Raw genomic sequence first — 56,601 nt, forward strand, 5'->3', positions numbered from 1 at the left:
CATGATGGTCGACAGGCCCTGGGGCCCGTCCTCGGCACTGGAACCTCCGGCCCCGTGGCAGTGGAGGTCGACGTAGGCGGGCGCCAGGAACGCGCCGGCGGCGTCGATGATCTCAGCGTCCGGCGCGACCAGATGCTGCGTCCACTCGCTCCCTCGCCCGCGAGCGACGACGAGACCACCGGCCGCAGCAATCCACTCGTCGGCACCGGCGGTCGTGAAATCGGCCGGGTCACCGTCGAGGATGACGGCGCTGTGGACGATCACCTCGGCGTCGGTCATGGCCTCCTCCTTCGTTCGTCCATCTGCGCGATCTCGACGCTGAAGCCCGCTCCGAGCAGATCGTGTCGCGCCCGGTCGTCGAGGTCGCTGTCAGTGATGATCGTCGAGAAGATTTCAGTCCCCCCGACAGAGGCGAATGCCCGACTGCCGTACTTCGAGGAGTCGGCCACGACGATCGCCTGGTCGGCGCGCTGGGCCATCAGCCGGTTGACGTAGGCCTCCTGCTCGTTCGCGGTCATTCCGCCGCCATCGACCGAGATCGCGTGGACCCCGATGAAGGCAAGATCCAGCCACAGGCTGCGCAGCACGGAGTCGACGAAGGATCCGACGAGTTCGAAGCTCGAAGCGTTGATGACTCCGCCGCACACGATCACCTTGAGGCCAGGGTGCACGGCGAGCTTGTTAGCGATGTCGACCGCATTGGTCACCACCGTCAGGTCCTGCAGGAGTTCGTCGCGTTGGCTCAGGGCATCGGCGACCATGAAGGTGGTCGTGCCCCCGGAGAGTCCGATGACAGAGCCGGGTGCGATCTTCTCGACCGCGACCCGGGCGATCGCGGCTTTCGCCTCCGCCGAGGCGGCCTCCTTGTACCGCAGGGACAATTCGTAGTTCACGGCTCGACTCTTCGCACCGCCATGGGTGCGTTCCAACAGACGCTTCTGCTCGAGCAGGTCCAGGTCGCGACGGATCGTGGCGACGGAGACACCCAGATCCTCACTCAGAGATTCGACTCCGACCGCTCCGTCCCGGTCGAGTCGCGCGAGGATGACGTCGAGGCGGTCTTCACGAGTGCGCATAGTGCAACTCTCAGTCGTCACCGGCTGGTTTGGCAAGCGCGGAGACCGGAGTCTTCTCAGGGGAGAGCGCAGTTTCGGAGGAGAGGACGCCGATGAGCCGGGTCACTTCGGCTGCGAAGGCTTCTCGGGCCGGGCCGAGGTACTTCCGAGAGTCCACGAGTTCGGGCGAGGCAGTCAATGTGTCCCGAACGGAGGCGGTGAACACCTTGACCAGGTGGGTCGAGATGTTGATCTTGCGCATTCCGGCCCGAATCCCGCGCCGGATCTCGGAATCGGCCACCCCGGAGGAGCCGTGGAGCACGAGGGGCACAGGCAGGGCCTCGGCCAGGCGGGCAATGAGATCAAGGTCAAGCCTAGAGGTGCGTTCCACCATGGCATGGGAGCTTCCCACCGCCACCGCCAGGGCATCGACCCCGGTGGCGGACACGAAGCGGGCCGCCTCACCGGGATCAGTGCGGACACCGGGAGCGTGAGCGCCGTCCTTCCCTCCGATCTCCCCCAACTCGGCCTCCACGTCGATTCCACGGGCATGGGCACGGCGGACCACCTCGGCGGTGGTGCTGCAGTTGAGCTCATAGTCGAGATGGGCGCCGTCGAACATCACCGAGTCGAAGCCCAGGTCGATGGCTTCGTCGATGAGCGCAGGATCAGTGGCATGGTCGAGATGAACGGCCACGGGCACGACAGCGGTTTCGGCGATGGCCAGAGTGGCGCGGGCGATAGGGGCGAGGCCGCCGTGGTACTTCACGCAGTTCTCGGAGATCTGCATGATGACGGGACGGCCCGCTGCCTCAGCACCGGCTGCAATCGCCTCCGCCGACTCGAGGTGGACTACGTTGAATGCGCCCACGGCACTGCCGTGGGAGTTAGTGTTTGACGGGGCTGCTGCGGTGAGCAGCTCTCTCAGGCTGGTCTTCGACATGATCCTATTCCTGGTCTGGTGGGCGGGTTGTCGCAGATGGCTGCAAGCCGGGCGGCACTGCCTGCGGTGTCGGAAGGCGAACTTGCGGGACCGAGATGTGCACCCGGTCGCGCAGTTCCGGCCAACTGGGATGGATCTGGCCGGCGCGAGGCATGAGCACTGCTGAGGCGGAGAGCCCTACGGCGCTGACGAGGATAGTACGCACGGCCTCGTCACTGAGACTCTCGCGAACACCGGACCCTGTGCGGAATGCGGCCCCATCGGCGGCGATCTCTCTCAGCTGCCAGGCGAGCGCAGCGACCGAGGCGTCGCCGGCGCCGGTCGGGTTGCCCGCCACCGGCGCAGGCAGGCGCGCGCTCAGCCGCGGACCGGTGGAGTCGATGAGCGTCATGCCCTCGGCGCCACGGGAGACGAGGACGTTCCGCACCCCACGCTCGACGAGCTGCCTCGCCGAGGTGGCCCAGCCAGCACCTGGACTGAGCGCGGCCAGCTCTTCGTCGTTGGGTTTGACCCAGTCAGCTCCGGCTCGGGCCGCTTCGAACAGCGCTGGCCCCGAGGTGTCGACGATGACCTGGACCCCCGCCGAGTGCGCCTCGGAGATGAGTTCGGCGACCAGATTTTTGGGGGCGTCGCTCGGCATCGAACCCGAGATGGCGAGTACTCGCACCGTAGGTTCCGACAACCGCTGCATGACACGATCGCGCAGCCGCGCCCACACTTCAGCCGGGTGAGGATGGCAGCGTTCGTTGAACACCGTTGCTCGAGAGGAGTCCTCGACCAGGGCGTAACTGCGCCGCAACGGCGAAGGCGTGGCAGTAAGGTCCCACACCAAGCCCCCGGGGCCGGAAGCCTGCGGCCAAAGATCAGTCGGCACCGGGGCCTGGGCCCAGACGTCGATGCCGAGGGCGGCGAGCACGCGCGCGACATTCACCCCTTTGCCTCCGAGCTGGCCCACAGCGGCCTCGACCCGGTGGGATGTGCCCGGTACCAGCTCCCCGAGGCCGATCGTGAGATCCCAGGCAGGACTGAGGGTGAGCGCAATGATGCCGGGTTTCATCTCTGCCTCCGCGTCAGCAGTCCGGCGCCGATCAGCCCGGCGACCGGCCCGAGGACTGCGCGCCTGATGATGGGCATCTTATGGAAGTTCAGGCGTCGGCGTAAGGCGTCCTCGATGCCGTTGAGGAGTTCGTCCGCGCTGCTCAGACCTCCGCCGAAGACGATCACATCGGGAGCGATGATCGCCACGAGCTGAGCGCACACGGCACCGAGTGCGTCGACCGCCTCGCCGAACACCTCGGCTGCGATCGCGTCTCCCCGGCGAAGAGCGTCGACGACGTCCAGGGACCCCGCGGCTTCTCTGCCGCTGCGCTGGGAGTAGCGTCTGGCGATCGCGGCCGCCGAGGCGATGTGTTCGATGGGTCCGCGGAATCTGCCGTCGCCGGTGTCGACGGCGACTTCGGTGAAGCCGATCTCGCCCGCGTATCCGCCGGCGCTCAACAGGTCTCCCTCGATTCGGATCGCTCCAGCGAGACCGGTGCCGATCGTGATCATGACGGCATTGGCGGGCGTATCGCGGCCGAGTTCGAATTCGGCCCGGCCGGCTGCCCGGACGTCGTGGGACAGTGCGACCCGCATACCGAGTCGTCGGCTCAGGAGTTCGCGGAACGGCACATCCCGCCACCCGAGGTTGGCGGAGAAGAGCCCCGTGCCTGTCTCGTCATCGACGATCCCGGGCACGACGACCGCGGCCTCAGCCATGGAGTCGTGGCCGTAGAGTCCGGCGAACTCCTCCTGGAAACGACCGATCGCTTCGATGACTTCGTTCGCGGCATCCTGAGTGCAGCTCGGAGTCGGTTCGGTTCGGGCGTCGACCAAGCTGCCTGCGGTGTCGAAGAGCGCGGCCTTCATCCCGGTGCCGCCCACATCGACGGCCAGAGCCGACGGCCCCGCGCCCAGACTCCGGCCCCTGGCCACGTGGAGGATCTCTGCGCGGGTGGTCATCAGCCGAGGATGACCGCGCGAGTCAGTGAACGCGGGCTGTCGGGATCCACGCCGGTCCGGCGGGCCTTGATGAGTGCCAGCGCGTGCAGGCGGACGAGCTCGGCCAGGGGGTCACGGTCGGCATGCTCGAAGCGTGCTCCGGTCGCCTTCACCTGCTCCGCGAGCCCTTCCGGTGCCGCACCGAACTGCCAGGTGACGCGACCGGGAGCGGCGATGGCGATCGGACCATGGCGGTACTCCATGGACGAGTACGCCTCGGTCCAGGCCTGTGCGGATTCGCGGAGCTTGAGCGCCGCCTCGTTGGCCAATCCCCACGTCCAGCCCCTCCCGAGGAAGCTGATCTGCTCCGCGTCGATGAGCTCATCGTCGAGGATCGCGGCGTCAAACTCGATGAAGTCGACGGAGATACCGTCGAGAACGTGCTGTGCGTCGGCGACCGCGGCGCGCAGTTCGGCCTCGTCAGCCAACCAGGAGCGCATGGCGAAGATCGCAGACGTCGCGAAGCGCGTCTGGACGACCGACTTCTCGTCGGCGAAGTCGAGAGAGATGACCTCATCCGCGGCTTCGGCAATCGGGGTATCGGCGCCACCGACGACGGCGGTGACGGGAATCCTGCCGCCGAGGCGGGTGAGCATGTCCGTCACCTCCGTCGTGGTTCCGGACCGGGAGATCGCGATGATTCGATCGTAGTCTCGGTGCAGGGGGAACTCGCTGGCGGTGAAGGCATCCGTCTCGCCCTTGCCCGAGGACTCACGCAAGGACGCGTAGGTCTGTCCGCCGAACCAGGAGGAACCGCATCCGACGACGGCGATCCGCTCCCCGTCCTGCGGTAGCGCCGAGGTGGGCACATCGAGCTCGAGAGTCCGGGCCCAGCTTTCCGGCTGGCTTCTCAGTTCCTCGGCCATGAAGACGCCGTACGCAGTCATCGATCATTCTCCTGATAGAAATCATTAGGTAGCAATCATTATAATGACACATTATGCCGTTGACAGATAGCAACTGTTTGCGGTTTTCTGTATTCAGCGATCGATGAATCCCCACCGGTCGTGCGCGGACCACCGCCGACCCACCCGGACGTCCGCAGGCTTCGGACGTCTGCGGACGACAAGGCACACTCAAAGGAGAAGTTGCATGGCCTTCCTCACCGATCTCAGACGCGCTCCCCGTCTCGTCACGATCGTCGCGTTCGCCGCCGTCGCCCTGGGCATCACCTACGGCTACGACATCTCGAACATCGCAGGCGCCCTCCTGTTCCTCGAACCAGATCTCGGACTCGACAACACCGAGCTCGGCTCACTGGCCACGGCCGTGGTCATCGGGCAGATCGTCGGCGCCGTGTGCGGCGGATCGCTCTCCAATCTGATCGGCCGTAAGAAGTCGATGTTCGTCATCACCATCGGCTACATCGTGTTCTCCGTGATCTCGGGATTGGCCCCGGGGTACGTCACTCTCCTATTGGCACGACTGTTCCTCGGCATTGCGATCGGCATCGCGCTGGCCGTGGTCCCCGTATTCATCGCGGAGTCCTCGCCTGCGAATGTGCGCGGAGGACTTCTCGTCGCCTATCAGGTCACCACAGTCATCGGCATCATCGTCGGTTACCTCGTGTGCTGGGGACTCGCCCTCGCCGAATCCTGGCGGCTGATGCTCGGACTGGCAGCGTTTCCTGCCGCCATCGTCTTCGTCCTGCTGCTGCGGGTCCGGGAGACGCCGCACTGGCTGATGCTCAGAGGTCGGGAGGACGAGGCAGCAGCGGCGCTGCGAGCACTCGACTCCGATCGCGACATCGACCACGAGCTCGCCCTCATCGCCGGCGAAATCAATCAGGACAGCGGTCGCCTCGTCGACATGTTCCGTGGCCACCTGCTCCGGGCCACCCTCTTCGTCATTGGTTTGGGCTTCTTCATCCAGATCACGGGCATCAACGCCACGATCTACTATGCGCCGTCGATCTTCGAGTCCATGGGTTTCAAGGGCTTTGGTTCACTCTTGGGCCTGCCGGCGGTTGTCCAGACGTTCGCACTCGTCGCCGTCATCGTGTCGATGTTCATCGTCGATCGCCTCGGTCGCCGCCCGGTTCTCCTCACCGGAATCGGAATCATGATCGTCTCAACGATCGTGCTGGTTCTGGTCTTCAGCCTCGGCGGGGAGGCCGGCAGCACGCAGTGGGGAACGATCGTCGGAGTGATCGGCATCATCGCCTTCACAATGGGATACACGTTTGGATTCGGGTCTCTGGTCTGGGTGTATGCCGGAGAGACCTTCCCCGCCAAGTACCGGGCGCTCGGTGCTTCACTGATGCTGACCTCGGACCTCGTGGCCAACGCGATTGTGGCCCAGTTCTTCCCGGACCTCCTCGACCTCATCGGTGGCGCGGGCGTCTTCGCCGTTTTCGGAATCCTCGCCGCGGCAGCGTATCTCTTCGTCTTCCGGTTCGCACCTGAGACGAAGGGCCGCGAACTGTCGGAGATCTCGAGCTACTGGGCCAATGGGGCGAAATGGCCCACAGATCTGGTGAATAGGCCGGACACCCGCGTCATTTGAATGTCGGGGTCTCGAGACCGCTGCCGTCGACCTCGACGGTCGGGAGCATCTTCTTGAAGTCCTCGGCGGCGGCCGTGTCGGTTTCGAGCGCACGCATCTCGATTCCGATGTCGACGAGGCGACCGTTGGTCCGATATCCGAGCCGCGCCCCGTACATCACGGTCGACTTCTGGTTGATCGCGAAGATCTCCGTGGGGCCGAGCACCCCCTGGTAGGTCCAGTAGGATCCCGCGTCCATGGTTCCGGTGCGTTCTGCCTTCACCATGGATCCCTGCTCCGAGAACGCGTACTTCTTCTGTGAGTCGACCACCGCCTGCGGGCTGTCGTCGAAGGCCTGCGAGCAGTTGACGATGATGACGTCGCTGTCGCTGATCGTGTTTCCGCGGGAGAGGACGTGGAACGTCTCCGTGGTCGAGTTCTGCATCCAATCGGAGCCCACGGCGAAACTGACCGTGACCGGGCATTCGGCGCCGAGGTTGAAGGAGCTTCTGCTCATCCCCTCGGGGATCCCTCCGTCGGTCGGCCCGGGGCTCGGGACTTCACCGGCGTTCTCCTGCACGGCGACCCGCAGCGGCCCAGAGTCGCGTTCGGCAGTGCGGATGTGCAGGGCCGAGCAGCCGCTGAGCGCCAGCCCGAAAATGGCCGCCGAGGCTGCCAGGCTCGTCAGCCTCGAGGCGCGGTTGGCGCGGGCGCGGGTGGCGCGGGCGCGGGTGGCCCGGGTGGCTCGAGTTCGAGCACTGCCGGCTCGAGTGGTGCGCGCAGTCATGATCCGTCGCCCGAACGCAGATCTCGACGGCTCGGGTACGCGGGTGCTGGATCCTGCGGAGGCTGAGCAGGCGGATACGGCGGAGGCGCGGGAGCATGCGCCGCCGGGCCACTGCCGACAGGTCCGCTGCCAACCGGACCACCTTGACCCGGACCGGGCTGCACCGGTCCGCTGCCGACGGGCCCGCGCCTGTCGCTGCGCTGCGGCTTGAACTGGGAGTGCTGCCCGGAATCCGGCGGGAATCCTCCGCTCACCGACTCTCCGGTCGAACGGTTGACCAGATTGCCGTCGACGCGTTCCAACCTCCGCTTCGAGGTCCGCCTCGGCGTGCCGAGGATCCTCCCCTGGAGCTCAGCTTCGCTCGGCTGCCTGGGCGGCAGGAAGCCCGGAGCATGGCGCATGTCTGGGTTCTGCACGGGCTGGACCGGACGCGATCCCGCGGCCGCCCGGCTGACGTCGTCGGACATCTGCGGCACCGTCACCGGCACGGCGTCGCCGAGGACCGGGAGCACCATGCGCACCGAGGTGCCCACGCCCTCCTGGCTGAACAGCTGCACGGACCCGCCGTGGCGGGCGACGATGGCGCGCACGAGCGAAAGCCCCATTCCGGAGCCGGCCACCGCGCGAACCCGGGACCCGCGGGACAGTTCGTCCCACACCTGCTCCTGTTCGGCCAACGGGATCCCGCTGCCGGTGTCGGCGACTTCGACGACGACCCAGCGATGGTTGTCGATGATCTGCTCATTGGCGCGCAGCTCCACGACCTCACCCTGGGAGGAGTACTTGAGCGCGTTGCCCAGCAGGTTGAGGATGGCGGTGAGCAGCAGATCCTCTTCGCCGGCGACATCGGGCAGCCGCCAGGGAGCCCGGGCGACGGTCGCGACGATCATCCGGTCCTCGGCTCCCGGTGCGGTCGAGGCGTCCTCCACGGCCTGGTGGATGAGACGGTCGAGGTCGACACGCGAGTACTCGATGACTCGGGTCTCGACGTCGGCGAGCTTCCGCAGGTCCGCGAGCAGCCGGGCCACTCGGCGCGAGGACACGTCGACCTGCTTCGCCGCCGGCTCCACCTCGGCGATGGTGCCGTCCTCTCGCACGATCTGGCGAATGCTCGCCGCCGAGGTGCGCAGGGCCGTGAGCGGATTCTTCAGCTCATGATCGAGGCGGATGAGCATGCGGTTTCGCTTGGCCATCGACTCCTCGGCGGCTGCCGTTTCGATGGACTCGCGCATCCGTGCCTCGCGTCTGCGCAGGTGGCGCCAGCCGAAGTACGCGCCGAGGCCCAGCCCGATGAGGACCAGTGCCAGCAACAGCAGGAACAGCCAGATCTGGATCTCGACGACCAGGAATTCCGTCATGCTCTTCTCTGACCTTCCTCGCCCCGGACCTCGCCGACGAAGCGATATCCGCGCCCCTGCACGGTGGCGATCCACCGCGGTTCGGCCGCATCCTCACCGAGCACCCGGCGCAGCTCGGCGACCCTGGAGTCGACGGCGCGGGTGCCGACGGCCTCTTCGAAGCCCCACAGCACCTCGAGCAGCCGACTGCGCTCGATGAGTTCGTCACGATGGACCATGAGGTATTCCAGCAGGGTGAAGCCCTTGGGGGTGATGACGAGCTCCCGCTGACCCAGCCACGCCCGTCGGCCCACCCGGTCCACGCGCAGACCGAACGTCGACACGAGCACCGGGGCCGTGGCCAGGGGCGGGCCGTCGTTGCGGGTCCGGCGCAGGACCGCGCGGATCCGGGCGACGAGTTCGTGCGGATCGAAGGGTTTGTTGAGGTAGTCGTCGGCGCCCTCCTCGAGCGCCATCGCCCGTTCCACCGCTTCGCCCACCTGGGTCAGGAGCAGGACGGGAACCCAGTTCTCCTCCTGGCGCAGCCGCCGCAGGACCTGCCTGCCGTCCGCGCCGGGCATGAGCACGTCGAGGACGCAGACGTCGGGACGGTGGCGGTGGATCTCGTCGAGGGCGAGGAGTCCGTCGCCGGCGGCCAGCACCCGGAAACCGGAGCGTTCGAGGAACGGCACGACCGCGCCGAGAACATCGGGTTCGTCATCGGCGACCAGGACCAAGGGCCTGGAATCGTGCTCGCGCTCAATTGTCATTCTCGTCCGTTCCGTGCTCTCGCCTGCGTTCCCTGGCGATTTCCCTCGCCTCCGCTCGCTCCACGGCCTCGGCCAGCTCGTCTCGGTACAGCATAGAACGGCGCAGGTGCTTGGTGCGATAACCTGCGCGGCCGACCATGTGGGTGGCCACCGGAATCGTGACGAGCTGGAACGAGATGATGATGGCCAGCGTCGTCATCGTGGCCCACGTCGGGAATTGGATGGCGATCGCGATCGCGACCAGGATCAGGCCCAGCACCTGGGGCTTCGCACTCGCGTGCATGCGGGAGAGCAGATCTGAGAACCGCAGCAGTCCGACTCCCGCGGCCAGGGACAGCACCCCGCCGAGGAGGATGAGCACTGCCGAGACGATGTCAAGAACCATCGCGTCCTCCTCCCGTCTCATCGCGTCCGCGACCGGGGGCGGCCGGCTTCTCGCCGAGGTCGAAGGTCAGCTTCTCGTCGTGATCGTCGGCACCGGCGGGCTGCGTCGACTCCTGGTGCGCCTCGTCCGCCTCCGGAGGAACCGTGGTGCCGGGAGGGCCGTCGCTGACATCGGCGATGCCGCGGGCGACGTCGTCGGGCCACTGCGCGTTCGATTCGGCGGTATCGTCATCCTCGGAGTTCATGTGCCAGTCAGAGGCGGTGAAGTCGCTGAGCGATCCCGCCTCGGCGCCGGGGGTCATGGAATCGGATTTCGACACGTACCGGGACACGCTCACGGAGCCGACGAAGCCGAGCATCGCGAGCACGATGAGCACCGGCAGCAGATCCGTCCGACCGGTCAGCGCCATGAAACCGCCCAGACCGCACATCATCGAGGCCAGCACCACATCGGTGGCGATCATGCGGTCCAGGATCGATGGACCGCGCACCACGCGATAGAGGGCCAGGCCCACCGAGGCGGCGAGCAGGAGGGAGGTGGCGACGACGGTGATGTCGAGGAGGACGACGCTCATCGCGGGTCTCCTTTCCCCAGGGCCATCGGATCCGGGTTCATCCGCAGCTCGGCCAGGTCGCGGTGCGAGCCCAGAGCCCGGATGAGCAGCCTCTCGATGTGGTACACCTGTGCCTTTGCGGTCCGGACCTTCTCATCGGAGTCGGCATCGAGGACATGCAGGTAGAGCACCCCGTGAGCGCGATCGGCGTCGATGATGATCGAACCGGGGATCAGGCTGGCCGTGTCCCCGATGAGAGTCATCAGCAGATCCGAGCTCGTCCTCAGGTCACAGGCGATGACGGAACCGGCGCCCACCGCACGTCGCCGGAACGCCAACCAGGCCACCTGGAGGGAGGCGAGCAGAAGCGACCACAGGAACCAGACGCCGAAGACGAACGAATGACCGAGGTTGAACCGGCCCGAGAGGATCACGGGCGGCAGGTAGAACACGCGCACGATGACGATCGCGACGACGAGGCCGCTGAGGATGCTCATCACGGACACGCTGTCCCAGAGCATCACCCACAGCAGCACGAGGAAGAACAGCAGCACCAGCTGCTGGACGAATCCCCGGGCGCTGTGCGGCTGCCGTCTGGCGCGCTCACCCTGTCGACCGGCGGGACTCATGCCGCATCACCTCCCAGCACCTGCGTGACATAGTTGAGCGGTTCCGAGAGGTTCTCCGCCGCCCGCAGCGAGAGGTCCCACAGCGGTTCCGCGCCGACCGTGAGCGCCAGTGACGCCGCGACCATCCCAGTGGTGGCCCAGAACATCGGTCCCGGCACCCCGATCGTCGGGGCCCATTTCCTGCCGGCCAGGAGGACCTGCTTGCGTTCGGCGAATTCGGCGACCAGCTCCTCGGTGGGCTCCTCCGCGTCGGCGGGATCGCGCCAGAAGGCGAGGTTGAACGTGCGACCGATGACGTAGAGGGTGAGCAGGCTGGTCACCGTGCCGACGACGATGAGAGTGACGTTGAGCCAGTCCTCGCCCGCGAATCCCGCGGTGAAGAGCGCGGTCTTCCCGATGAATCCCGAGAACGGGGGGATCCCGGAGAGGTTGAGGGCGGGGATGAAGAAGACGATCGTCAGCGCCGGCGAGAGCACCATGAGCCCGCCCAACGACCTCGTCGAGGTGGATCCGCCGCGCATTTCGACCATGCCGATGGCCAGGAACAGCGCGGTCTGGACGATGATGTGGTGGACCGTGTAGTAGATGGCGGCGGCAAGCCCGAGGGTCGTTCCCAGCGCCACGCCGAAGAGCATGTAGCCGATGTGGGACACCAGGGTGAATGACACGATCCGCTTGATCTCGGATTGGGCGATCGCACCGAGGATGCCCACGAGCATCGTCAGCGCCGCCGCGATGAGCAGCGGCACGCGCAGCGAGCTGTCGACGAAGAGCAGGGTCTCAGTGCGGATGATGGCATAGATGCCGACCTTCGTCAGCAGGCCGGCGAACACTGCGGTGACCGGGGCCGGCGCGGTCGGGTAGGAATCGGGAAGCCAGAAGGAGAGCGGGAAGATCGCGGCCTTGATCCCGAAGCCGAGCAGCAGCAGGATATGGAGGATCATCTGCACATCGCCCGGGAGCTCGCCGAGGCGCTCCGACAGCTGCGCCATGTTCACGGTTCCGCAGGCGGCATAGATGATGCCGATCGCGGTGAGGAAGATGATCGACGACACGAGCGAGATGACCACGTAGGTCACGCCCGCCCGGATGCGCTCCGCGGTCGCGCCCAGCGTCAGGAGCACATAGGACGCAAGCAGCAGCATCTCGAACCCGACGTAGAGGTTGAACAGGTCGCCGGCCAGGAAGGCGTTGGCGACCCCTGCGCACAGCACCAGGTAGCTGGGGTTGAACACGGAGATCGGGGTCTCGTTCGAGTCGTCCGAGGCGTCCTGGCTCAGCGCATAGACGAGCACGCACAGGGTGACCATGGAGGACACGACGAGCATGAGCACCGAGAGCCTGTCAGCGACGAGGACGATTCCCGCCGGAGGCTGCCAGCCGCCGATAGCGACGACCTGCGCACCCTCCCTGTCGACTCCGAAGAGGAGGACGAACGCGATGATCATCACGGCACTGAGGACGACGATCGAGACGACGTTCTGCGCGCGCGAATGACGGGAGAGCACGAGGGCCAGGCCGGCGCCGAGCAGCGGCAGCAGGACCGGAAGCGGGACGAGGACGGCGAGGAGGCCGGTCATCGCTTCTCCTCCCGCGAGCTCGAGCGCCGGTCGACCCGGCGGCCGTCGTGGTCGAGGTCGACGGCGCCGACGATCGGGCTCTCGGCTTCGTCGCCGAACTCGGTATCGTCGTAGTCGGTGCTCGCCTCCGCCTCGGAGTCGATGATCCTGGTGATCGCGACCTGGAGGTCAGCGGCGTCGTCCTGCAGGGAGTCGGCCCTGACCAGGCGCCAGGAGCGGTAGATCATCGCGAGGAGGAAGGCTGTCACCGCGAAGGTGATGACGATGGCGGTGAGCACCAGCGCCTGCGGCAGCGGGTCGGACATGCCCACGGTCGACAGGTTCTTGCCGTCGGTCAGAGGCGGCCTGCCGCGACCGGCGGTGAGGACGATGAGCAGGTTGACTCCGTTGCCGAGCAGGATGAAACCGAGCAGCACTCGGGTCAGCGAACGTTCGAGCATGAGATAGATGCCGCACGCGAAGAGGACGCCCATGGCCAGAACGAGGATGAAGGGCAGGCTCACAGTCGACCTCCCTCTGCGCCGTTGTCGACGTCGAGGTGATTGACCCGGTCGAGGATCGTCGACACGGCTTCATGACCGGCCTGCGCACCGAGGTTCTCCGAGAGGTTGAACGACTTGTCCAGGCGGGAGGTGAGGAGGAGTTCGTCGCGTTCCTGGTGGAGGTCCACCTCGGCGCCCAGGGACTTGAGGATGTCGAGCATCAGACCCACGACGATGAGGTAGACGCCGATGTCGAAGAAGGTCGGGGTGCCGAACGTGAGGTGGCCGAGCACGGGAAGGTCTCCTTCGACGAATACGGAGCGGAACACGGCGTCGCCCCAGATCCAGCCGCCGATGCCGGTGAGGACGGCGAGGATGAGCCCGGTTCCCAGCAGCCCCGACGGGGTGAAGCGGGCCGCCTCGGCGAGTTCGAACTTCCCACCCGCCAGGTAGCGCACGATGAGCGCCAGGCCCGCGACGAGGCCGCCGGCGAATCCGCCGCCGGGGGCGTTGTGGCCGGCGAAGAGGAGGTAGACGGAGAAGACGAGGACCGCGTGGAAGATGAGTCGGGCCGTGACCTCGAGGATGATCGAGCGGTTGCGCGGGGCCAGGGTCCGTCCCGCGATGAGCCAGGACGCACGCCTCTCCTGCACATCCTCGGTGTCGGGTCCGTGGTGGTCGGCGACGTCCTCGACGACCGGCTGGAACCGCATCCGGCCACGCAGATCTCGCGGGTCGTGGCCGGCGGCCAGACGGGACAGGTGGCCTTCGCGACCGCGGACGAAGATGAGCCCGGCCACGCCGGTGCCGGCGGCGACGAGCACGGAGATCTCCCCGAGGGTGTCCCAGACGCGGATGTCGACGAGGGTGACGTTGACGATGTTCTTGCCATGGCCGAGTTCGTAGGCGAGCTGCCCGAAGTCGACGGAGGCGGGCTCGCCGACCCTGACGCCTGCGGCGATGAGGACGACGAGCATCATCGTCACTCCCACACAGCCGCCGATGATGGCTCGCCAGGCGGGGGTGAAGCGTCCGGTCGACTCCCCGATCCGCGCGGGCAGCCGGCGCAGCACCAGGACGAAGACGACGATCGTGATGGTTTCGACGAGCACCTGGGTCAGGGCGAGGTCGGGAGCTCCGGTGAAGGCGAAGAACATGACCATCGCGTAGCCGGAGATCCCGACGACGACCACGGCGGTGAAGCGCTTCTTCGCGCGGGTGGCAGCGACGGCGACGACGATGAGGACGGCGGCGACGACGAAGTCGAGCGGCGAGGCGAAGAGCTGGAACTCGATCGTCCACGTGTCGTTGACGAGGACGGCCAGTCCGACTCCGCCGACGAGGACGAGGTAGATGACGCTCTGGTAGAACGGCAGGGACCCGCGCTGGGTGTGGGAGGTGACCCACAGGGCTGAGGCCTCCATGCCGTTGATGAGCTTGCGGTAGAGGAGGTGGAACTCGAACCCTGAGGGCAGCGAGGACTGCACCTTCGCGAAGGCGTCGCGGGCGAGGAAGATCCCGAGTCCCACGGCGATGGTGACACCGGACAGTGCGAGCGCAGGTTCGAGGCCGTGCCACAGCGCCAGGTGGTATTCGCCGTCCGCAGGAGCCGCCGTCGGCAGGCCGGAGGTCCAGGAGGAGAAGAGGCCGTCGACCGACGAGGCGGCCGGGCCGAGGGCGATGGTGAGCACGGTGAGGAAGAGCGGGGCGATGAGGAGGGTGAGGTTCTCCTCGCGCCGCGCGATGTCGTCGACTCCCGGTTTGGACGAGAACGCGCCCCAGACGAATCTGGCCGAGTACGCGACCGTGAGGATCGAACCGATCATCACGCCGACGAGGGCGATGACGGAGGCCTTGTCGCCTCCGTGCAGGAGGGTCGAATAGACCGCCTCCTTGGCGACGAAGCCGAACAGCGGCGGCAGGCCCGCCATCGAGGCGGCGGCGACGGTGGCGCAGACGGCGACGACGGGGAACGCCCGCCAGCCCCCGGACAGCTTCGTCAGGTCGCGGGTGCCGGCGCGATGGTCGATGATGCCCACGCACAGGAACAGGCAGGCCTTGAACAGGGCATGGGCGACGAGCAGCGCCAGTGCCGCCTGCGTGATGTCCGGGCTGCCGAACGACGCCATCGTGGTGAGGAATCCCAGCTGGGAGACGGTGCCGAAGGCGAGCACCAACTTGAGGTCGGTCTGCTTGAGCGCCTGCCAGCCGCCGATGAACATCGTCACCAGGCCCAGGGTGAGCAGCACTTCGGACCATCCGGGCACGGAATGATATCCGGGTGCCAGGCGCAGGACGAGGTAGATCCCGGCCTTGACCATTGCGGCCGCGTGCAGGTAGGCGCTGACCGGAGTCGGCGCCGCCATGGCGCCGGGGAGCCAGAAGTGGAAGGGCAGCAGCGCCGACTTCGACACCGCGCCGACGAGGATGAGGAGCACGGCGGTGGTGATCACCGGACCCGTGTCGATTCCGGCGGCGGCCCGTTCGACCAGGACGGAGATCCGGCCGGTGCGGGTCACGCTCATCAGCAGGACCATCCCGACGAACATGGCGAGCCCGCCGGCGGTGGTGACGATGAGGGCCTGCAGGGCAGCCTGCCGGGAGCGGCGACGCGACTGGCTGTGGCCGATGAGGAGGTAGGAGAAGACAGTGGTGCCTTCCCAGAAGAGGTAGAGCATGAGGAGCTCGTCGGCGAGGACGAGTCCGTACATCATTCCCGCGAAGGCCATGAACGTGGCGGCGAATCGCGCCAGTCCGGGTTCATCGGCCGCGAAGTAGCGAGCGCAGTAGACGAACACGAGGGCGCCGATCCCGGTCACCAGCAGGCTCATGATCCAAGACAGCACGTCGAGGCGGAACACCCCCTCGAGCCCGAGCTCAGGGAGCCAGTCGAGGTTCTCGACCCAGGGTGCACCGCCCGGGCCGACGATGCCGGACGCTCTGCTCAGGCTCAGACCCAGTCCTGCCGCGGGCACCAGGGCGAGCACGAGGAATGCGGAGCGACCGATGACCCTGACCAGTGGATACGCAAGGACAGCAGCCAGAAGGAAGACTGCTGTCATGGTTATCACCGGCGGACACCTCCGTCATTGATCCAGGAATGAGCTCTGTCAGATTTTCTCATGGACGAATGTCGATGTCCCAATCAACGAGGAGGCACGCGGTGGGAGTCCCGCCGCGCTCAACCGCGCAGCTGGCTGCTGGTGACGAGGAAGCCGTTCTCGTCGAGTCCCACTCCGCTGCACCGGGTGAGGAGTTCGGCGCCGATGTCGTCGACGAGGTTGGCGACCACTCGGCGCATCCGCCGGAAGCGGCGGCTGTGGCCGGGCTGATAACGCTGGTTCTCCGTGTCCATCCAGTGCACGTGGTACTCGATCTGAGGTTCGCTGGTATGGGTGTTGATGATGGGCGGCGTCCACTCGGCCTCCGTCACCCGGACTTCGATCGATCCGGCCGCCTCGTCGATCTCGCCGAGCGGAACGATGAGCGAATAGCCGTCGAGGATCACCGGCGCATTCGCGTCGAAGAGGGGGTCGTCGAGGCTGGCCTGGGCGAGGACGGCCTCGTCCGGGGTCGGCGCGGCGGGACGGAACGCCTGGGGCGCGTGCCTGCGCACGAGCGAGAGCGCGACCTCGGGGTCGAGCCAGTACTGGGAGTAGATGTAGAGGTCGACCTTCGCCTCGGGGTCGGGAACGATGATCCGGGCCGGCAGTTCGGGTTCGTCGGCCAGGCGCACAGCGGTGTGGAGACGGGAGGCGATCGACAGCAGGAGGCTCAGCGTCCGCTCCTCCTCCCGGTCGGGCAGTCCCGCCGGGAACGCCTCGTGCAGACCGTCAGCGTCGACGAACCACTCCGGCGGCGGCGCGGGCTCACGGTCCCGGGGGCAGTCGAGGGCGATGACCCGCTGCGCCCAGTCCGGCAGCTCGAGAGCCGCCTTCGTCGCCGAGTCGAGTTCGACTCCTCCGCTCAGCCGCGAGTGCCGGCTCAACCGCAGGTGGCCGTTCTCGTCGGGGCGCGGCGGGAGGTCGGGCAGCTTGTTGTGGACGAGCGCCAGCACATCGGAGACCTCCACGCCTGCGTCGAGGACGAGGAGATGGAAGTCGCGCAGATCCGCCGAGGCGGGGGTGTCCGCGGGCCGCCCGGCCGAAGCGGCCGCGGCCGCCCGTTCGGCCGCTTCGCGCTGCAGACGCAGTTCGCGGCGGGAGATCACATGTCCCTCCGGTAGAAGCTGAGGTGCGAGCGGGACGCGGTCGGACCGCGCTGGCCCTGATAGCGGTTTCCGGTCGGCTGGGAGCCGTACGGGTTGAGAGCGGCGGAGGAGAGCCGGAAGAAGCACAGCTGCCCGATCTTCATCCCCGGCCACAGGGTGATCGGCAGGGTCGCGACGTTCGACAGCTCCAGCGTCACATGCCCAGTGAAGCCCGGGTCGATGAAGCCGGCCGTGGAGTGGGTGAGCAGGCCGAGGCGCCCGAGCGACGACTTCCCCTCCAGGCGGGCGGCGACGTCGTCGGGCAGGGTGACGAGCTCATGGGTGGAGGCGAGCACGAACTCTCCCGGGTGGAGCACGAAGGGCTCACTGGGGTCGACCTCGACGAAGCGAGTCAGCTCCGGCTGTTCGAGGGAGGGGTCGATGACCGGGTACTTGTGGTTGTCGAACAGCCGGAAGTACCGGTCGAGGCAGACGTCGACGCTCGCAGGCTGGATCAGCGAAGGATCATAGGGGTCGAGGACGATGCGTCCGGAGTCGAGCTCGGCGCGGATGTCGCGATCGGAAAGCAGAGTCACCTAACCGATGGTAGTCGGCTCCGGGGCACCTGTGCACGAGCTCCACCCCGCGCGGTCGATAATCGTGGAACCCGGAGTCGAACGGGCGAGAACTGAAGTCGAACGAGACCGACACGCCGGTATTTGGTTACAGAATGATAACGATAGTTGGGCTATTTGCTGGATTCCTCCCGTGTGTCTCCAGACAGCCCGGGGTGAATGCCTTAGAGTTGGGTGCTGTACGAACCCGCGCACGATGGTGCCTTCCTCTTCTTAAGCCAAGGAATGCCGGGAGTTCCATCGCCTTTCGTGGGTTGACAACAACCGAAAGGCAATACTGTGAAGACCTCGCGTCTTGTGCTTGCCCCCGCAGTAGCCGTTGCAATGACAGGTCTCGCGGCCGCCCCGGCGTTCGCCACGTCAGCTCCGACGCTGCCGCCGGGACAGTACTGTGCGTTCAACGACGCGCAGTCCTCCAGCGACTCCGAAACCGATGGCTCGGTTCCCGCCAGCTCAGATCCGCAGGCGACTCTCGCCGCAGCGCAGGTGACTCGCGCTGAGATCGCGGACAAGAAGAAGGGCATCGGGTTCTTCGGCACTGGTTTCACCGCCGATGACAAGGCCACCGTGACGGTCGTCGGCACCGACGGCACCAAGTACACACCTGAGACCAAGCTGACCGTCGACGAGAAGGGCAAGGTGTCGGGCACCTACTTCTTCTCCACCACGGAGGGCGCGCAGGTGCCGCTCGGCACTTACACGCTCTTCCTCACCGACCAGAAGACGGAGAAGGTCTCCTCGAAGGTGACGTTCGAAGTCGTGGCCAAGGAATCCGACAAGGATGCCGCCAAGGCCCCCGACTGCGAACGCCCTGTCGGTCCGGCTCCCTCGACGACCCCAGCCGAGACACCGTCGAAGACGGCCGAACCGGCGCCGTCGACGACTGCTCCGAGCCCCTCGAAGACCGCGGAGCCGAAGCCCACGGAGACCGCACCTTCGGCGCCGGCCCCTGCGCCGTCGACGAGCGCTCCCGAGCCCAAGCCCACGGAGACCGAGGAGTCCAAGAAGGATCTGGCCCAGCCGGCTCCGACGACCGAAGCCCCGAAGAAGACGGAGTCGCCCCAGGCACCCGCTCCCGCTGAGAAGCCGGAGACCTCTGCTCCCGCTGAGAAGCCGGCTGAGAGCGAGGCGCCGGAGAAGTCCGAGCAGCCGGCGGAGACGACCGCGCCTGCACCGAAGAAGGACGAGTCGAAGAAGGACGAAGCTGCTCCATCGCAGCCGGCGCCCGCGAACGAGGACACCGCCGAGGCGGCTCCCAGCCCCGGCACCGAGAAGGACGCCCCCCAGGCCGTCGCGGCCCAGGCAGCGCTCATCATCGAGCCGACCGAGATCAGTTCCGAGAACTTCCTCAACAAGGGCGTCAAGCTCGGAATCACGGGCGCCGAACCCGGCGAGGAGATCACGGTCGTGGTCGAGCACGCCCAGGGCAAGGTCGACCGGTACACGATGACGAAGACCGCCGACTCGGAGGGCAAAGCGACCTTCGGGGTGCAGGCGAAGGTCAAGTCCGTGCTCGGCACGTACAATGTCCGCGCACAGGCGAAGAGCTTCGACAAGCCGCAGGGCGGCAGCTTCACGGTCGTCACCAACGGCACCTCGGTGTCGGAGGACACCGGCAACGATCTGCCTCGCACCGGTGCCGAGATGACGGGGCTGGCGCTCGGCGTCGGTCTCCTCGTCGTGGGTGCCGCCGCAGTCGTCATCACTCGTCGCCGGACTCGCGCCGCCGACGACCCTGCGGAGTTCTGAGCGACGTCTGAGTGAACGATGAACTGTCACTGTCGGGGCTGAGCCTCGACGGACGCCGGATCGATCTCGGTCGCCTCCGAGCCGGCACAGTGCTCGGTCTCATGGGCAGCCCGGAGGACACCGCCGAGGTGATCGCCTCCGTGGCAGCCCTGTCCGACGTCGCACCCGCACCCCAGCTTCCGACCGGCATCCGTGCCGGTCGGAAGCGTGTGCGCAGATGGGTGAAGGAATATCTCCGCCGTGCCGATGCCGGATCTGGGGAGGCGGCATCGGCGGCGGCGTATTCGGACTTCGGAGTCTCTCCCGCACTGCTGGACGCCCGCCTCGGCGAGCTCGGACCCGGAGATGCCGCCCGGCTGCGTCTGGCCGTCGCGTGGGCGACCGGAGCGCAGTGGCTGACCTTCGTCGACCCCTTCGCCTCGGTGCCCGGACACATCCGCACCGGGCTGCGCGCCCGGCTCGCGGAGCGCGCCGCCGAAACCGGTCGCGGGATCGTGTTCAGCTCGACAACACTCACCGACTTCACCGTCGCCGAGGCGGGCGTCGCCGACATCGAGAAGGGCCAGCTGGTCGCGTTCGGCAGTCTCGAGCAGATCATCGCCGAACCGCGCGGAGCCCTGCCCGCCGAGCTCAGCGGCGTCAACATCTATTCGGGACTCGCCCGGAAGGGCTGGGTCTCGATCGGTCATTCGGCAGTGCGTGCCCGCACCGAGCTCGACGGCAAGGTCTTCGTCACCCTCGGGTTCCGCAGCGCCCTGCTGTCGCTGGACGAACGCGACCCGGCGTTCACCTCGGCGACGGTGTTCGAGGCCATCGTCGTCGGGCTGCGGGACCGCGGGTCCTGCATCCAGGCCAAGCTCTCCCCCGTCGACACCGAGATGGGACTGCCGCTCACCGTCGACCTGGCCGACCTCGCGGGCGTCCGCGACTCCGCCGGCCGCCTGCACCTCGAGCCCGCTGACGGCCGCGGCTTCGGGGTCCTGCACCCGGGCCTCGGCGCCTCGATCAGCGAGCTGCGCACGAACGTCAAGGTGGGCACGCACGTCTTCGTCGAAGTCGACACCAGCGGCCTGCAGGCGTACTCGGTGGAGCAGTTCGATTAAACTGAAGGCTCTTGAACCCGGTCGAAGCAGGAGAGGCAATGCGAACAGCACGAAATCTTCTGGTCGCCGCCCTGGTGGTCATCGTGCTCACGGTGGCCGCGGTTCCCCTCCTCAACGTCGCCGTCTACACCCCTGCCCGTGCCGCCGAGGCCTATGTGGCGGCGATTGCCCGCGGTGATGCGGAACGCGCCTTCTCCTACCTGTCCAGCCCCACCCCCACCGCGACGATGGCGCTGGGCGACGATGTGCTCGCCGCGGCTCCGGACCTGCCTCGCGACGCCGAGGCCGAAACGATCTCCACCTCTGGTGATCGTGCGAAGGTCGAGCTCAGCTACGTGCTCGGCTCCCGTCCGCAGACGGTCGAGCTCTCGATGGTGAAGCTCCCGCCGGCCGCCGGGCTGTTCGATCGGTGGGCGATCGAGCAGGAGGCCTGGCCGATGCTCGGACTCGAGGTCTCGGGGTCGTCGACGGCGACCGTCAACGGATACAGCGTCTCTGCCGGGAAGGTTCCGGTGCTGTTCCCCGCCACCTACCTGGTCGGCTCGGACGGCACCTATCTCAAGTCGAAGACCGAGCGGGTCGAAGTCACTGCCCCGGGCGACTCCTCCACGATCAGATTGTCGCCGGAGCCCACGAAACAGCTGCAGGAGGCGGTGTCGGAGCAGGTCAAGGAGCATATGCAGGAATGCGTGCGGGCGAGGACTCTCCAACCGCCCGGATGCGTGTTCGGCTATGAGACCGACAACGAGATCCTCGGCGAGGTGAAGTGGAGCCTCGAACGTGAACCGGAGGTCTCCCTGACAGCCGAGGGCAATGACCTCGAGCTCACCCCTGCCACCGTCGAGGTGCGCATCCAGGGCCGCTACCGCGACATCGTCACCGCTGCCGAGCACGACTTCGACGAGCGCCTGTCGTTCGTGCTCGGCGGATCCGTGGTCGTTCGGTCCTCTGAGGTGCGCTATGAGCCGCGCCGCCTCGGTGACGTCACCGTGATGTAGGGTTCGCGCCGCCCTCCGTGGAATTCAGCGCGGGTCAGGCGCCGCGGAGGTCGAGGCTGAGCTCGTTCGGGGCCGACTCGACGAGATCGACCGGGATCCCCCAGTCCTGCTGGTAGAGGTGGCAGGCGGCGTGGAGCGGGATCTCTCCCCCGGGCTCTCCGTCGCAGGCCGCCGCGCGAGCAGTGACATGGAGGACTCCGGAGGGGCAGTCGGGATTGAGGACGAGGTCGCGCTCGAGACCCTCGGCTCCCCCGTTGCCGGAGACGATGAGCTCGGGCGGGGTGGACGACACCTGCAGGAAGGTCGGGTCTCCCCACCGATCGTCGAGCTTCTGACCCGCCGGGACCGTGAAGCCCACGGAGATCGACACCGGTCCGGGTGCGACCTCGGTGGTGGGCCGTTTGGTGGTCAGCGCACCCTCGTCGACGCGCTGCGCGTCCTTCGGCAGCTTGACGCGAGTCAGTGCGTGTGCGGCCGACTCGACGACGAGCAGCTCCGCCTCGCCGGTGCTTTCGCCCACACTGCCGTCCGCCCCGGCGGTGCTCCTGTGCGCACTGCCGTTCGCCTCGGCGGAGTCGACGACGAGGATGTCCGAGGGTTCGCGCAGGCCTCTGGCCAGCGTGGACACCTCATTGGTCGTGGGGTCGTAACGGCGGATCGCTCCGTTGTAGGTGTCGGCGATCGCGATCGACCCGTCGGGGAGGGTGCGCACGCCGAGCGGGTGCTGCAGCCGGGCCTCATCAGCGGGACCGTCGCGGAAGCCGAAGTCGAAGAGGCCCTCGCCCACCAGAGTCGACACCGCGCCCGTGCCCGGGTCGAGGCGGCGGACGGCAGACGTTTCGGAGTCGGCGATGAGCACATCACCGTCAGGGCCGAGGTCAAGTCCCGAGGACTGCGCGAACCACGCGGTCTCGGCGTCGCCGTCGAGCAGGCCCTCGTTCATGGTGCCCGCGAGCAGGCGGATCGCTCCGGCGGTCGGGTCGAAGGACCAGATGGTGTGGTTGCCGGCCATGGCGACGACCACCTCGGAGGTGGACGGCACGAAGAGGACGTCCCACGGCGAGGACAGCTTCACGTCGAGCGCGGGACCGTGGTAGCGGCCGAGCGATCCGTGAGTGCCGCGGACGTTGTCGATGGCTCCGACCATGTGCTGCTCGCCGGTGCCGGCGATCGTCGTCACGGTCTCGGAGTCGAGGTCGATGCCGCGCAGGACATGGTTGACGGTGTCGGCCACGACGAGGTGGTAGCCGACCTGGGCGGCGATGTCCTCGGGCAGCACGGTGATCCCGCCTGGTTCGCTGAAGCTCGCCGAGGTGAAGTCGCCGTCCGCCGCTCCGCGCTCTCCGGTGCCGATGCGGCGGATGATGGTCAGGCCGCTGGGGTCGTATTCGACGAGGCTGTGGTGCCCGGAGTCGGCGACGAGGAGGTTGCCCGAGGGCAGGCGGGTGGCCTTGCCGGGGTAGAAGAGGTCGGTCTCCGGAGCCGGCGGCGGCACATAAGGCCCGTCGCCGGAATGCAGAGTGCCCTTCGCGGAGTGCTCGTCGATGAGCCTCTCGATGATCTCGCCGAGCCCGGCGCCATGTCCTTCCCCGGACAGGGTCGCGACAAGGTAGCCTTCCGGGTCGATGACCGCAAGGGTGGGCCAGGCGCGAGCGGTGTAGGCCTGCCAGGTGACGAGGTCCGGATCGTCGAGGACGAGGTGCTCGACCTGGTAGCGCTCCACCGCCTGGTCGACGGCTTCGACGGTGCGTTCGAACTCGAACTTCGGCGAATGGACGCCGATGATGACAAGCTCCTGCCTGTACTTCTCCTCGAGCGGACGCAGCTCGTCGAGGACGTGGAGGCAGTTGATGCAGCAGAAGGTCCAGAAGTCGAGCAGCACGACCTTCCCTCGCAGATCGGCCAGGCTCAGGTCCTTGCCGCCGGAGTTCATCCAGCGGCGACCGATGAGTTCCGGGGCACGCACTTTGACGTGCTTGGAGTCAGTGGGAGCAGTGGAGGTCTGCGGGCTCGAGGTCATGGCTCCAGTGTCTCAGATCCGCGCGGACCCGCGCATCCGCGGCGTCATCGAGGGACTCTTCGAGTGGCTGCTCGCGGGTGCCGCTCATTGGGTCGGGCGGGCTCCGAAGACGCTGGAGCCGACGCGGACCATCGTCGCGCCCTCCTCGATCGCCAGCTCGAAGTCATTGCTCATGCCCATCGACAGCTCGGTCGCCTCGGCGGGCAGGACCCCTGCGTCGATGAGGCGGACGCTGAGCTCTCGCAGATCCGAGTAGCTGGGACGGATCTCCTCGGGCGTCTGCCCGGGCAGACCGATCGTCATCAGGCCGCGCAGCCGCAGGCGCGGGAACTCGCGAACAGCGGCGACGAGCTCCTCCGCGTTCTCGGGAGCGACTCCGAATTTCGATTCCTCGCGTGAGGTGTTGACCTGGACGAAGATGTCGCAGGTCTGGTCGAGGACGTCAAGGCGATTGCTGATCTTGCGCGCGAGTTCGAGGCTGTCGACGGACTGGATGCAGTCGGCATGGCGCAGAGTGTGGTTGACCTTGTTCTTCTGCAGCGGTCCGATGAGATGTGCCTGATGGGGGATGTCGGCGAGCGCATCGGCCTTGCCGACGAGTTCCTGCACCTTGTTCTCTCCGATGAGGGTGAACCCGTGTTCCAGTGCGACCCGGATCTTCTCCGGTGGCTGGGTCTTGGTCGCCAGCATGATTGCCACTTCGGCAGCCCGGCGTCCGCTCGCCTCGGCGGCAGCCGCTGCTCGGGAGGCCACATCGTCGAGATTGCTCCGGATGGAGTTCGCCTCCTCGGAGGGAAGAGACGCAGGGGTCTCGCCGGAGGGGGACGGCGTCGGTTCGGAGGTGTGTCCAGAGGCAGGGGTGGGATCGACTGAGTTCATGGGCCCATTTTCCCATGGCCGTCGCGTGGATTCAGCGAAACGCTCGGCCCGGCTGTCAATGGCGAGCGGACCGCTTTCCGCCCACAGCACGGTTTCGAGAATCGAGCGGACCGCGGACCCTCGAGGGCTGAGGCTTCAGCCGGGACTGTCGAGGGTAAGCGGTCCGCTCGAGGAATCTGGCTGCGGCCGGTCCTCTCGAGGCTCATGCGGATCAGTTCGGCAGGCCCTCGGCATTGGGGTCGATGTTGCGGATGAGCGCGGTGGTGTCGAGACCGGCGAGGTCGTCGTCGAGGAGCTTCTGCAGCTGGGCGTAGACGAGCTCGGCCGCAGGCAGGTCGACACCCTGGGATTCGCCTCCGGCGAGCGCGAGCCCCACATCCTTGTGCATGAGAGCTGCGGCGAAACCGGGCGCGAAGCCGTTGTTCGACGCCGAAGTCTCGGTCACGCCCGGAACCGGGTACCAGGTCCGCAGCGGCCACGAGTCACCGGAGGAGACCTTGGCGATGTCGTAGAAGGTCTTCGGGTCGAGCCCGAAGCGCCGCGCGAGCACAGCGCCTTCGACGACGCCTTCGAGGCTGATCGCGAGCATCATGTTGTTGACGATCTTCGCTGCCTGGCCGGCGGCTTCTCCACCGGCGTGGAAGATGTTGCCGGCCATCGGCTCGATGAAGGGTCTCGCCTCGGCGACGTCCTCGTCGCTGCCGCCGAGCATGAAGGTCAGCGTTCCAGCCTCGGCGCCGGTGACGCCACCGGAGACCGGGCCGTCGACGAACCGGAACCCGGCCTTCGCCGCTTCCTCGTGGAGGACGCGGGCGGAGTCGAAGTCGATCGTCGAGGAGTCGACGAGCAGGGTCTTCGTATCAGCGTGAGCCAGGACCCCGTCGTCGCCGAGGTAGACGGCGCGGGCATGCTCACCCTTGGGCAGCATCGTGAAGACGATATCGGTGCCGGCGACCGCCTCGGCGAGGGAATCCACTGCTTTCACGCCATGTTCGGCAGCCGCGGCGACCGCTTCGGTCACGACGTCGAAGCCCTGGACAGTGTGTCCGGCTTCGACCAGGTTCGCAGTCATCGGCCGGCCCATGTTGCCGAGGCCGATCCATCCAATCGTCGACATGTTATGCCTCCTTGCATCGGGGATTGTCGTGTTCCTCTTCACATTACGCCAGGCATGCGCGAACGCCGGCGGGACGACGAGCATCTCTTCTGCACCGAATATGTGCGTCGATGCAGATAAAATGGGAACACCATGCCCTCACATGCACCAGGTGGTTCCCGTTCGCAGATCTCTCCCGAGGATCTGCTCACCCTGCTCGCCGTCGCGAGGTTGGGGAAGTTCACCGCCGCCGCTCACAGCCTCGGCCTCAACCACACAACGGTGTCGCGGCGCATCTCCGCGCTCGAGAAAGCCTACGGCGAGAGGCTCCTCGTCGCCTCCCCCGACGGGTGGGAGCTGAGCGCGGCCGGGCGCGAACTCCTGCCCGTGGCGGAGGACATCGAAGCTGCCCTGGGGCGCATCGGCAACCGCGGGAGTGCCGCGCTGTCGGGAACCATCCGCCTGGCCTGCCCGCAGGCATTCGCCCTCGAGTACGCCGTCCCTGCGCTGACGCGGCTGCAGTCCCGGCATCCGCGCCTGCAGGTCGAGCTGCTGACGGTGACGCAGCGCGCCCGGCAGTATCGGTCGGGGGTCGACATCGAGGTCGTCGTCGGGAAGCCCGACGCCCCGCGCAGCGTCGCCAAGCACCTCCGCGACTACCGGCTCCAGCTCTACGCCTCGCAGGAGTACATTGACGCCCACTCGATGCCGACGAGCCTCGAGGACCTGGCAGGTCACCGGCTCATCTACTACATCGAGCACTCCCTGCACGTCGACGACCTCGACGAGGCGGCCGAAGCTCTGCCGCGCGGTGCGGGCTTCTTCCGGTCCACCTCGGTGCACGCCCATGTCCTCGCGACCTCGAATTCGGTGGGGATCGGGATCCTGCCGGACTTCCTCGCCCGGCACAACAGCCGCCTCGTCCAGCTGCTGCCCGACCAGTTCTCGAAGCCGGTGTCGTACTGGGCCTCGGTCCGGCACGAAGCGCTGCGCAATGTCGGTGTGCGCAGCGTCCTCGAGGCGCTCTAGCGCGCCTAGGCCGCGGTCCAGCCTCCGTCGATGCTGTGCGCGCTGCCGTTGACCACGGCGGCGGCATCGCTGACGAGGAACAGGGCGAGTTGTGCGACGTCCTCGGGTTCGGCGAGCCTCGGGACCGACGAGTGGCCGAGGAACACCTTCTCCAGCACCTCGGCCTCACTGATGCTGTTCGTCTTCGCAAGCTCCGCGATCTGGCCCTTGACCAGCGGCGTGAGCACATAGCCGGGGTTGATCGCATTGCACGTCACCCCGTGCGGACCCGCTTCGAGCGCGGTGGTCTTCGTCAGTCCCATCAGCCCGTGCTTGGCTGCGACATAGGCCGATTTGTGCGGCGAGGCGCGCAGCCCATGCACGGAGGAGACGTTGACGATCCGGCCCCACCCCTTCTCGTACATGCCGGGCAGGGCCGACTTCGTCAGCACGAACGGCGCCTCGAGCATCAGAGTGCTGATCAGGCGCCACTCCTCGAGCGGGAAATCGATGAGGGGGTGGATGCGCTGAATGCCGGCGTTGTTGACGAGGATGTCGACGTCGAGGTTGACCTTCTCCAGCGCCGAGGTGTCGGTCAGGTCGACGCCCCACGCCTCGCCCTCGAGGGCCTCGGCGACGGCCGTCGCGTCGGCGGCGTTGACGTCGGCGACGATGACGTGGGCTCCCGCGTTCGCGAATTCCTCGCACATCGCCTTGCCCAGGCCTGAGGCGCCGCCGGTGACGAGAGCGCGCTTCCCGGTCAGATCAGTCATCTGTCTCCTCCATGTCCGGTTCGGGGTCACTCCCTGCCGAGCGTACTGCGGTCATGGTCTGCCCACGCCTCGGCGATCACGGTCGACCTGATCGAGCGAGTGGAGGTCGATCCCCTTGGTCTCTCGGGTGAACACCAGTGCGACCATCGAGATCACTGCCGCAATCAGCAGGTAGATCGCGATCGGCACGGACGAATCGAACCGGTCGAGCAGCGCGGTGGCGATGATCGGGGCGAACGAGCCGGCCACGATCGCCGTCACCTGGTAGCCCGTGGACACGCCGGAGTTGCGCATCCGGGTCGGGAACATCTCCGCCATGATGGCCGGCTGGCCCGCATACATGAAGGCGTGGAACAGGAGCCCGAGAAGCAGAGCGAGGAAGATCATCAGCCCGTTCGCGGTGTCGTACATCGGGAAGGCGAAGAAGCCCCACGAGGCGGTGAGCACGATGCCGATGCCGTAGGGCAGCTTGCGCCCGACTTTGTCGCCCATGGCACCGACGAACGGCACCAGCACCGCGTGGAGGGCATGGGCGCCGAGCAGCAGACCGAGGATCTCGCTCGACGTGATCCCGACAGCCACCGCCAGGTACGTGATCGAGAAGGTGACGACGAGGTAGTAGTGGATGTTCTCGACGAATCGCAGACCCATTGCGGTGAAGACCTCACGCGGGTAGCGCTTGAACACGGCCTTGACACCGTAATCGACGCCCTCTTCGACCTCGAGCTGAGCCTGTTCGAAGATCGGCGCATCGGTGACGCGTGTCCGGATGTAATAGCCGATGAGCACGATGACTGCGGAGAGCCAGAACGCCACTCGCCAGCCCCAGGAGAGGAAGTCCGCTTCGCTCAGAGTCGAGGTGAGGAGGAACAGGACGCCGGTGGCCAGCAGGTTGCCCAGCGGCACTCCGGACTGCGGCCAGGAGGACCAGAATCCGCGTTCCTTATCGGGGGAATGCTCGGCCACGAGCAGGACGGCGCCACCCCACTCTCCGCCGACGGCGAAGCCCTGGACAATGCGCAGCAGCACGAGCAGGATCGGAGCGAGGTATCCGATCTGGTCGAAGGTCGGCAGGCAGCCCATGAGGAACGTCGCCACTCCGACAAGGATGATGGACAGCTGCAGCAGCTTCTTGCGCCCGTACTTGTCCCCGAAGTGTCCGAAGACGATGCCTCCGACCGGACGGGCGATGAAACCGACCGCATAGGTGGCGAAGCCGAGCAGGATCGGCGTCAGCGGGTTGTCCGAGGGTGGGAACAGAATGAAGTTGAACACCAGTGTGGCGGCTGACCCATAGAGGAAGAACTCGTACCACTCGACGACGGTTCCGGCCATCGAGGCGACGACGACCTTGCGCAGCTGCGAGCGGATCGACTTCCTCTCGGCGCTGTTCGAAGAACTCATGACTCTCCTTGGTTTCCACGATCCGCCACGTCATTGTCAGGGCGGATCGTACCGACTGCCGGGAGGACACCTCGCGGTCCGCGTCCATGCGGTCACGAGGAGCACCGCTCGTTCCGAGCGACCCGGCGAATATGATCCAGACAACAGTCTGCGTCATCTCACCAGGTTTGTGGCGATCTCGACGCCAACGATCCGAGAACCTCCTGAGCAATCATGCACAGCAGGTGTGCTTGTCTGTGCCGGGTGAGCGCGACGGGCCCTTCCGCGGCTCGCCCGACCGGTCCCCAGGTGCGTCGTGTCGAGGAGGTGCGGCTACCGGCGGGTCTCGGTGTCGCGAGCGGCCATCTTCTGAAGCATCTCGTTGTAGGCCCGCAGCTCCGAGTCGTCGGTGCGCGCCTCACTGCGATCGACGCGTTTGGCCTCCCTGTCCGACGACGTCGCCCACTGCATCGCGACCATGATGGCCACGAACAGGGTCGGGATCTCGCCGATGCCCCAGGCGATCGCACCGCCCTCCTGCTGGTCCTCGATCGCCGTGTAGCCCCAGTCGGCACCGATGTTGCCGAACCAGTCGCCCTCGATGAGGACCTCCGAGCTCATGAGCGAGATGCCGAAGAACGCGTGGAATGCCATCGTGATGAGCAGCGTGAGCAGCCGCAGCGGATACGGGTAGCGCTTGACGCCGGGATCGATGCCGATGAGGGCCTGGCCGAAGAGGTACCCGGCCCCGAGGAAGTGGAGAATCATCAGTTCGTGCCCGATGTGCGTGTCGAGGGCGTACCACATGATCCCCGAGTAGTAGAAGACGATGAGGGATCCGGCGAAGTTCACGCTGGCCACGATGGGGTTGGCGAAGAATCGCAGCCACGGAGTGTGGACGAGCCACAGAACCCACTCCCGGATTCCGCGCGAGCCGTCGGTGCGCGGGGTGGTGGCGCGCATGAGCATTGTGATCGGGGCACCGAGGACCATCGGCAGCGGCACCACCATGACCAGGAGCATGTGCTGGATCATGTGCGCGGAGAATTGGACTTCGCCGTAGACCCGGGCCCCGCCCGAGGTGACGTAGAACAGGAGGACCATGCCCACCAGCCAGCTGACCAGGCGCAGCACCGACCAGGAGTCACCTCGGCGGCGGAGGCGGACGAAGCCTGCGACATACGCGATCGCCAGCCCCACGGAGATCACGACCCACAGCGGGTCGAGCGACCATTCCGTGAAGTACCGGGCGAAGGTCGGTGGCGGCGGGAGAGGCTCTCCGGTCAGGATCTGGGCCGGGGTGGGATCGCCGACCGGCTCCTGCGGCACCGGCGGCTGGGACCGGGACAAGGCCACAGCCAGCCCCATGGTGGCGCCGAAGATGACGAACTCGACGACGATGAGACGCCAGAACTCAACCCGCGCCGAGGCGGCCGCGGCGAGCCGTCGGATGACGAAGCGACGGTGCCAGAACCCGATCAGACCGAGCAGGATCGTGGCGAACGACTTGGCGAGGATGACCATCCCGTACGGGGTGGTGAGATCGTCGAGGTCGTGGACGCGCAGAGAGGCGTTGACGACTCCGGAGAAGGCGACGAGGGCGAAGGCGAAGAGCGCGAAGGAAGAGTACCGTTCGATCACGGCCGGCAGCTCGGCCGAGCGGGCGAGCTTTGCGCCGAGCAGGGCGATGACGAACAGACCACCCAGCCACGCGGTCACGCCGAGGAGGTGGAGGCCGATGCTGTTGACCGCCTGCGTGTGGCCGGACGCGGCGGAGGAATGCCCCATCAGCGCCAACGGGATCATGGCGCCGACGCCGAGGACGGCGGCCAGTGCAATCCCCGGGTAGGAGCGGGAGCCGAAGCAGATCACCGAGGCGATGGCGACGAGGCCGACGATGAGGACCCACAGCTGACCGAATGCGATCTGTGTGAGGAAGACGCCGAGCTGGCCGGAGAAGTCGAGGTACGCCTGCGCGCCGACCGTATCGGCGAAGGTGAGGACGAGGACCGCAGCGGCGGATACGGTCCAGACGACGGAGGACACCTCGGCGATCTTCAGCGCCTTCTCCCACAGCGGGTGGGGCGCCGGCACCGGGTCGCCCTCCTCACTGCGCCCGCCTTTTCTCCCGACCTTGCGTCCCTGAGTGCGCGGAAGGATGAGGAGGGCGAACATCAGGGCGCCGAGGGTCAGTGACATCGCGAGATTGAAGACGAACTTCGCGGCCGGCAGCCCGAAGCGGACGGAGGGACCCGGGTCGTTGAGGAGCGTTGCGTCGGCGGCACCGGTGTAGAGCATCGCGGCGGTCCCGGCGATCAGCCCGGCGAGGACGACGAGCGGGACGGCGGCACGGGAGGCGAACCGGGTGACCGGTTCGACGGACACAGAGCTCACGCGACTGTGCTCACTGAGTTCGACGTGAAAGTTCGCGTTGCGTCCATGCTTCCAGGGTAGCTCTCGGCCCTGAGTGTCAGCCAACCATCAGGGGCGGACGTGGCCGATATCTCGCACCCGCCTCGGCGAGTGACCGCAATGGGCGCAGTGGTCGCCCAACGGTCCCAGTGGTCGCCCAATGCCCGACTTCGCCGCGTCGGTCCCCCCTTATAGCTGGGGCCACCGGGGCCGCGTGGGGCAGCGGAGCTGTCGGAACCTGCGCCGCAACGCCGGACAGGCGGCTGAATAGACGGAATGACCCGAACCATGCGGTTCGGGTCATTCCGTCAACACTTGACTCAGCCGAGGATCACTCAGGACTGCCGGCAGCAGCCTTGAGCTTGGAACCGGCGGACAGCTTCACGGAGTAGCCGGCCTTGATCTGGATCTCTTCACCAGTCTGCGGGTTACGTCCCTTGCGAGCGGCGCGTTCGGTGCGCTCGACTGCCAACCACCCGGGGATGGTGAGCTTTTCGCCCTGGGCGACGACGTCGGAGAAGACATCGAAGACACCATCGAGAACGTCAGAGACCTGCTTCTGGGTCAGGCCCGACTTCTCGGCAACTTCTGCTACGAGCTCACTGCGGTTCTTAGCCATAAAAGTGTCCTCCTTAGGACAAGTCGGTAGGTTACCGGTCCGTTTATCCGGTAACGAACTTCCTCGAGATTACCAGCTGGACTTGGTGATGCCCGGCAACTCGCCGTTGTGCGCCATTTCGCGGAAACGCACACGGGAGAGGCCGAACTTGCGCAGGTAACCGCGGGGGCGACCGTCCACCTGGTCACGGTTGCGGACGCGAACCGGCGAAGCGTCGCGCGGAAGCTTCTGCAGGCCGAGGCGTGCCTCTTCCCGCTGCTCGTCGGTGCTGTTGGGCGACACGAGCTGCTTCTTGAGAGCGAGGCGACGCTCTGCATAGCGCTCGACGATGACGCGACGCTGCTTGTCGCGTGCGATCTTTGACTTCTTAGCCATGCGGGATCAGCGCTCCTCTCGGAAATCGACGTGCTTGCGAACAACCGGGTCGTACTTCTTGAGCACGATGCGATCCGGGTTGTTCCGGCGGTTCTTGCGAGTCACGTAGGTGTACCCGGTGCCGGCGGTCGACTTCAGCTTGATGATGGGACGAACGTCCTGAGTCTTAGCCATCAGAGCTTCACTCCCTTGGCGATGAGTTCGGTGACCACGGCATCGATTCCGCGCACGTCGATGACCTTGATGCCCTTGGCGGACAGGTTAAGGGTGACGTTGCGTCGCAAGGACGGCACGTAGTAGCGCTTTTTCTGAATGTTCGGGTTGAAACGACGCTTGGTGCGACGCTTCGAGTGGGACACGTTGTGTCCGAAACCGGGGACTGCCCCGGTCACTTGGCAGGTTGCTGCCATGTCTCTCCTCCAGTTCACAAGTTACCGACTCTCGAAACAAGCACGTGCCACCAGATTCCTCCCGGTTCGCACAGCCATACGGCCGCGCGCCCGCCAAGATCTGACCGCGTCGCCTTGCGCCGATGTCGGAAGACATCAACAAATTTTCACGAAGCTGCCACATCGGATTCCCATCCGACGAGCCGGAACGGTGTCCGACGTGTGGCGTTCGCAATGAAAATTGTGTACGCCAAAACAGGTTTGCCCGTTCGGGCGAGATGTCTCACCAGCGCTGAAGCCGTAGCCTGTGAGAGATGGCCGAAGCTGGAGTGCAGCGGTGGGTGAGCACCATGTCATCTCGCAGCGGACAGTCGAGGACTCTCCGACACGACACAACAAGAGACAAGTCTACGGAGAATCCAGGCTCCAGAGCAAATTCACCCCATCTCACCCTCCCGGGACACCCAGCGCTGCAGAGCCGCGACACCCGGCGCCGCGGATCCGGGGCCCCAGCGACTCACATTCGGGGCACCCGGCGCTGCAGATCCCCGGGCACCCGGCGTTGCCGATCCCGGCGCTTCATCTGCGGGTTCCGCGGACTTCTTCTCCATGTTGCCCGCACTTCGATCTCGTGCCAAGGTAAGGAGATGATTGCCACCACCCCTGGCACTCTGGAGGACCGATGAGCGACGTTCCACCGAGGCCGCGAATTCGTCCCGCGACCAGCGATGACTGGCATCGGGACCGAACAGAACGATCAGGCCACGACGTGCCGCAGGGCCGGGATTCCGCGCCGAGCGGGGCGGAGTTCGACGACTCGACCTATTACGAGTACATGCAGCGGCACACCGGCGACTTCCCCGTCTCCCGCACTCGCACCGCGCTGGCAGCTCCCTACACTCCGCAGTCGGACACCGGGCCCGCCGGCGCCCCGGGCAGTGTTCCCCCCGAGCTCGCGCACTCGGCCCCGCCGTCGAAGAAGCGGACGGGCCTCAAGGTCGTCACGGTCATCGTCTCCATCGTCATCGTCCTGGCCCTGCTGGCCTTCTTCGGTGTGAGGTGGCTGGCTCCATCGACGGGCACCATCCCGGTCGACGTCAACGGCAGCGAAGGCCAAACGGCCTCCCCTTCCCCGTCCGAGGTGCTGATCCAGCCGAGCGCGAGCCCCGCGGAGCAGTTGGCCGGGTATGCCGATGACGGCGCGAAGAAGGCGACGGACCTCGAGGGCAGCTGGGTGACCCAGCTGAGCGCGAAGAAGTCGGGGATGCAGGCCGACGGGAAATCGTGGTCGGCGCAGGACATCCTCAACGAGTACGAAGCCAACCGCGTCAAGTATCCCGGCGCGATCCTCATCCGCAGCGGCGACTGGGGCTCGTACAAGGACGGCGGGTATCTCGTCACCGTCATCGACACGCCCTATCGCACCCCCGATCAAGCACTCGACCAGTGCCGGTCCTGGGGCCTCGACCGCGATCACTGCCTGGCCAAGCGCCTGGTCAAGGATGGCAGCCACGAGAACAACAGCGCTTACCTCGACGGCTGAGGAGCTGGGCGGGGAGCCTTCCGTGAGAGCACCGAGGTCACTCGCAGCCGTGAGCTGTTGATCCAGACGTCCGAGTACTCGACTGCCCGGCCATCGCCGAGGTAGCTGACCTGCTGCAGGTACTGCACCGGGCTGCCCACTGCGACCTGCAGCGCCGAGGCGACCGCCTCGTCGGCAGCCTCGGCGATGAAAGTGCGCCGTGCGGTGGCGACGCTCAGGTCGAACTCCGTCTCCAGGGTCCCGAACAGGCTCGCCGACGTGAAGTCCGTCGTTTCGATCCCCGGCGCCAGATCCGCCCTGACGATGTTGACGAGGTAGGCGACGGGACCGTCGGCCGTGGCCCGAATGCGCTCGAGGTGCAGGACTTCGCTCTGCGGCGCGATGTCGAGCAGGGCCGCGACAGGTCGCGGAGCGATGGTCAGACGGCAGTCCTCGACGATCACGTCCGTGACGATTCCCCGGGCGGAGAAGTCTTCGGACAGGGTCGTGAGTTCCTGCGCAAGCGCCGGTTCCAACTCGGCGGCGGTGACGAAGGTTCCCTTCCCGCGGATCTGCACCAGCAAGCCCTCGGCGATGAGGGTCCGCAGCGCCCGGCGCAACGTACCGCGGCTGACTCCGAGGTCTTCGGCCAGTTCGGGCTCGGGCTTGAGCCGGTAGTGGACCGGCCACTCCCCCGCGCCGATGCGGTCGCGGATCGCCTCGGCGATCTGCACATGCAGGGGCACCGGTGTCGAACGGTCCAAGCGTGAGGAAACCCCTTTGCCCTCGATGCCGGTCACGTCATTCTCCATTCTTGTCTCCGTTTGTCTACTCATTCCGCCGGGTCTCCTCGCCTGCCGCTCAGTCTACTCAGCAGTCACCTGAGGCCGGTGAATGCTGGGCGAAGGACCGTCCGGAGCGCGTTGTTGACAGGAATCTCGGCAGGCCCTAAGTTCTCCTATTGTAGTGGACATATATGTACATGAGGAGGCCCGGTGAACATCGCTGTAGTCGGTAGCTACGGAGTGGGTGTCACGATGCGCACTGCGCGTGTTCCCGATCCTGGGGAGACGATCTCGGGCGGCGAGCTGAGCACCGGTCACGGCGGCAAGGGCTCGAATCAGGCCGTCGCAGCGAGCCGCCTCGGCGCCCGGGTCTCGTTCCTCACCGCCGTCGGCGATGACGCCGCGGCGTCCTCGGCGATCGAGCTGTGGGAGGACGAAGGGATCGACGCCTCGGGCGTCGTCCGGATCCCGGGCGCGGCCACGATGACGGGGATCATCCTCCTCGAATCCTCTGCCGAGAACCGCATCATCATCGCCCCGGGAGCGCTCGATTCCCTGAGCGCTGCGGACGTTGCCGCGCGGGAAGCCGACATCGCCGCTGCCGACGCCCTGATCGTCTGTCTCGAGATTCCGCTCGACGCCGCTCGCGAGGCGCTGCGGATCGCCCGCGGCGCCGGCATCCTCACCGTCCTCAATCCCGCACCGGCGCGCGAGATCCCCGCCGAGATGCTCCGCGACGTCGACATCCTCACCCCCAACCTCACCGAGGCTCAGGTGCTGACCGGGGACCACGCCGCCTCGGCGCCCGAACTGGTCGAGCGCCTACAGGAGCTCACGGGGTCCCGCGTCGTCCTCACGATGGGTGATCAGGGCAGCCTCGTCGCCGACGACTCAGGCGTCCACCGGATCGATCCGGTGACCCCCGAACACGTGGTCGACACCACCGGGGCGGGCGACTCGTTCACGGCCGCGATCACGGTCGCCGTCCTCGAGGGCGACTCGCTGCACGCTGCCGCCGCCCGCGCGGCCTCCGTCGGCGCCCACGTGGTCGCTCGGCACGAAGTCATCCCCGCTCTTCCGCACCGCTCCGAGCTCGACCAGGATCTCTGGCCGCCGCTCCCACCCACCTGATCCACCACACAGCCGACAGAAAGCAGAGCATCAATGACCCGCCCCGACTTCCGCAGCATGCAGGCCCGCGAACTCGCACCGTTCATCCAGCACACCAAGATCGCAACCGGCATCACCCGAGACGAGATCGTCGCCCACGCCGAGGAGGCCGCTGAGTACGGCTTCGGCGCGGCCATGGTCCCCGGCTCCTGGGTGAAGACGGTCGCCGAGGTGCTCGCCGGCACGGGTGTGCCCGTGGCCTCAGCCCTCGACTTCCCCACCGTCGGAGTGACGACGAGCGCGGGCAAGGCCGCTGAGGCTGCCGAGCTCGTCCGCCTCGGCGCCGGCCAGATCGACATCGGCGTCCAGATCGGCTGGCTCAAGAGCGGGGACTTCGACGCCTTCCGCGACGACATCGCCGGAGTCGTGGACGCCGCGGGCGTGCCGATCAAGGTCATGCTCGAACTGCCGCTGCTCACCGAAGCGGAGCGTGAAGCCGCCGTGGAGCTGAGCATCGAGGCCGGTGCGAAGTACCTCAAGAACGCCAGCAGCGGGCAGATCGAAACGGCCAGCCCGGCCAACATCCGCTTCCTCGTCGAGCGGGCCCCCGAAGGCGTCCTCGTCAAGGCCTCCGGTTCGATCAAGGGCTACGAGCAGACGATCGAACTCCTCGAGGCCGGAGCCGCCTGCGTCGGCACCAGCGCCGGCATCGAGATCGTCACCGACACCTCGAACGAGACCACCAGCAGCTACTGACTGCCTCCCGCGCCCTCACCGCAGAGGGATGGAAAGGACACACCCATGACACGTCGACTCATCCTCGACACCGACACCGCCCAGGACGACTGCGTCGCCCTGCTCGTGGCTCTGCTCGACTCCCGGGCCAGCCTTGAGGCCATCACGATGGTCGCCGGCAACGTCGGCTTCGACCGCCAGGTCCACAATGCCTTCCTGACGCTGGCCGCGACCGGTCACCTCGGCGAAGTTCCCGTCCATCTCGGCTGCGAACGACCACTGGTGCGCGAGTGGGTGTCGGCCGAGAACGTCCACGGAGACGGAGTCGGGGGAATGAGCATCGATCTGGGTGACTGCGGCCCCGAGGCCGAGCACGGTGTCGATGCCCTCATCCGCATCGTCAACGACAATCCCGGTGAGATCGACATCGTCGCGATCGGGCCCCTGACCAATGTCGCGATGGCCGCGGTCAAGGACGCCGACTTCGCGAAGAACGTGCGGTCCCTGGTGATCATGGGCGGGTCCAACAACGGGCGCGGGAACATCACGGCCGCCGCCGAATTCAACTTCTACGTCGACCCCGAGGCGGCCGCCACGGTCTTCGCCGCCGGCTTCGACATCACCGTCGTGCCGTGGGCACCGCTGACGCTCAACGACGCCGTGTTCGGCGCGGACCGGCTCGAGCAGATCGCGACGATCGACACCCCGCTGGCGCGGTTCTTCATGAAGGTGTGCGCCGCGACCCTCGAATTCGACGAAGCGGTGGGCATCCCCGGCACCACCCACCCGGACTCGCTGTCCGTCGCCGTGCTGCTGGATCCCGAACTCGTCATCGCCGCGGCCGACTACAACGTGCAGATCGAGACCGGCTCGGAGCTGACCCGCGGTTACTCGGCGATGTCCTGGGGCGTCCACGACCTCGAACCGAATGCCCGCGTCATCGAGGCCGTCGACGGCCAGGCGTTCTTCGACCTCATCTGCTCCATCCTCTCCACCGAGGTGAGCCCGCAGCGCGCGATCGCAGGCCTCCAGTGAGCGGCGCAGGTTCCTCCGGGGGCGCAGGGCCGGCTGTGAGCACCTCCAGCGTCGAGTCGAAGCATGAGATCCGCCCGCCACTGGTGCTGACCGCCCTCGTCATCGCCGTGGCGAGCTTCCAGCTCAATGCGACGATGCTGGCCCCGGCCATCGGCGTCATGGCCGAAGAGCTCGACACCGACATCGCCACGATCGGTCTCTCGGCAACGGTCTTCTCCTTCGTCACGGCTGTGGCCGGCCTGTTCTGGCCTCCGCTCAGCGACATCATCGGGCGGAAGAAGGCCCTGGTGATCTCCACCGGGATCCTCACCCTCGGCAGCCTGGTCGCGATGCTCGCGGTCAACGTGCCGATGCTCATGGTCGGCCGCGCCATGCAGGGAGCCTGCGGGGCGACCTTCGCGCTCTCGTTCCTGGTCCTGCGCGAAATCGTCGACACGAAGCGGTTCGGTCGCTACGTCGGCATCATCACTGCGATCAACGCGGGTGTGGGCGGCGTCGACACACTGCTCGGAGGACTGATCGCGGACTGGATCGGTTTCCGCGGCATCTTCGGCCTCACCCTGGTTCTCGAGGTCCTCGCCTTCTTCATGCTGATCCGGTGGACGCCGGAAGTGCGGGCGCTGAAGAGCGGCCGCATGGACTGGTGGGGAATCGGCGCCCTGACGATCGCTCTCGTCGGCATCAACCTCGGCCTCACCATGGCCTTCGCGCCCGGCGGTCTGGCCTCGTGGAAGACCTGGCTGGCCTTCGCGGTCGCGGTCGCAGCACTCATCGGATTCCGCATCGCAGAGGGACGGGTCGCCCATCCTCTCCTGCCGATCGAGGCGATCACCGACCGCGGGGTCTGGGGTCTGCTCCTGACGACATTCTGCACTCTGGCGTCGAGCTTCTCCGTGCTCGTCTTCGTCATCCCGGCTCTGACGCAGGATCCGCAGTCGGGATTCGGGCTGAGCTCGACCGCCTCGGCGCTGCTCTTCCTCATGCCGTACTCGCTCCTGGGCTGGGCCAGCGCACCGTTCTTCGGAAGCCTGGCACCCCGTCTGGGCTACCGTCTGGTCCTGCGTGTCGGGCTGTTCGGCAGCCTGATCCTCACCGCGCTGATGGTCCTCGGCGTCGAGAACCAGATGACGCTGGCGCTCGTCGTGTTCTTCATGGGCGCGACGTATTCGGCGGCTGCCTCGTGTGCGCTCAACGGTCTGGGCATCATCTACGCGCCGGCCTCACACCCGGGCATTCTTCCGGGAATGAACTCGGCCGCGTTCAACTTCGGTGCCGCGGTCGGCATCGGCATGATGTCGGTCGTCATCGCGAACTCTCCGGGAATCGACGGCTACCGCAACGCCCTGATCCTCGCGACCGTGCTCACCGGCCTGGCTCTCGCGTTCTCCTTCGTGCTGCCCGGCAAGGTCTCGGCCGAAGAGAAGGTGTAGAGGCGGGGGCCGCGGCCGCGGTTTTCGGGATGCCGACGGGACGGCCCGGCAACCGTAATTCGCCCATGCGCCCGCAGCCGCCGAACGTATGACGCTCCGGCAGTTGCAGATCGCCCCCGCGCCCGTCGGGCACCCCGTTGGCTTCGCTGAACGCCGCGGCAACTGCAATACGCCCCGTTGCGACGGGGCGTATTGCGTCTGCACCGTCGTGGTGGCGAACAGCCCCCGTCGGCGTCACCTTCCGCCCGTCGACGTCGGCACAGAAGACGGCGGGCAAACAGCAATCTCAGGCGAACAGCCCGCTCAGGTCCACAGCTCACTCAGCGCCTCGGCGACTCTTCTGCCCTGGGCGAATCCGGCCCGAGCGGCCGTGGGCCGATAGGCGGCGTTCATCGCATTGGCCCCGAAGAGGTGCTCGTCGTCTTGATCCGGGAAAAGGGTGCGCACCTGACTGCCGCCCTCCTGTAGCTCCTCCGTCTGGCTGGCCAAGTCGGTGCGCCAATCTTTTGGGTGCAGTGAACGGCCACCAAAAGGGGCGAGAACCACGACGGTTCCACATCCCCGCGCCAATCCGGCGTTCTCGCCTCGCAGGTAGCCTCCGTCGATGAAGTGGTCATCGCCGATTCGATACGCAGGACCGCTCGAGCAACTCGCTGCGACGGCGTCGATGAGATCGATGCCGCTGTGGCGGTCGAAGACGGCTCCCTGCCCCGTGCGAGCGTTGACGGCGGTCACAGCGACCGTCCCGTCCGGCCAGGCATGGTTTGGCAGGCGGGACGAGACGATGTCTCTCCATCTGGATTGCCAGTCCTCGTCGGCGCGTTCGATGGCAGCCGCGCCGATCCGACGTCGGAAGACGCCCGCGTCGGCGGATTCGGAGACGAGCGAAAGCAGCGCGTCCAGATGCTCGTTCACCGTCCGAGCCACCGGCGCCCTCTCCGGCGGCTTGCGGACAGACGGTGACTCCCCAGTCGACCGCCCCGAATCCGGTGTCGCGTCGGCCGACTGGACTGACGATCGTGTCGGCGTTCCTGCCTGAAGCTGCTTGGGCGGCGCTGCCACAGTGAGGGAATACAGCTCGGGCACAGCGGCGCCGGAGATCTGCGCGGCTGCGGTCGATCCGGCGGAGGTGCCGACGGTCAGATCAGCCCCGGTCAGATCCAATCCGGCGTCGAAGCAGCCCGCGAGCACGCCGATGAGCCAGGCGTTGCCTGTCGACCCACCGCCTCCGAGCACGAGCGCGCGACCATGCACGGCCTCGATTCGGGATGTCGCGTCGAGCGCCGGACGGCACGATGTGCCCTGCGCCAGGGCCGGGTCGTGGTGAGCGTGGAGCGGCGAGCAGGATGCCGCAGAATCGGCTTGAGGAGAATGTGCGTTCATGGGAGTCGCCTTTCGAAAGTGCCTGATCGGCGCTCCCGAGAGCGACTACTGCTGTCGCCCGATCGTGGACGGAGAGGGAGCGCCCACGGTGTACATTGCGGACATGGGTCTCACCTCCTGACAGAAGAATCACGATCGTCGTCAACTATACATCTCGACAGATGCAGAACGCCCCGTTGCAACGGGGCGTTCTGCGTCTTCACCGCAGAGTTGGCGACCGGTCCATTCGCGGGGCCGCAGCCGAGTCACGCGAGCAGCAGGCTCGGGTCTTCGAGGCCTCGACCGACATCGGCGAGGAACTTCGAGATGATCTCCCCGTCGACCACCCGGTGATCGGCGCTGACCGACAGCGTCGTGATGTCGCGCGGGACGATCTCGTCGCCGACGACCCACGGGCGCTTGCGGATCTGCCCGAAGGCGAGGATCGCGGCCTCCCCCGGATTGATGATCGGCGTTCCGGCGTCGACGCCGAACACTCCGACGTTCGTGATGGTGATCGTCCCGCCCGCCTGATCCGCAGGAGGGGTCTTCCCCGACCGCGCCAGGGCAGTCAGGCCCTGAATGCTCTGCGCGAGCTCGGTCAGCCCCATCGACTGCGCGTTCTTGATGTTGGGCACGATCAGTCCGCGCGGGGTCGCCGCGGCGATCCCCAGATTCACGTACTTCCTGACGACGATCTCATCGCCTTCGAGGCACGAGTTGATCCGCGGATTGCGCGCCGCCGCCCAGGTCACAGCCTTCGCCACGAGCAGCAGAGGTGAGACCTTGACGTCCTCGCCGAGGAACTTCGTCGATTTGAGCCGACGCACGAAGTCCATCGTCGCGGTGACATCGACGTCGAGGAATTCGGTGACGTGGGGCATCGTGAACGCAGAGTCGACCATGGCCTTCGCCATCATCTTCGTCACGCCCTTGAACGGGATCCGCTCCTCGAGCTCCGCCGTCGATCCTCCACCCGCCGAGGCGACTCCCGCATCCGCGGACACAGCTGTCGATGCTTCCTCGGCAGCACCCGAGCGCTGCGCTGCCGCCTGCACGTCGTCGCGGGTGACTTCGCCCCGTGTGCCGGTGGGTGCAATCGAGCCCAGGTCGATGCCGAGGTCCTTGGCGAGTCTGCGCACCGGAGGCTTCGCCAAGGGCTTACCCGCCGAGGTGGTCGCCGGCTCCGGCGGGGCCGCGGCTGAGGCGGTCGACTTCACCGTCTGCGCGGCAGTCGTCGGCGCGGGTGCGGTTGCCGCTGATGCCTGGGTCGGTGCGGAGGAAGCAGCATCCGGGGCCGGAGCTGTCGCGCCCCTGCGCGGGCGACGCTTCGACGATGCTGCTCGGGCTCCGTATCCCACGAGCGTCGCACCGCCGTCCTCGTCCGCGCCTGCAGCGCCGCCCTCAGCAGCTCCGCCGGAAGCCTTGGTGGCAGCTCCGCCCGAAGTCTTGCCGGCGGCTGCGCCGGGTGCCGCACCATCGGACGCGGCACCCGAGCTCGAGCCATCCCCGCCGAAGCGGATGATCGGGGTGCCCACCTCGACGGTCTGGCCCTCTTCGACCAGAAGGGCGTCAACGAGTCCGGCCTGCGGGCTGGGGAGTTCGACGAGCGATTTCGCGGTCTCGATCTCGACGAGGATCTGATTGACGGTCACGGTGTCGCCGGCAGCGACCTTCCAGGACACGATGTCGGCCTCGGTCAGGCCCTCACCGACGTCAGGAAGTGGGAATTCGTTGCTCATTCATTCTCTCCTGAGGTCAGTAGGCCAGTGCCCGGTCGACACCATCGAGGATGCGATCGAGGTCGGGCAGGTAGTGCTCTTCCATCCGCGAGGCGGGGTACGGGATGTGGTACCCGCCGACGCGCAGCACCGGGGCTTCGAGGTTGAAGAAACAGCGTTCCGAGATGCGCGCGGCGATCTCCGACCCGAGGCCCAGGAAGGTCGGGGCCTCATGAGTGATGACAAGCCGACCGGTCTTCTTCACCGATTTCTCGATAGTGGCGAAGTCGATCGGGTTGAAGCTGCGCAGGTCGATGAGCTCGATGCTCTTGCCCTCGTCGGCTGCTGCCGAGACGACGTCCTGAGCGGTCGGCACCAGCGGGCCGTAGGCGATCAGGGTGAGGTCCGTGCCCTCGTTGACGACTCGCGCCGAGTGCAGGTCGAGCCCCCGTTCCTTCGTGTCGACGTCCCCGCGCTGCCAGTAGCGGCGCTTGGGTTCGAAGAACATCACCGGGTCCTCGCTCCTGATCGCGTCCTGGATCATCCAGTACGCGTCGTGGGAGTTCGATGGTGAGATCAGCCGCAGCCCCGCATGGTGGGCGAACAGCGTTTCGGGACTCTCCGAGTGGTGTTCCGGGGAGCCGATGCCGCCGCCGTAGGGCACGCGGATGACGAGCGGAACCCGCTCCTTGCCCAGCGTGCGGTTGTGCAGCTTGGAGAGCTGCGTGACGATCTGGTCGTAGGCCGGGAAGATGAAGGCGTCGAACTGGATCTCGATCACGGGGCGGTAGCCGCGGATGGCCATGCCGATCGAGGTGCCGACGATTCCGGACTCCGCAAGAGGGGAATCGATGACCCGCTGCGGACCGAAGTCCTTCTGCAGGCCCTCGGTGACGCGGAAGACGCCACCGAGCTTGCCGATGTCCTCACCAATGAGGACGACCTTCGGGTCGTCCTCCATGGCCTTGCGCAGTCCCGCTGTGATCGCTTTGGACAGCGGAAGCTTCTCCATCAGGCCTCACCCGCATCGGCGAACGAGGCGTGGTAGGCGCGGAACTCCTCCCGCTCCTCATCGACGAGAGGGTGGGGTTCAGCGAGGACGTGGGCGAACATCTCTTCAGGGTTCGGATCCTCCATGGTCATGCAGTTGTGGCGGATCCGGGCGGCAAGGGTGTCGGCCTCGGCGTCCACCTCGGCGAAGAACTCTTCGTCGGTGTCGGTGTGCTTGTCCAGGTAGGCCTTGAGGCGGGTGATGGGATCGCGGTCCTCCCAGATCTCCTCTTCGGCCCGATCGCGGTACTTCGTCGGGTCGTCGGCGGTGGTGTGGGCACCGCGGCGGTAGGTGAAGGCCTCGATGAGCATCGGGCCGTTGCCCGAGCGGACGGAGTCAAGGCTGGCGCGCGCCACGGAGTACATGGCGATGATGTCGTTGCCGTCGACCCGGATTCCGGGGACGCCGAAGCCCTCGCCGCGCTTGCACAGCGGTGCCGCAGTCTGAACGTGGGTAGGCTCGGAGATCGCCCACTGGTTGTTCTGGCAGAAGAACAGGACGGGGGCGTGGAACGCTCCCGCGAAGGTCAGGGCTTCGGAGACGTCACCCTGCGAGCTTGCTCCGTCGCCGAAGCAGGCGATCGCGACCGTGTCGCGTTCGAGGTCGTCGGTTCCGACGTCACCGTCGAGTGCGACACCCATCGCGTATCCGGTGGCGTGGAGCGTCTGCGAGCCGATGACGATCGTGTAGGTGTGGAAGCGATGCTCCTGCGGGTCCCAGCCGCCGTGGTTCTGACCACGGAAGATGCCGAGGAGGGTTTCGGGTTCGACGCCGCGGGTGTAGGCGAGACCGTGCTCGCGGTAGGTCGGGAAAACGAAGTCCTGCGGGCGGGCGGCCCTGCCCATTCCGATCTGGGCTGCCTCCTGACCGAACAGGGGCGCCCAGAGACCGAGCTGTCCCTGACGCTGGAGAGCCGAGCCCTCAGAGTCGATTCGACGCACCAGGACCATGTCCCGGTAGAACCCGCGCAGGTCCTCGTCGGTGAGTTCTGCGGCGAAGGCGTCGTATTCGCCGGAGGCGACACGGTTGCCGTCTTCGGTGAGCATTTGGATCATCCGAGGCTCCGAGGACTGACTGTGGGCAGTCCCCGCTCCTACTGAAATGTTGGAGGTCATTTCAGTTCTCCTTTGTTCAAGGTCCAACAGCACCGGAGGTGACCAGCGGTGGACTCGTTTCGTCGGGCCAGTGACTCTGGTGGGAGTCCTCGCCCTTGAGTGATGAGCTTCACAAGTATTCCTACGATAACGAATCCGCTCGCTGGGCGCCACATCAGCGGTGTGCGCCGGGTGCCGTCTGGTCAGGTCGTCCCCAGCCTATGGGGCGAATTCCACCCGTGTGGTCCCCGGCCAAAGGCCTGGGTGGCGAATTGTCGATCGCCGCTGAGTTGCGTGGGTATCCGACCAATGCACTTCCGACGACCGCAGTTCCCACCGTCGCCGAGGTGAGCCACCGTCGGTCCGCCCGGGCACGACGTCGTCGCTCCACCTCGGCGCCGGTCAATGACGTTTGCGTTTGCCCTGGTAGTCCTTGGTGTCTTTGAGGTCGCCGGAGAAGAACCCGGAGTTCCTGTCCGTGAATCGGCGGAGGTCGGGATGACCGGCCCGGGCCATCAGCGCGATCGACGCCGTGTAGGCGGCCGAGGAGTGGGCCGCACCGGCCGAGGCGAACTTCGCGTCGAATTCCGCATCGGTCATGTCGACGAGATTCGGGGCGCTGCGCAATGCCTGCGGATCGTAGTCGACGGTGATCGTCGACCACTTGTCGGTGGCGGGGTTCTCGTTGCCGTCGAGGTCGGGGACGAGATCCTGTTCGTGTTCGATCGACAGGACCTCGACGGACTCGTCAATGGCGAAGTCCGATATCGGCGCCCCGACGCTCACGAGCGCGGTGACGTTGACGTCGGCCAGGAACTCCGGGTCGGCGGCGAGAGAGCCGGCAGTGATCCCGCCTTGGGAGTAGCCGACGAGCATCACCTCCTCGGATCCGATTCCGGCGTCGGCGATCGCCTGCCGGACCATCTCGCGCATCACGGTGTCATTGCCCGCCATTCCCTGAACGTTCGTGGTCAGGTCCGTCGTGTTCGGCCCCGGCTCCGGGGACCAATCGGTGGTCGCCGGGATGTAGACGATGTAGCGGGTGCTGCCGTCGGGAGAGGCGATCTCTTCGATGCGCACCTGCCCGGAATCGACGCCGCGGTGGCGCCCGGCCTCCCGCACGTAGAGCTCGTCGATGTCCCTCGGCGGCTGGGTGGCAGCCGGAGTGATCCCGGCGGCTCTCCACACTTCGACGTCGGAGGGCAGGAGGAGGCCGAACATCGAGGCTCCGGCGAGCACCCATGCGGTCATCGAACCGGAGTCATGTGGCCACAGAAGGTGGTCGGCGTCGATGTCGAGGAGGGTCGGCGGCAGTCCCATGAAGCCGAGGACGAAGCCGGGCAGAACGTGCTCGATGACGGCTCCGGTGGCGTCGGAGTTCTCGAAGGCCAGCCTGATGAGATCCTCCTTCACCGCCGCCGCGGTCTGGCTGAGGTCGATGCCGAAATGCTGGGCGATGACGGTGTCGAGCCCGGTGACGTCGAGAAGCGTGACCGTCGCGGAAGCGGTGGCGGCCACGGCGACCCCGACGGGGATGAGCACGGGCAGGCTCAGCGCGAAGGCTCGCCCGGTCACGTATCCGAAGAAGTCGAGGAGGCCGCCGAAGGTCTCGCTGATCCCCTGCTCGGCCTGCCGGTAGGCCTCCGCTGCGGTGTGGATCGCGAGGATCGTGGCCTCGGCTTCGATGATGACGGCGGCCGACTGCTGGTGGACCAGGACTCGGCGGGCGTCGAGGTGGAGTGCGGTGACCGGTGCGGGAACCTGCGTCAGCAGCGTGGCGAGGTCGAAGTCGGCGACTGTGCTCTCGGCGAGCAGGTCATCGACCCGGTCGGCGATTCGTCGCAGGTGCACGGCGCACAGGTCGGCGCGGTCGTCGACTCGCAGCGCGGTGCCGCCGTGGGTGCGGGTGGCGATCATGTCCGAGCGCCTCGCACACCGACCGGAGGATGTGCCGCTGCGGCCGGAGCGGGCGGCTGTGCGGTCGGCGACTGCACCGAGGTGAAGCGCAGTCGGGTCAGCACTGAGGCGAAGAGAGTTCTGATCGCTTCAGCGCCCGCATCGACCTGTCGGTTCGCGCTGATCCCCTCACCGGTTCTCTCGAGCTCAGGGCGCAGCCAGCGGCCGTCTTGGCGCAGGAGGAACTCCATTCCACCCGGCCCGCAGGCGTGGAGGTAGGTGAGCGTGAGCACGCAGTCACGGTCGATGAGGGCGCTCAGCTCCTGGACTGCGGGCGCGAGTTCGTCCAAACTCAGGCGGCGCAGCAGCTGGAATCCGGAGAACTCATCGAAATCGACCCCGCGCAGAGCGAGAATCGCCAGCGCCGTGTGGTCATGGACCATCGCCTCGAGGTGCACGGCATCGGTGCCGGAGCTGATGACGAGGGTCATCCGCGCATCGGCGAAGTCGAGTTCGGCGGCGAAGCCGGTGAGCCAGGCCGTGAGAACGTCGGGGTCTCGACTCCGCTGCGGAGTCGGCACCGCCGTCGTCAGGCCTATGGGCAGCACCGGCGTCGATGCCGGTTCGTGTGCCGTGGAGTCGGCGTCGCCGACACTCTTCCGGCGGGCCGGTGCAGCGGCCTGAGAGGTGCTTCTCGGCGTCATCTCTGCCGGCCAGAGGCACTTGAGGCGAGCAGGCAGTCGAACGAGCCGCGCGAAGTCGACGGCGATCCACTTCGCACCGCCGCAGCTGTCACCCGGTTTCGCGGTGCTGGTCATAGCTGAAGCCGTCCTCCCACAGACACGACCTGCAGGTGCAGGTCATACGCCTCCGCGAGCCGATCCGCGCGGTCGGCGAGCGTGACGATCGAATCGGCGAGTCCCCCGAGCCGTTCCCGCAGGAGTCCCCCGGCCGGAGAATCCCAGACGTCGATCCGGCCGCATTCCTGTGCCAGTGATCTCAGCTCGTTCGCCCGGTGGAACCATTCGTCACGGTTGTGCGCCAGTTCGTCGGTGATCACTGCCCGTCCTCCCCCGCCCCGAGTGCCTTCAGAAGCTCCCAGTTCCTCCGGAAGCCCCCCAGTCCGTCCGCTCAGAGTAGGCAGCGCGTCCCAGCTGCGGAACCCGGGAGAGCTGCCTTGTGGATGCGACCTGAGCCTCCACAGCCGGGGTCCGCCTCAGTTCGGGCCCCATCCCCAGCCAAGCGAACACGAGTCGGGCCCGATCTCCTCGTGGTCGGATTCTGCCCGACCCTCGGCTTCGACCTCTGCCCAGCGAAGACGGCGCAGTCCCACCCGAGCGCAGGCCCATGAGAAAATGGACCCATGCCGACTGTTTCTCTTGCCGAAGTCTCGCCCGCTCTCGCACTCGGACCGCTCGACGGCCGCTACCGCAAAGACACCGCTGACCTCATCGATCACCTGTCGGAGGCCGCGCTCAACCGCAATCGGATCATCGTCGAGGTGGAGTGGTTCATCCACCTCGCGCAGAACTCCGTCATCCCGGGCGTGCGCACCCTCACCACCGAGGAAGTTGCCGGCCTGCGCGCCTTCGCCGAGGGCTTCGACGCCGACACGATCGCGACCCTTGCCGCGCATGAAGCCGTCACCGTCCACGATGTCAAGGCCGTCGAGTACACAATCAAAGAAGCACTAGTCGCACTCGGGGCGGATGATCTCAGCGAGCTCGTCCACTTCTGCTGCACCTCCGAGGACATCAACAACCTGTCGTGGGCGCTGGGCATCAAAGGCGCCACCGAACAGGTGTGGCTTCCGCGGGCCGAAGCCCTCATCGACGCCCTGGCCGACACCGCCGAGGCGCTGGCCGGGGTTCCGATGCTCTCCCACACCCACGGACAGCCGGCAACCCCGTCGACCATGGGCAAGGAACTGGCCGTGTTCGTCCACCGTCTGCGCCGCCAGTACGACCGCATCGCAGCCTCCGACTACCTCGGCAAGATCAACGGCGCGACCGGAACCTACTCCGCGCACATGTCCGCAGTGCCCGGGGCCGACTGGCCGAGGCTGGCCCAGACTTTCGTCGAGAACAGCCTCGGGCTGACCTTCAACCCGCTGACCACCCAGATCGAGTCGCACGATTGGGATGCCGAGCTCTTCGCCGACATCGCCCGCTTCAACCGCATCGCCCACAACCTTGCGACCGACATGTGGACCTACATCTCGATGAACTACTTCAAGCAGATCCCTGTCGCCGGGGCCACCGGCTCGTCGACGATGCCGCACAAGGTCAACCCGATCCGATTCGAGAACGCCGAGGCGAACCTCGAGCTCTCGTGCGCCCTGCTCGACTCCCTGGCCTCGACCCTCGTGACCTCACGGATGCAGCGCGACCTCACCGACTCGACCTCGCAGCGCAACATCGGCGTCGCCTACGGTCATTCGGTTCTCGCGCTGAACAACCTCGTCAAGGGACTCGGCCAGCTCGCCATCAACGAGGACGTGCTGGCCGCTGATCTCGATGCGAACTGGGAAGTCCTCGGTGAGGCGATCCAGTCCGTCATGCGAGCCGCGGGCCTGCAGGGAGTGCCGGGCATGGAGAACCCCTACGAGAAGCTCAAGGAGCTCACGCGCGGCAAGCGCATCAATCAGGCCGACCTCAAGGAGTTCGTCGCCGGACTGGGCCTGCCCGAGGCCGAGACCGAACGGCTGACCGCCCTGACCCCGGGCAGCTACATCGGTGTGGCAGCTCAGCTGGCCCAGGCGGAGGTCGCGGACTGGAGAGCGTCCCAGAACTGAAGGGTCAACCTCCCGTCTGTGACCACCGATTCTCGTCTGGGGCAACCGCCCACCGAACACGCGGTGCGTCAGTAGGCCCCGGACAGTGTTCCGACCAACCAGGCCACGCCGAGGATGACGGGAGGTCCCGCCGCGATGAGAGTGATCACGGGCGGGAACCTCCGCAGTCCGGCCATCGCCCACAGCCCGATGTCGACGAGAAGGACGGCGATGAGAATCAGCAGCAGCACCGCCTGTCCACGGTCGGGAGTACCGCACTCGATGAAGCACCCCGACCAGGCGATCATGGCGGCGAAACCGATCCACAGAATCGGGAACGCGAGGACGAGAGCGGCGAGCATCCCAGCGACCACGGCACGTGCGAGCGACTGCGGACGCGGGGCCGCCTCGGCTGTCATCGGTTGAGCTCTTCGAAGAATTCCTTCGCGACGGGGACGGCAGCCTCGGCGCCGAAGCCCCCGTCCTCGACGAGCACCGCCACTGCCATGTCTCCCTGGTAGCCGGCGAACCAGGAGTGCGTGCGCGGCGGTGAATCGCTGCCGTACTCCGCGGTTCCCGTCTTTCCGTGGACGGGCTCGCCTGGCACCGACTTCAGCTCGCCGGCGGTTCCGTCTGTGACGACGCGGCGCATCATCACCTGCAGGTCCTTGATGTGATCGGGGTCGATGACCTGTTCGTCGAGATCGGTCCGCTCGTCCGGGAGGACGAGGAGTGGGCTGACTGTGTCCCCGTTCGCCACCGAGGCGGCCATCACGGCGACCGACAGCGGGCTCGCGACCACCTTTCCCTGACCGATCATCTCCGCGGCATGGACAACAGGGTCGTCGTCGATGGGAACATCGGCCATCTTCGCGTCGACCCGAAGATCGAACTGCCCCATCCCGAGGTTCATCGCCGCGTTCGAGACGTCGGCGCTCGAGACCTTCTCTCCGGCTTCGACGAATGCGGTATTGCACGACTCGGCGAAGTTCTCCTCGAACGCGACCTCTCCGAGCACGTGATCCTCGGCGTTCTTGAACGATTTGCCGTTCACTCTCGTCGTCTTGGGGCATTCCAGCATGGTGTTCGGCTCGATCCCGGACTCCAGCATTGCCAGGCCCGAGGCGATCTTGAACACCGAGCCGGGAGCGTACTGTCCGGTCAGCGCCCGGTCCCAAGCGGCTCCTGCCGGGTCGTGGTTCGCCACGGCCACGATGTGCCCGTCGCTGGGACGGATTGCGACGAGCGCCGCCGGCTTCTTCGCCGTCGCAGCGGCCCGGTCCGCCGCCTCCTGCACGTCGACGCTGATGGTGGTCGTGAGGTCCTTCCCGTTGTGTTTGGGGAACTCGTGCACGACCACCGGTTCGGCGTCTTTGCCGTTGACGGCGACGATCTCTTCGTTCGCGGGGCCTCTGAGCTGTTCATCGAAGGTCTTCTGCATGCCGCTCCTCCCGACGACGGCCTCGGGGGTCAGTTCGCCTCCCGAAGCCTTGATGTCATCGGCAGACGCCGGCCCCGCCGTGCCGAGGGTCGCGGCGGCAAAGCCCTTCTTCCTGCTCAACGGCTGAGTCCGGGTCTTGAAGATCGTGCCGGGCAGGGAATGGATCGCGTCCCTGACTGCGTCGTAGTCGCTTTCGCGCAGAGTGATGACCGGCAGGAACTGCTCCGGTTCGGCGCCGTCGATGCGCGCTCGGAGCTCCTTGGCGTCGATGTCGAGGTCCTTCGCCAGAGTGGTCACCGTCTTCTCCTCGACCTGCGAGGGCCGGACCCCGACATCGATGACGGTTCCCTCGGACACCAGCGCTTCGTCGCCCTCTCCGAGGATGGATCCGCGCTTTCCCGGGCTCGTCCGGGATTCGAGGACGCCTCCGGCCTTGAGCGCGGGGTGGAGAGCGGTTGCGGTGAGGGAGGCCGACCAGAGCAGTCCATTCCGGCTCAGCGGCAGCTCGGACTCGTACTCCCAGGACTGCTTGTTCCGGTCCGTCCAGACCCAGCGGATTCGCGCGGCGGTGGATCCGCCGCGGTTCTCGATTCCGTCGAGCTCAACGCTCCGGGTCGACAGCAGCTGCGGATCGAGACCCTTGAGCACTGAGTCGTGGAGCTTCTGTGCGGTCTCCGCTTCATTCCAGACCGCAGAATCGAGGGAGCCCGCACGGAGGTCGGCGACTGCTGCCTCCGCAGCTGAGCGCGCCTGTATCGGCAGCTTCAGATAGGCGAAGACCCCGGCGGCGATGAGCAATACGACGACAATGGCGAGAGCCGACCACATCTGCGATTTCTGCGACATGGTCCAATTTTCGTGTCACCCGATGCGGAAGTCCATTTCCTCTCGGATCAGAGTTCGTCCTCGACGACGGTGTACTCGAGCACGGGTCGGCCGGCCGAACCGTAGCGAGGTCGACGCTCGAGCATGCCCGCGTCGGCCATCGCCTCGAGGTAGCGGCGGGCGGTGACTCGGGAGACGCCGAGGCCCTCGGCCACCTCGGCGGCGGACTGCCCCGGGCTCGTGTCGAGGACGGACTTCACCTCGGTCTGGACGGCATCGGGGACTCCCTTCGCCGTTGCCGCCACCGTATGCGTGCGGAGTGCCGCGATCGCCGTGTCGACCTCGGTCTGAGTGACTTCGCCCTCGCCGCTGTCGGTGCCGAGGCTGTTGCGGAATGAGGAATAGGCGTCGAGCTTCGACTTGAACACCGGGAACGTGAACGGCTTGATGATGTACTGGGCGACGCCGTAGGACAGCGCCTCCTGCACGATCTGCATGTCCCTGGCAGCGGTGACGGCGATGATGTCGACGTCGACTCGGTGGGCCCGGATGGCGCGGCAGACCTGCAGCCCGTGGCCGTCGGGAAGATTCATATCGAGAAGGACCAGGTCGATGCCGTCGGGGTCGAGGCCGATGATCTTGCCGGTCAGAGCCGCCATGGCCTGAGTCGCGTTCTTCGCCACGCCCGCCGTGTGGTAGCCGTCGATGCGGTCGACATATTTGGCATGCGCCCTTGCCGCAACAGCTTCATCTTCAACGACGAGCACACCGATGCTCGAGACGGATGTTCGTGTTCCAGGCATATCGGCAGTCTAACTGCGCCTGTTTTCTCCCTTTCGCGGATTCGTGTTCCAGGCCCGCCACAACTCTGGAACACCATGGTGTCGCCGCCACTGCTGACCGAGCGGCCGCGCCGCCGCTGCAGTCGCGATCGTGGAGGAGAAGTGACTGCTGATTGGACGTACGTTCAGTAGCATTGCCGGTAGCAGGAGCAATGCTCGAGAGAACTGATGGAGGTTCGCAGATGCGCACACTGAATGGAACCGCTGGACTCGAAGAGCTGGTCGGTGAGGAACTGGGCCGCTCCGAGTGGATGCTCGTCGATCAGCAGACGATCGACGCCTTCGCGGAGGCCACTGGCGATCATCAGTGGATCCACCTCGATGCCGACCGAGCGGCGTCGGGTCCGTTCGGCACGACAATCGCCCATGGCTTCTTCACCCTGAGCCTGCTGCCGAAGTTCTCGACGGAGATCTTCTCCCTCGAGGGTCCGAGCATGAAGATCAACTACGGGCTCAACAAGGTCCGCTTCCCGCAGCCGGTCCCGGTCGACTCCCGGCTGCGCGACATTGCGACCCTCAAAGAAGTCACCCGCACCGCCAAGGGCACGCAGCTCGTCGTCAGCCACGTCATCGAGATCGAGGGCGTCGAGCGTCCGGCCTGCATCGCCGAGATGGTCACCCTCGTCATCGAGTGAGCTCGCCGAGGCGGATGCCGAGCCGGGTGCCGAGTCGGCCCGTGCGCGGACCGGGCCCCCGCGCTGCCTCAGGCGCGTTCGAAGACGGCGGCGATGCCCTGTCCCCCGCCGATGCACATGGTCTCAAGACCATAGCGGGCACCTCGGCGATCCATTTCGCGCAGGAGCGTCGCGAGGATGCGGCCGCCGGTCGCGCCCACGGGGTGGCCCAGGGAGATCCCGGAACCATTGACGTTGAGTCGCTCGAAGTCGTCCCTGCCCAGTCCCCATTCGCGGGTGACGGCCAGCGCCTGGGCGGCGAACGCCTCGTTGAGTTCGATGAGGTCGATGTCGGCCAGGGTCAGCCCGGCCTTCTCCAGCGCCTTCGCCGTCGCCGGGACCGGGCCGATGCCCATCGTCTTCGGCGGCACTCCGGCCACCGCCCAGCTGACCAGGCGACCCAGCGGTTTGAGGCCCTGCGCCTCGGCCGCGGCTCGGGTGGTGACGATGCTTGCCGCAGCGCCGTCGTTCTGGCCCGAGGCGTTCCCGGCGGTCACCGTCGCCTCGGGATCGCCGCCGCCGAGGATGGGGCGCAGCTTCGCGAGCTTCTCCAGCGTCGTGTCCGATCGGATGTGCTCGTCGCGGTCGACCCGGTGCTCCGGGGTCTTGCGGGTCGCGGGGATCGTCACGGGCACGATCTCCTCGGCGAATCGGCCGTCGTCGGCCGCCGCGGCCGCGCGTCGGTGGGAGGTGTACGCGAGTTCGTCCTGCTCCTCGCGTCCGATCCCGTATTCGCGGCGGAGGTTCTCCGCGGTCTCGAGCATGCCGCCGGCGACGGGGTGGTTCTTCCCGCCGGGGGTCGAGCGACCGCGGCTGAGGGAGTCGGTGAACTCGGCGCTGCCGCCGCGCACTCCCCAGCGGATCGTGTCGTTGTAGAACGGCGCATGCGACATCGATTCGACTCCGCCGGCGACGACGAAGTCCCCATTGCCGGAGCCGACGGTCAGCGCCGCGTCGATGACGGCCTGGAGCCCCGATCCGCAGCGACGGTCGACCTGCTTGCCGGGCACGCTCACGGGCAGCCCCGCGTCGAGCGCGGTGACACGGCCGATGCAGGGTGCCTCGGCGGTGGCGTATCCCTGCCCCATGATGACGTCGGCGATGAGATCCGGGTTGATCCCGGTGCGCGCGATGAGTTCGCGGACCACGGTGGCGGAGAGCTCCTGAGCGGGGATGTCGCGGAACTGGCCGCCGAAACCTCCTATCGGAGTCCGCAACGGTTCGCAAATGACGATGTCGTGGTCCACTGATTCTCCTTCTGCGGATTCTCTCGGGCGGGCTCAGTCGAAGCCTACGCCGGGCACCTGGCGGCCGGGTCGACCGATCTCATTCAACGGTAATGCCTACGACTCCGGGCCCGGCTCCCACCATGGCTGTTCGGCTCCCGCCCATGACTCCGGCCCCACTCACGGCTCTTCGACGACCGTGGCGATGGGGCCGGTCGGCGGGTTGCCCGCGGCTCCGGCGCGCGGCCGGTCGGATCCGCGGTCGGGCAGCCACACGGTGAGCACGGCGCCCTTGAGCTCGTCGCCGTCCTCTCCACGACCCTGCACATCGATGGCCCCGCCGAGGCGCCGGATCGCCTGCACGACGAGAGACAGCCCGACCCCGCGAGTGCCGGTCTCCTGCCGCCCCCGACCGCTATCGGTTTCGACGCCGTCGTGCTTCGTCGACCAGCCGCGTTCGAAGATCGCGTCGACGTGCTCCTCGTCGATGCCGGGTCCGTCGTCGCTGACTTCGATCGTGAACCCGCCGGGTCCGCCGGCGCCACTCAGGTGCACGTGCACCCTTTTGTCCTCGGACAGCACGTCCTGCCTGCTCAGCGCGTCGAAGGCGTTGTCGATGAGGTTGCCGAGGATCGTCGCGAGGTCCCGATCATCCCCGCCGAGGCGGCCCGTGAGATCCGTGGTGTCCACCGTCATCTCGATCCCCGCCTCGGCGGCCTGCGCGATCTTCGACAGCAGCAGAGCGGACAGGACGGGGTGGTCGAAGCTCATCTGGCCCTTCCCGGTGACCCGATTGAGGTCGTCGAGATCCTTGGCCGCGAATTCGATCGCCTCATCGGTGTGTCCGGTTTCGAGCAGTGAGACCACCATGTGGAGGCGGTTGGCGTATTCGTGGGTCTGCGAGCGCAGGGAGTCGGAGAACGAGCGCACGGAGACGAGTTCCCCGGAGAGTTCGGCGAGTTCCGTGTGGTCGCGCATGGTCACGACCCATGTGTCGCTGCCGACTTCGGTGGGCTGCTGATTGACGACGAGGACCCGTTCGTCGGTGTAGTGGATCTCGTCGCGCGCCCAACGGCCGGAGGCGAGGAGCTCCCGCAGCGCACTCGGCACATCGAGGTCCTCCAGGGGCATGGCCGTCTCCGGAATGGTCGAGCGCGCCGTATCCCGATTCTGTCCGGGGGTCTTCTGCTCCGCGGGCGGCAGACCGAGGAGCTCGCGCGCCTCGGCGTTGATGAGCACGATGCCTGCGGACCTGTCGACGAGCAGGAGTCCCTCGGACACCGCGGTGAGGACGGAGGAGTAGAACTCGAGCATGTTGCGCAGCTCCGTGGCGCCGTAATCGCCGGTGACGCGGCGCAGCCCGCGCGAGGTCACCCAGGACGAGCCGATGCCCATGATCAGAGTGGCGATCGCGATGCCGATGAGCCATTTGCTCTGGGGGATGAAACCCGCGCGCACCGAATCAGCGGTGCTTCCCACGATCACGGCGCCGATGACCGTCTGCGGATCCGCATCCGCCGCGAACCCCGGCGCACCACCGGAGCCCGGCTGCTCCTCGGCTGAGTTGAGATGCTCGGCCCGGACCGGGGTGACGGCATACATCGTGCCGTCCTCAGGCCCCCCGTCATCGATGAAGCGGACGACGGACTTTCCCCCGGCGATGCTGGACCCGTCGACCCTCGCCGCCAGCCTGTCGATGGAGCTGCTCGGCACGCTTCCGGAGTTCGCGGTCACGAGGTCGGTCTCATCGGCCGTCTGCTTCCCCGAGGTGCCCAGGGCGGGTGGTTCGAGGAGGTAGTCGATGGGGACGATGGCTGCGGTGTCGAAGTGATATTCGGCCACGACGTTGGCCAGCATCGCCTGCAGATTCTTCTGCGACGAGGGAGAGGGGAATTCGTTGCCCGCCGCGGCCTCCTCGACTTCGATGAGGCTCAGCGACAGGGAGATGCTCTCCGCCGCCGACCGCAGCAGATCCTGCTCCCTCTTCGTGTTCAGCTGGGAGAGCTGGATGTAGAGCATGCTCGTCGTGAGCACCATGATGCCGACGAGCATGATCGAGTTGGCGAACAGGATGCGTCCCGCCACCCCGAAGCGCACGCGCCTGCTCAGACCAATGACGGGCGACGCCAGGAAGCCTGGCACACCGGCGCGCTGATCCTTGGGCATGGGTCCATTCTGCCACCGGAGCGGACACGCCTCGTCGGCGTGCTGAACTTCGGCTTCACAGCGCCTGTCAGGGCTCAGATCCCGAGGCTGACCGGTCCCGCGGGAACGGCCGAGCAGACAAGGACCTCGTCCGCGCCGACGCGTGCCGAAGGCTCCACGGGGTAGGCGACCTCGCCGGCCCGCAGGGGCAGGACGCAGGTGCCGCAGGATCCGCCGCGGCACGAGCTCGCCACCGGCAGC

Annotated in this window: 52 protein-coding genes and 1 pseudogene (1 of these 53 only partly in view); 12 read left to right on the forward strand and 41 right to left on the reverse strand. The window is 66.9% G+C overall.

All coding sequences use genetic code 11. The features are described 5' to 3' along the window. The 6 genes and pseudogenes from RIT73_RS10030 to RIT73_RS10055 form a co-directional block, all read right to left on the reverse strand. Positions 1-279 (reverse strand): annotated as a pseudogene (locus RIT73_RS10030) (N-acetylglucosamine-6-phosphate deacetylase); the annotation flags it as partial. Continuing rightward, a complete protein-coding gene (locus RIT73_RS10035) occupies positions 276-1,076 on the reverse strand; it encodes a DeoR/GlpR family DNA-binding transcription regulator (protein ID WP_309131932.1) in 801 nt (266 codons plus the stop codon). The gene RIT73_RS10035 and the pseudogene RIT73_RS10030, both read right to left, overlap by 4 nt. Before the next feature lie 10 nt (positions 1,077-1,086). Beyond that, positions 1,087-1,998, reverse strand: a complete 912-nt coding sequence (locus RIT73_RS10040) for a class II fructose-bisphosphate aldolase (protein WP_309131933.1) — start codon at positions 1,996-1,998, stop codon at positions 1,087-1,089. A 4-nt stretch (positions 1,999-2,002) separates the two neighbouring features. After that, on the reverse strand, positions 2,003-3,055 hold the full coding sequence (locus RIT73_RS10045; RefSeq protein ID WP_309131934.1) for a PfkB family carbohydrate kinase: 1,053 nt from the start codon (positions 3,053-3,055) through the stop codon (positions 2,003-2,005). Next, complete coding sequence (locus RIT73_RS10050) at positions 3,052-3,999, reverse strand: ROK family protein (RefSeq protein ID WP_309131935.1); 948 nt, start codon at positions 3,997-3,999, stop codon at positions 3,052-3,054. Before RIT73_RS10050 ends, RIT73_RS10045 begins: the two co-directional genes overlap by 4 nt. Beyond that, complete coding sequence (locus tag RIT73_RS10055) at positions 3,999-4,925, reverse strand: sugar isomerase (protein WP_309131936.1); 927 nt, start codon at positions 4,923-4,925, stop codon at positions 3,999-4,001. Before RIT73_RS10055 ends, RIT73_RS10050 begins: the two co-directional genes overlap by 1 nt. A gap of 205 nt (positions 4,926-5,130) precedes the next feature. Between RIT73_RS10055 and RIT73_RS10060 the strand changes: the two genes are divergently transcribed. Further along, positions 5,131-6,543, forward strand: coding sequence for a sugar porter family MFS transporter (locus RIT73_RS10060; RefSeq protein WP_309131937.1), 1,413 nt, complete (start codon positions 5,131-5,133; stop codon positions 6,541-6,543). Here RIT73_RS10060 and RIT73_RS10065 read toward each other — a convergent pair. The 11 genes from RIT73_RS10065 to dcd form a co-directional block, all read right to left on the reverse strand. After that, entirely contained in the window at positions 6,536-7,309 is a 774-nt protein-coding gene (locus RIT73_RS10065) for a hypothetical protein (RefSeq protein ID WP_309131938.1), read from the reverse strand. The genes RIT73_RS10060 and RIT73_RS10065 overlap by 8 nt on opposite strands. Beyond that, on the reverse strand, positions 7,306-8,667 hold the full coding sequence (locus RIT73_RS10070; protein WP_309131939.1) for a HAMP domain-containing sensor histidine kinase: 1,362 nt from the start codon (positions 8,665-8,667) through the stop codon (positions 7,306-7,308). The genes RIT73_RS10065 and RIT73_RS10070 overlap by 4 nt, the downstream gene beginning before the upstream one ends. Then, positions 8,664-9,416, reverse strand: a complete 753-nt coding sequence (locus RIT73_RS10075; protein WP_309131940.1) for a response regulator transcription factor — start codon at positions 9,414-9,416, stop codon at positions 8,664-8,666. Before RIT73_RS10075 ends, RIT73_RS10070 begins: the two co-directional genes overlap by 4 nt. Beyond that, complete coding sequence (gene mnhG, locus RIT73_RS10080) at positions 9,406-9,801, reverse strand: monovalent cation/H(+) antiporter subunit G (protein WP_309131941.1); 396 nt, start codon at positions 9,799-9,801, stop codon at positions 9,406-9,408. The genes RIT73_RS10075 and mnhG overlap by 11 nt, the downstream gene beginning before the upstream one ends. Beyond that, positions 9,791-10,375: a monovalent cation/H+ antiporter complex subunit F gene (locus tag RIT73_RS10085; RefSeq protein WP_309131942.1), complete on the reverse strand. Its 585-nt coding sequence runs from the start codon at positions 10,373-10,375 to the stop codon at positions 9,791-9,793. Before RIT73_RS10085 ends, mnhG begins: the two co-directional genes overlap by 11 nt. After that, positions 10,372-10,983, reverse strand: coding sequence for a Na+/H+ antiporter subunit E (locus RIT73_RS10090; RefSeq protein WP_309131943.1), 612 nt, complete (start codon positions 10,981-10,983; stop codon positions 10,372-10,374). Before RIT73_RS10090 ends, RIT73_RS10085 begins: the two co-directional genes overlap by 4 nt. Further along, on the reverse strand, positions 10,980-12,563 hold the full coding sequence (locus RIT73_RS10095) for a Na+/H+ antiporter subunit D (RefSeq protein ID WP_309131944.1): 1,584 nt from the start codon (positions 12,561-12,563) through the stop codon (positions 10,980-10,982). Before RIT73_RS10095 ends, RIT73_RS10090 begins: the two co-directional genes overlap by 4 nt. Further along, on the reverse strand, positions 12,560-13,066 hold the full coding sequence (locus tag RIT73_RS10100) for a Na(+)/H(+) antiporter subunit C (protein ID WP_309131945.1): 507 nt from the start codon (positions 13,064-13,066) through the stop codon (positions 12,560-12,562). Before RIT73_RS10100 ends, RIT73_RS10095 begins: the two co-directional genes overlap by 4 nt. Next, the gene (locus RIT73_RS10105; RefSeq protein ID WP_309131946.1) at positions 13,063-16,107 is read right to left on the reverse strand and encodes a Na+/H+ antiporter subunit A; all 3,045 of its coding nucleotides are present in this window, start codon (positions 16,105-16,107) and stop codon (positions 13,063-13,065) included. Before RIT73_RS10105 ends, RIT73_RS10100 begins: the two co-directional genes overlap by 4 nt. 119 nt (positions 16,108-16,226) lie before the next feature. Next, a complete protein-coding gene (locus RIT73_RS10110; RefSeq protein WP_309131947.1) occupies positions 16,227-17,255 on the reverse strand; it encodes a hypothetical protein in 1,029 nt (342 codons plus the stop codon). After that, entirely contained in the window at positions 17,252-17,830 is a 579-nt protein-coding gene (gene dcd / locus RIT73_RS10115; protein ID WP_309131948.1) for a dCTP deaminase, read from the reverse strand. Before dcd ends, RIT73_RS10110 begins: the two co-directional genes overlap by 4 nt. 363 nt (positions 17,831-18,193) lie before the next feature. Between dcd and RIT73_RS10120 the strand changes: the two genes are divergently transcribed. From RIT73_RS10120 to RIT73_RS10130, 3 genes are read left to right on the forward strand one after another with little or no spacing between them, the layout of a single operon-like run. Beyond that, positions 18,194-19,618, forward strand: a complete 1,425-nt coding sequence (locus RIT73_RS10120; protein WP_309131949.1) for an LPXTG cell wall anchor domain-containing protein — start codon at positions 18,194-18,196, stop codon at positions 19,616-19,618. Positions 19,619-19,629: 11 nt separating this feature from the next. Further along, positions 19,630-20,721 (forward strand): ABC transporter, encoded by a 1,092-nt coding sequence (locus tag RIT73_RS10125; RefSeq protein WP_309131950.1) that lies wholly within the window; start codon positions 19,630-19,632, stop codon positions 20,719-20,721. Positions 20,722-20,759: 38 nt separating this feature from the next. Continuing rightward, positions 20,760-21,719, forward strand: coding sequence for a hypothetical protein (locus RIT73_RS10130; protein WP_309131951.1), 960 nt, complete (start codon positions 20,760-20,762; stop codon positions 21,717-21,719). A gap of 34 nt (positions 21,720-21,753) precedes the next feature. On the opposite strand, the gene RIT73_RS10135 is transcribed toward RIT73_RS10130, so the two are convergent. The 3 genes from RIT73_RS10135 to mmsB all read right to left on the reverse strand — a co-directional run bounded on the left by RIT73_RS10135 (position 21,754) and on the right by mmsB (position 25,735). After that, entirely contained in the window at positions 21,754-23,739 is a 1,986-nt protein-coding gene (locus tag RIT73_RS10135) for an NHL domain-containing thioredoxin family protein (protein WP_309131952.1), read from the reverse strand. Positions 23,740-23,823: 84 nt separating this feature from the next. Continuing rightward, positions 23,824-24,618: a YggS family pyridoxal phosphate-dependent enzyme gene (locus tag RIT73_RS10140; RefSeq protein ID WP_309131953.1), complete on the reverse strand. Its 795-nt coding sequence runs from the start codon at positions 24,616-24,618 to the stop codon at positions 23,824-23,826. Between the two features lie 211 nt (positions 24,619-24,829). After that, positions 24,830-25,735, reverse strand: a complete 906-nt coding sequence (mmsB, locus tag RIT73_RS10145) for a 3-hydroxyisobutyrate dehydrogenase (RefSeq protein ID WP_375294994.1) — start codon at positions 25,733-25,735, stop codon at positions 24,830-24,832. A 132-nt stretch (positions 25,736-25,867) separates the two neighbouring features. On the opposite strand from mmsB, the gene RIT73_RS10150 reads away from it, so the two are divergent. Further along, positions 25,868-26,743 (forward strand): LysR family transcriptional regulator, encoded by an 876-nt coding sequence (locus RIT73_RS10150; RefSeq protein ID WP_309131955.1) that lies wholly within the window; start codon positions 25,868-25,870, stop codon positions 26,741-26,743. A 5-nt stretch (positions 26,744-26,748) separates the two neighbouring features. Here the strand turns inward: RIT73_RS10150 and RIT73_RS10155 are convergent, their stop codons facing one another. The 7 genes from RIT73_RS10155 to rpmB all read right to left on the reverse strand — a co-directional run bounded on the left by RIT73_RS10155 (position 26,749) and on the right by rpmB (position 32,694). Continuing rightward, positions 26,749-27,495: a 3-hydroxybutyrate dehydrogenase gene (locus RIT73_RS10155; protein ID WP_309131956.1), complete on the reverse strand. Its 747-nt coding sequence runs from the start codon at positions 27,493-27,495 to the stop codon at positions 26,749-26,751. Between the two features lie 51 nt (positions 27,496-27,546). Beyond that, complete coding sequence (locus RIT73_RS10160) at positions 27,547-28,899, reverse strand: MFS transporter (RefSeq protein ID WP_309131957.1); 1,353 nt, start codon at positions 28,897-28,899, stop codon at positions 27,547-27,549. Between the two features lie 312 nt (positions 28,900-29,211). Then, positions 29,212-31,272, reverse strand: coding sequence for a cytochrome c oxidase assembly protein (locus RIT73_RS10165; RefSeq protein ID WP_309131958.1), 2,061 nt, complete (start codon positions 31,270-31,272; stop codon positions 29,212-29,214). 349 nt (positions 31,273-31,621) lie between these two features. Next, positions 31,622-31,909: an HU family DNA-binding protein gene (locus tag RIT73_RS10170; protein WP_113903018.1), complete on the reverse strand. Its 288-nt coding sequence runs from the start codon at positions 31,907-31,909 to the stop codon at positions 31,622-31,624. Positions 31,910-31,978: 69 nt separating this feature from the next. After that, positions 31,979-32,284 carry a 30S ribosomal protein S14 gene (gene rpsN / locus RIT73_RS10175; RefSeq protein WP_309131959.1) on the reverse strand — a complete coding sequence of 102 codons (306 nt, stop codon included), beginning with the start codon at positions 32,282-32,284 and terminating at the stop codon, positions 31,979-31,981. 6 nt (positions 32,285-32,290) lie between these two features. Beyond that, positions 32,291-32,458: a 50S ribosomal protein L33 gene (gene rpmG, locus RIT73_RS10180; RefSeq protein WP_375294995.1), complete on the reverse strand. Its 168-nt coding sequence runs from the start codon at positions 32,456-32,458 to the stop codon at positions 32,291-32,293. After that, positions 32,458-32,694 carry a 50S ribosomal protein L28 gene (rpmB, locus tag RIT73_RS10185; RefSeq protein WP_309131960.1) on the reverse strand — a complete coding sequence of 79 codons (237 nt, stop codon included), beginning with the start codon at positions 32,692-32,694 and terminating at the stop codon, positions 32,458-32,460. Before rpmB ends, rpmG begins: the two co-directional genes overlap by 1 nt. A 661-nt stretch (positions 32,695-33,355) precedes the next feature. On the opposite strand from rpmB, the gene RIT73_RS10190 reads away from it, so the two are divergent. Next, positions 33,356-34,216 carry a protein kinase gene (locus tag RIT73_RS10190; protein WP_309131961.1) on the forward strand — a complete coding sequence of 287 codons (861 nt, stop codon included), beginning with the start codon at positions 33,356-33,358 and terminating at the stop codon, positions 34,214-34,216. Here the strand turns inward: RIT73_RS10190 and RIT73_RS10195 are convergent. Beyond that, entirely contained in the window at positions 34,201-35,007 is an 807-nt protein-coding gene (locus RIT73_RS10195; RefSeq protein ID WP_309131962.1) for a GntR family transcriptional regulator, read from the reverse strand. The genes RIT73_RS10190 and RIT73_RS10195 overlap by 16 nt on opposite strands. Before the next feature lie 183 nt (positions 35,008-35,190). On the opposite strand from RIT73_RS10195, the gene RIT73_RS10200 reads away from it, so the two are divergent. Genes RIT73_RS10200 through RIT73_RS10215 form a run of 4 tightly spaced genes read left to right on the forward strand, consistent with a single transcriptional unit; the run spans position 35,191 to position 39,290 of the window. Continuing rightward, the gene (locus RIT73_RS10200; RefSeq protein ID WP_309131963.1) at positions 35,191-36,111 is read left to right on the forward strand and encodes a ribokinase; all 921 of its coding nucleotides are present in this window, start codon (positions 35,191-35,193) and stop codon (positions 36,109-36,111) included. Between the two features lie 33 nt (positions 36,112-36,144). Beyond that, positions 36,145-36,846, forward strand: coding sequence for a deoxyribose-phosphate aldolase (gene deoC, locus RIT73_RS10205; protein ID WP_309131964.1), 702 nt, complete (start codon positions 36,145-36,147; stop codon positions 36,844-36,846). A 45-nt stretch (positions 36,847-36,891) separates the two neighbouring features. Continuing rightward, on the forward strand, positions 36,892-37,860 hold the full coding sequence (locus tag RIT73_RS10210) for a nucleoside hydrolase (protein ID WP_309131965.1): 969 nt from the start codon (positions 36,892-36,894) through the stop codon (positions 37,858-37,860). A gap of 35 nt (positions 37,861-37,895) precedes the next feature. Then, positions 37,896-39,290, forward strand: a complete 1,395-nt coding sequence (locus RIT73_RS10215; protein WP_309131966.1) for an MFS transporter — start codon at positions 37,896-37,898, stop codon at positions 39,288-39,290. Positions 39,291-39,593: 303 nt separating this feature from the next. Here RIT73_RS10215 and RIT73_RS10220 read toward each other — a convergent pair whose 3' ends face one another. The 7 genes from RIT73_RS10220 to RIT73_RS10250 form a co-directional block, all read right to left on the reverse strand. Further along, positions 39,594-40,673: a patatin-like phospholipase family protein gene (locus tag RIT73_RS10220; protein WP_309131967.1), complete on the reverse strand. Its 1,080-nt coding sequence runs from the start codon at positions 40,671-40,673 to the stop codon at positions 39,594-39,596. 245 nt (positions 40,674-40,918) lie between these two features. Then, on the reverse strand, positions 40,919-42,394 hold the full coding sequence (locus tag RIT73_RS10225; RefSeq protein WP_309131968.1) for a dihydrolipoamide acetyltransferase family protein: 1,476 nt from the start codon (positions 42,392-42,394) through the stop codon (positions 40,919-40,921). 16 nt (positions 42,395-42,410) lie between these two features. Next, positions 42,411-43,385, reverse strand: a complete 975-nt coding sequence (locus tag RIT73_RS10230) for an alpha-ketoacid dehydrogenase subunit beta (RefSeq protein ID WP_309131969.1) — start codon at positions 43,383-43,385, stop codon at positions 42,411-42,413. Next, complete coding sequence (gene pdhA / locus RIT73_RS10235) at positions 43,385-44,539, reverse strand: pyruvate dehydrogenase (acetyl-transferring) E1 component subunit alpha (protein ID WP_309131970.1); 1,155 nt, start codon at positions 44,537-44,539, stop codon at positions 43,385-43,387. The genes RIT73_RS10230 and pdhA overlap by 1 nt, the downstream gene beginning before the upstream one ends. Positions 44,540-44,920: 381 nt before the next feature. Then, on the reverse strand, positions 44,921-46,435 hold the full coding sequence (locus RIT73_RS10240; RefSeq protein ID WP_309131971.1) for a hypothetical protein: 1,515 nt from the start codon (positions 46,433-46,435) through the stop codon (positions 44,921-44,923). Beyond that, complete coding sequence (locus RIT73_RS10245; protein WP_309131972.1) at positions 46,432-47,232, reverse strand: hypothetical protein; 801 nt, start codon at positions 47,230-47,232, stop codon at positions 46,432-46,434. The genes RIT73_RS10240 and RIT73_RS10245 overlap by 4 nt, the downstream gene beginning before the upstream one ends. Next, positions 47,229-47,474: a hypothetical protein gene (locus RIT73_RS10250; RefSeq protein ID WP_309131973.1), complete on the reverse strand. Its 246-nt coding sequence runs from the start codon at positions 47,472-47,474 to the stop codon at positions 47,229-47,231. The genes RIT73_RS10245 and RIT73_RS10250 overlap by 4 nt, the downstream gene beginning before the upstream one ends. 303 nt (positions 47,475-47,777) lie before the next feature. Between RIT73_RS10250 and purB the strand changes: the two genes are divergently transcribed. After that, the gene (purB, locus tag RIT73_RS10255) at positions 47,778-49,208 is read left to right on the forward strand and encodes an adenylosuccinate lyase (protein ID WP_309131974.1); all 1,431 of its coding nucleotides are present in this window, start codon (positions 47,778-47,780) and stop codon (positions 49,206-49,208) included. Positions 49,209-49,276: 68 nt separating this feature from the next. On the opposite strand, the gene RIT73_RS10260 is transcribed toward purB, so the two are convergent. From RIT73_RS10260 to RIT73_RS10270, 3 genes are read right to left on the reverse strand one after another with little or no spacing between them, the layout of a single operon-like run. Further along, on the reverse strand, positions 49,277-49,606 hold the full coding sequence (locus tag RIT73_RS10260) for a hypothetical protein (protein ID WP_309131975.1): 330 nt from the start codon (positions 49,604-49,606) through the stop codon (positions 49,277-49,279). After that, positions 49,603-51,474: a penicillin-binding transpeptidase domain-containing protein gene (locus RIT73_RS10265; protein WP_309131976.1), complete on the reverse strand. Its 1,872-nt coding sequence runs from the start codon at positions 51,472-51,474 to the stop codon at positions 49,603-49,605. Before RIT73_RS10265 ends, RIT73_RS10260 begins: the two co-directional genes overlap by 4 nt. Positions 51,475-51,521: 47 nt before the next feature. After that, on the reverse strand, positions 51,522-52,256 hold the full coding sequence (locus RIT73_RS10270) for a response regulator (protein WP_309131977.1): 735 nt from the start codon (positions 52,254-52,256) through the stop codon (positions 51,522-51,524). A 221-nt stretch (positions 52,257-52,477) separates the two neighbouring features. Here RIT73_RS10270 and RIT73_RS10275 point away from each other — a divergent pair, with 221 nt between their 5' ends. After that, positions 52,478-52,930, forward strand: coding sequence for a MaoC family dehydratase (locus tag RIT73_RS10275; protein WP_309131978.1), 453 nt, complete (start codon positions 52,478-52,480; stop codon positions 52,928-52,930). A gap of 68 nt (positions 52,931-52,998) precedes the next feature. Here RIT73_RS10275 and RIT73_RS10280 read toward each other — a convergent pair whose 3' ends face one another. From RIT73_RS10280 to RIT73_RS10290, 3 genes are all read right to left on the reverse strand, one after another. Further along, entirely contained in the window at positions 52,999-54,216 is a 1,218-nt protein-coding gene (locus RIT73_RS10280; RefSeq protein WP_309131979.1) for an acetyl-CoA C-acetyltransferase, read from the reverse strand. Between the two features lie 159 nt (positions 54,217-54,375). After that, on the reverse strand, positions 54,376-56,361 hold the full coding sequence (locus RIT73_RS10285) for an ATP-binding protein (protein WP_309131980.1): 1,986 nt from the start codon (positions 56,359-56,361) through the stop codon (positions 54,376-54,378). A 74-nt stretch (positions 56,362-56,435) separates the two neighbouring features. Continuing rightward, positions 56,436-56,601, reverse strand: partial view of an MOSC domain-containing protein gene (locus RIT73_RS10290; protein WP_309131981.1) — the end only. The gene runs 1,589 nt beyond the window's last position; only the last 166 of its 1,755 coding nucleotides appear in the window; its start codon lies beyond the right edge, outside the window — the gene reads right to left on this strand; the stop codon is at positions 56,436-56,438.

Origin of the sequence: Brevibacterium sp., assembly GCF_031179145.1 — a bacterium.
GTDB lineage: Bacteria > Actinomycetota > Actinomycetes > Actinomycetales > Brevibacteriaceae > Brevibacterium.

What these genes read in the sequence shown, in the direction of transcription:
- RIT73_RS10035 (WP_309131932.1), bottom strand. Translation starts at nt 1,076, where the DNA reads ATGCGCACTCGTGAAGACCGCCTCGACGTCATCCTCGCGCGACTCGAC.
- RIT73_RS10040 (WP_309131933.1), bottom strand. Translation starts at nt 1,998, where the DNA reads ATGTCGAAGACCAGCCTGAGAGAGCTGCTCACCGCAGCAGCCCCGTCA.
- RIT73_RS10045 (WP_309131934.1), bottom strand. Translation starts at nt 3,055, where the DNA reads ATGAAACCCGGCATCATTGCGCTCACCCTCAGTCCTGCCTGGGATCTC.
- RIT73_RS10050 (WP_309131935.1), bottom strand. Translation starts at nt 3,999, where the DNA reads ATGACCACCCGCGCAGAGATCCTCCACGTGGCCAGGGGCCGGAGTCTG.
- RIT73_RS10055 (WP_309131936.1), bottom strand. Translation starts at nt 4,925, where the DNA reads ATGACTGCGTACGGCGTCTTCATGGCCGAGGAACTGAGAAGCCAGCCG.
- RIT73_RS10060 (WP_309131937.1), top strand. Translation starts at nt 5,131, where the DNA reads ATGGCCTTCCTCACCGATCTCAGACGCGCTCCCCGTCTCGTCACGATC.
- RIT73_RS10065 (WP_309131938.1), bottom strand. Translation starts at nt 7,309, where the DNA reads ATGACTGCGCGCACCACTCGAGCCGGCAGTGCTCGAACTCGAGCCACC.
- RIT73_RS10070 (WP_309131939.1), bottom strand. Translation starts at nt 8,667, where the DNA reads ATGACGGAATTCCTGGTCGTCGAGATCCAGATCTGGCTGTTCCTGCTG.
- RIT73_RS10075 (WP_309131940.1), bottom strand. Translation starts at nt 9,416, where the DNA reads ATGACAATTGAGCGCGAGCACGATTCCAGGCCCTTGGTCCTGGTCGCC.
- mnhG (WP_309131941.1), bottom strand. Translation starts at nt 9,801, where the DNA reads ATGGTTCTTGACATCGTCTCGGCAGTGCTCATCCTCCTCGGCGGGGTG.
- RIT73_RS10085 (WP_309131942.1), bottom strand. Translation starts at nt 10,375, where the DNA reads ATGAGCGTCGTCCTCCTCGACATCACCGTCGTCGCCACCTCCCTCCTG.
- RIT73_RS10090 (WP_309131943.1), bottom strand. Translation starts at nt 10,983, where the DNA reads ATGAGTCCCGCCGGTCGACAGGGTGAGCGCGCCAGACGGCAGCCGCAC.
- RIT73_RS10095 (WP_309131944.1), bottom strand. Translation starts at nt 12,563, where the DNA reads ATGACCGGCCTCCTCGCCGTCCTCGTCCCGCTTCCGGTCCTGCTGCCG.
- RIT73_RS10105 (WP_309131946.1), bottom strand. Translation starts at nt 16,107, where the DNA reads ATGACAGCAGTCTTCCTTCTGGCTGCTGTCCTTGCGTATCCACTGGTC.
- RIT73_RS10120 (WP_309131949.1), top strand. Translation starts at nt 18,194, where the DNA reads ATGACAGGTCTCGCGGCCGCCCCGGCGTTCGCCACGTCAGCTCCGACG.
- RIT73_RS10130 (WP_309131951.1), top strand. Translation starts at nt 20,760, where the DNA reads ATGCGAACAGCACGAAATCTTCTGGTCGCCGCCCTGGTGGTCATCGTG.
- RIT73_RS10135 (WP_309131952.1), bottom strand. Translation starts at nt 23,739, where the DNA reads ATGACCTCGAGCCCGCAGACCTCCACTGCTCCCACTGACTCCAAGCAC.
- RIT73_RS10140 (WP_309131953.1), bottom strand. Translation starts at nt 24,618, where the DNA reads ATGAACTCAGTCGATCCCACCCCTGCCTCTGGACACACCTCCGAACCG.
- mmsB (WP_375294994.1), bottom strand. Translation starts at nt 25,735, where the DNA reads ATGTCGACGATTGGATGGATCGGCCTCGGCAACATGGGCCGGCCGATG.
- RIT73_RS10150 (WP_309131955.1), top strand. Translation starts at nt 25,868, where the DNA reads ATGCCCTCACATGCACCAGGTGGTTCCCGTTCGCAGATCTCTCCCGAG.
- RIT73_RS10155 (WP_309131956.1), bottom strand. Translation starts at nt 27,495, where the DNA reads ATGACTGATCTGACCGGGAAGCGCGCTCTCGTCACCGGCGGCGCCTCA.
- RIT73_RS10160 (WP_309131957.1), bottom strand. Translation starts at nt 28,899, where the DNA reads ATGAGTTCTTCGAACAGCGCCGAGAGGAAGTCGATCCGCTCGCAGCTG.
- RIT73_RS10170 (WP_113903018.1), bottom strand. Translation starts at nt 31,909, where the DNA reads ATGGCTAAGAACCGCAGTGAGCTCGTAGCAGAAGTTGCCGAGAAGTCG.
- rpsN (WP_309131959.1), bottom strand. Translation starts at nt 32,284, where the DNA reads ATGGCTAAGAAGTCAAAGATCGCACGCGACAAGCAGCGTCGCGTCATC.
- rpmG (WP_375294995.1), bottom strand. Translation starts at nt 32,458, where the DNA reads ATGGCTAAGACTCAGGACGTTCGTCCCATCATCAAGCTGAAGTCGACC.
- rpmB (WP_309131960.1), bottom strand. Translation starts at nt 32,694, where the DNA reads ATGGCAGCAACCTGCCAAGTGACCGGGGCAGTCCCCGGTTTCGGACAC.
- RIT73_RS10190 (WP_309131961.1), top strand. Translation starts at nt 33,356, where the DNA reads ATGAGCGACGTTCCACCGAGGCCGCGAATTCGTCCCGCGACCAGCGAT.
- RIT73_RS10195 (WP_309131962.1), bottom strand. Translation starts at nt 35,007, where the DNA reads ATGGAGAATGACGTGACCGGCATCGAGGGCAAAGGGGTTTCCTCACGC.
- deoC (WP_309131964.1), top strand. Translation starts at nt 36,145, where the DNA reads ATGACCCGCCCCGACTTCCGCAGCATGCAGGCCCGCGAACTCGCACCG.
- RIT73_RS10210 (WP_309131965.1), top strand. Translation starts at nt 36,892, where the DNA reads ATGACACGTCGACTCATCCTCGACACCGACACCGCCCAGGACGACTGC.
- RIT73_RS10220 (WP_309131967.1), bottom strand. Translation starts at nt 40,673, where the DNA reads ATGAACGCACATTCTCCTCAAGCCGATTCTGCGGCATCCTGCTCGCCG.
- RIT73_RS10225 (WP_309131968.1), bottom strand. Translation starts at nt 42,394, where the DNA reads ATGAGCAACGAATTCCCACTTCCTGACGTCGGTGAGGGCCTGACCGAG.
- RIT73_RS10230 (WP_309131969.1), bottom strand. Translation starts at nt 43,385, where the DNA reads ATGGAGAAGCTTCCGCTGTCCAAAGCGATCACAGCGGGACTGCGCAAG.
- pdhA (WP_309131970.1), bottom strand. Translation starts at nt 44,539, where the DNA reads ATGACCTCCAACATTTCAGTAGGAGCGGGGACTGCCCACAGTCAGTCC.
- RIT73_RS10240 (WP_309131971.1), bottom strand. Translation starts at nt 46,435, where the DNA reads ATGATCGCCACCCGCACCCACGGCGGCACCGCGCTGCGAGTCGACGAC.
- RIT73_RS10245 (WP_309131972.1), bottom strand. Translation starts at nt 47,232, where the DNA reads ATGACCAGCACCGCGAAACCGGGTGACAGCTGCGGCGGTGCGAAGTGG.
- purB (WP_309131974.1), top strand. Translation starts at nt 47,778, where the DNA reads ATGCCGACTGTTTCTCTTGCCGAAGTCTCGCCCGCTCTCGCACTCGGA.
- RIT73_RS10260 (WP_309131975.1), bottom strand. Translation starts at nt 49,606, where the DNA reads ATGACAGCCGAGGCGGCCCCGCGTCCGCAGTCGCTCGCACGTGCCGTG.
- RIT73_RS10265 (WP_309131976.1), bottom strand. Translation starts at nt 51,474, where the DNA reads ATGTCGCAGAAATCGCAGATGTGGTCGGCTCTCGCCATTGTCGTCGTA.
- RIT73_RS10270 (WP_309131977.1), bottom strand. Translation starts at nt 52,256, where the DNA reads ATGCCTGGAACACGAACATCCGTCTCGAGCATCGGTGTGCTCGTCGTT.
- RIT73_RS10275 (WP_309131978.1), top strand. Translation starts at nt 52,478, where the DNA reads ATGCGCACACTGAATGGAACCGCTGGACTCGAAGAGCTGGTCGGTGAG.
- RIT73_RS10285 (WP_309131980.1), bottom strand. Translation starts at nt 56,361, where the DNA reads ATGCCCAAGGATCAGCGCGCCGGTGTGCCAGGCTTCCTGGCGTCGCCC.